The organism is Azospirillum sp. TSH58 (assembly GCF_003119115.1).
Taxonomy (GTDB): Bacteria; Pseudomonadota; Alphaproteobacteria; order Azospirillales; family Azospirillaceae; genus Azospirillum.
In genome coordinates this window covers 593972-649478 of the sequence record NZ_CP022366.1, presented here as the reverse complement: position 1 = coordinate 649478, position 55507 = coordinate 593972, and the positions used below count along the sequence as shown (strand labels likewise).

Here is a 55507-nt window from a genome sequence, read left to right as displayed (position 1 = left end):
GGCCAGGACATGCGGGATGCGGCCCGGCTCCGGCAGGGTCAGGCGGCGGTAGCGGTCCACCTGCATCTTCACCTGCTGGGCCATGTTCCACAGGCCGGGGAAGCCGGCGATCTCGGAAATCAGGCGGTGGAACTCCTCGTCGGCCTCGTGGAAACCGTCGAGATCGCCCGCCGCCATGGTCTCCTGCTGGAGCAGGATGTTGGCCCGCAGCGCTGCGATCTGGCTGCGCGCGGCACGGACGGCGGCGTAGCGGACCGCGGTGCATTCCAGCGAGGTGCGGATCACCACCGCTTCGGGCAGGGCGTTGACCGGGATGCGGGCGACGAAGGTGCCGGATTGCGGGAAGATCTCGACCAGCCCGTCGTCGGCCAGCCGCAGCAGGGCCTCGCGCACCGGGGTGCGGCTGACGCCGAAGGACTCCGCGACGTGCTTCTCCACGATGGGCTCCCCCGGCTTGCGCCGCATGGCCACGATGTCCCCGCGCAGCGACCGGTAGATCTCCGCGGTGGCCGTCGCGCGGGCGGACAGGCGCGGTTCCTTGGCGGTTCCGAGCGTCTTTCCGGGCACGGTCCCCGATGCGGTTCCGGGCGTTTGGGCATCCAGGGCGGGCCTGGAGGTCGAAGCCATTGCGGTCCTCCCATATGCCGGCCCGTGCCCCATCCGGGGCCGTTCCGTGCTGTTCCTTGAGGAAGAGCATATTAATATATCAGCGTGCCGCGCAAGCCTGATTTTGAGGAAGGGGCGAACATTTTTCCGGAGGGAGGGGAAACGGTGGTGTCGAAGAGTTTCGCCAGCACGGGTGGTAACGGCCGTTGAGCATCCGAAGCGATTCGCGGATGGTGGGGGTGCCGGAGGCGTCGCCCCCATGTGTCCGCTTCGCGCTGGATTGGAAATGAGGGGGGGCACCCACCAACACCGATGGACCCGTCGCGAAACGGCGCCGGCCTCCGATGTTGCGGCAGGAGGTGGTGTGTGTTTGCGTGGTGTTTGCCTGGAGACGAGAGAATATTCATGCCGCATGAAATGCACGAGGCCAATCGCAGGTCCTGGAACGCAGCGACCGTTGCGCATAACAGCCACAAAGGCGATCAGGCCGATTTCTTTAGGAATGGCGGCAGTACCCTCTACAATGAGGAATTGACTTTGCTTGGCGACATTGCGGGCGTCGATCTCCTGCACCTTCAGTGCAACGCTGGTCAGGACAGCCTGAGTCTTGCGAATCTTGGCGCCAGGGTGACGGGCGTCGATATCTCCGACGAGGCCATCGATTTCGCCTCCCGGCTTTCCGACGAAAGCGGCATTCCCGCCCGCTTCGAGCGCGAGGATCTGTTCGCATGGTTCGAGCAATCGGCCAGAGACGGGCGGACCTTCGATCGGGTTTTCGCCTCCTACGGGACCATATGCTGGTTGTCGGACATCGACACGTGGGCGCGGGGCATCTCTTCGGTGCTCAGGCCGGGAGGGAAATTCGTCCTTGTGGAATTCCACCCCTACGCCATGGTTTTCGATGAGCAATGGCAGCCGCACTACGATTACTTCAGAACCGAGCCCATCAAGGAGCCCGGGGTGGGCGATTACGTGGCGGAGTCGGGAGAAGGTCTGGCTCTTGAAGGGTATCAGACCGGAATTGAGAACTTCGTCAATCCGCACCCCTGTTTTGAGTTCTATTGGGGAATCGGCGACGTCGTGTCGGCGCTCATCCGTGCCGGACTGACTCTCGACCGGTTGGTCGAGTATCCCTATTCAAACGGTTGGCGTGGTTTCGAGGGCATGCGTGCGCTTGATGGCAAGCGCTGGGTGCCGCCGGAGACGATGCCCAGCCTTCCTCTCATGTATGGTGTCGCTGCAAGCAAATGACAGGGCGCCCGCCGTTTCGGAGCGGAAGCGGCTTCCAGGCCGTCATGGGAAGGCGGCTTGCGAGGGTCGCCGCGCGAATGCGCCGTCACGCCACGGCCGTTCGGGCGTCTCACCTTCTGCGCGGTGGCGGGCTGGCGTTGGCGGGGCGACAATTGGGGGTTGCCGGGGCTTCGTGAACCGGCCGGCGGGACTGGGGAGGACAGCCGTGAGCACCCTCTTTCGCGACGCTCTGCACGAGGATTTCGGCACCTGGCCCGTCGCCTACATCCCCTACGGCGGGGCCGATTTCGGCGAGATCAGGGCGGTGGCGGAGGCCATCGGCGACGGCGACGACGGCGCTTACTACGACGCCTGGACCGCGGCGGGCGACCGGCTGGCGCACGAGGCCGATGCCGCTCTGGCCAAGGGGCGCAAGGCGACCGCCCGTGCCCTCTATCTGCGTGCGAGCGCCTTTTACAACGCCTCGTTCCACCCGCTCTACGGCGCGCCCGTCGATCCGCGGCTGATCGCCGCGTTCCGTAAGGGGACGGCGGCGCTGGACAAGGGGCTTTCGCTCGGGCCACGCCCGGCCATCCCGCTGGCCATTCCCTTCGGCGCGATGGCGCTGCCCGGCCGCTTCATCCCGGCGGAGGGCTTCGAGACCCGGGTCCGCCCGCTGATCGTCTTCACCAACGGCTACGACGCCACCATCACCGACCTGTATTTCGCGTCGGCGGTGGCGGCCTCGCGGCGGGGCTATCACTGCCTGCTGTTCGACGGCCCCGGCCAGGGGGCCATGCTCTACGAGCACAACGTTCCGCTGCGGCCGGACTGGGAAACGGTGATCGGGGCGGTGGTCGATTTCGCCGAGACCCTGCCGCTCGTCGACGCGGCGCGCATCGCGCTCAGCGGCTGGAGCCTGGGCGGGCATCTCGCCCCGCGCGGCGCGTCGGGCGAACCGCGCATCGCGGCGCTGATCGCCGATCCCGGAACCTGGAGCATCGCCGACGGCTTCCGCGACGTGGTGGTGCACACGCTCGGCGTCGCGCCGGAGGAGGCGGCCGACCTCGGCGCCCTGGACCAGGCCGTGATCGACCGCATGGACGCCTTCATCCGCAGCCACCGCCAACTGAACTGGAAGGTCGTGCAGCGCGGCTTCTGGGTGCACGGCGTCGCGGACCTGCGCTCCTACCTCGCCTCGGCGGAGCAATTCACCATGCGCGGGCGGGCGCATCTCATCGCCTGCCCCACCCTGATCACCCAGGCGGAGGGTGACGCCCTGTCGGCCGGCGCGGGCGCCTTCTTCGACGCGCTCGGCGCCCCGAAGACGCTGATGCGCTTCACCGCCGCCGAGGGCGCCGACGGCCATTGCGAGATGGGCAACCGCTCCCTCCTGAACCTCCGCGTTCTCGACTGGCTGGACGACCGGTTCGAGGTGGGAGGCTGAGCGCTTCCCGTCCTCCCGTTCAGTGGTTGTCGCGCGGGATGCCCATGGTCTGGGCGACGCGCTGGTACTTGACGGCGGGCTTCAGCACCATACCCTCGTCGAGCTGGTCGACGATGCCGCGCTGGATCTCCTGCCAGGGAGTCTGCGACGGCGGGATGGGGTAGCCGCCCGCGGCCTCCAGAGCGGCGCGGCGGTCGGCCAGTTCCCCTTCCGGAATCAGGATGTCGGCGCTGCCGCGGCGCAGGTCGATGCGAACCCGGTCGCCGCTGCGCAGCAGGGCCAGCCCGCCGCCCGCCGCCGCCTCCGGCGAGGCGTTGAGGATGGAGGGCGAGCCCGAGGTGCCGGACTGGCGGCCGTCGCCGATGCAGGGAAGGGAATGGACACCCTGCTTGATCAGCGTGGCGGGGGGCCGCATGTTGACCACCTCCGCCGCCCCCGGATAGCCGATGGGGCCGGTGCCGCGGATGACCAGGATGGTGTAGGCGTCGATGCCCAGGGCGGGGTCGTCGATGCTGTGATGGTAGTCCTCCGGCCCGTCGAAGACGACCACCTTGCCCTCGAACGCCTCCGGGTCCTGCGGGTTGGACAGGTAGCGTTCGCGGAATTCGTCGGAGATGACGCTGGTCTTCATGATGGCCGCGCCGAACAGGTTGCCGCGCAGCACCACGAAGCCGGCGTTGGGCATCAGTGGCTCGTCGATGGGGTGGATCACCCGCGTGTCGAGGATCGGCTGCTGGCGGCAGTTCTCGCCGATGGTCCGGCCGTTGACGGTGGGCGCCCCCTCGCGGATCAGCCCCTTGCCCATCAGCTGGGCGACGACCGCGGGCACGCCGCCGGCGCGGTGGAAGTCCTCGCCCAGATACTCGCCGGCCGGCTGGAGGTTGACCAGCAGCGGCACGTCGTGCCCATGGGTCTGCCAGTCCTCCACCGTCAGCGGCACGCCGATGTGCTTGGCGATGGCGTTGATGTGGATCGGCGCGTTGGTCGAGCCGCCGATGGCGGAGTTGACGACGATGGCGTTGAGGAAGGCGTCGCGGGTCAGGATGTCGGACGGCTTGAGGTCCTCGCGGACCATCCCGACGATGCGCTTGCCGGTCTCGTAGGCGGCCTGCTGGCGCTCGCGGTAGGGGGCGGGGATGGCGGCGGAGCCGGGAAGCTGCATGCCCAGCACCTCGGCCAGCGAATTCATCGTGGAGGCCGTGCCCATCGTGTTGCAGTAGCCGGTCGAGGGGGCCGAGGAAGCCACCAGCTCGATGAAGCCCTGATAGTCGATCTCGCCGGCCGCCATCATCTGGCGCGCCTTCCACACGATGGTGCCCGAGCCGGTGCGCTCACCGCGGAACCAACCGTTCAGCATGGGGCCGACCGACAGGGCGATGGCCGGGATGTTCACGGTCGCCGCCGCCATCAGGCAGGCGGGGGTCGTCTTGTCGCAGCCGATGGTCAGCACCACCCCGTCGAGCGGGTAGCCGTGCAGCACCTCGACGAGGCCGAGATAGGCGAGGTTGCGGTCGAGCGAGGCGGTGGGCCGCTTGCCGGTTTCCTGGATCGGGTGGACGGGGAACTCGATGGCGATGCCGCCGGCGGTGCGGATGCCCTCGCGCAGGCGTTCGGCCAGGACCAGATGGTGCCGGTTGCAGGGGCTGAGATCGGAGCCGGTCTGGGCGATGCCGATGATCGGCGCGCCCGATTGCAGCTCCTCCCGCGTCAGCCCGAAATTCAGGTAACGCTCCAGATAGAGCGCGGTCATGTCGGGGTTGTCGGGGTTGTCGAACCACGCGCGCGACCGCAGCCGCCGGGCGGAACCGGACTCCGGGTGGTGGGAGGAGGGTTTCGTATCGGGCATGTCGGCACCAATTCGGGTTGGGGGCGCGGACCGGGGGCGGCCGGCGCCGGGGTCGTTCGGAGCCTCGTTCGGGGCGTCGTCGGGAGTCGGCCGGGTGGCGTGCCCGGCGCTTTACCAGTGGAAGGCGTCGGTGGTGCGCCAGCGCCCGACCAGACAGGCGTCGGCCACCAGTTGCAGCGGACGGGCGTCGACGTCGCCGGCCGCGTCCGCGATCAGATGGCGGAAGCGGCGGTAGATGCCCTGGTACTCGGCGTCGGGCTCGGCCAGCACGGGCACGCCGTCCACGCTCAGCCGCGTGCCGCCATGGGTCAGGTCGAGCCGCCCACCCTCCGCTCCGATGCCGTCCGTCTCGATGGCGATGGTCCAGGTCTGCTCGCCCTCCTGGAGGAAGTCGAAGGCGGCCGTCACTGTCCCGACGGCGGAGCCCGCAGCCCCCTCCATCCTCAGGGTGGCGGCGATGGGGGTGTCGCGGTTGGCGGGGACCCGCAGCTCGGCGTCGCGGACGACGACGGGTGCCGGCAGGATCTCGGTCAGGATCGACAGGGCGTTGATGCCCGGATCGAAGACGCCGAAGCCCCCCGCCGCGAAGATCCAATCCTGGCCGGGATGCCAGCGCCGCACGTCCTCCTTCCAGGTGATGGCAACGTTCCGGACGGTGGCGCCGGCCAGCCGCCGCCGCGTCTCCTTCACCGCCGCGTTGAAGCGGGAGTGCCAGGCGGCGAACAGCGTGCGCTTGGCACCCTCCGCCGCGTCGAGCAGGAGGCGCAGCTCCGTCAGGGTGGCGGCCGGCGGCTTCTCGATCAGCACATGCTTGCCGGCGCGCAGCGCCTCCACCGTCAGGGCGTGGCGGACCGCGGGCGGCGTGCAGATCGCCACGGCGTCGAGGCCGGGCAGGGCGGCCAGCATCTCCGCCTGGCTGCGGAAGACCGCCACGTCGCCGTGCCCAATCTCCTCCATGGAGGCGCCGTGCGGGCTGACCACCGCGGCGAGCCGGAACAGGCCGGTGGCGGCGATGGCCGGGACATGTTGGTCGCGGGCGATCTTGCCGAAGCCGACGATGCCGAGGGTGAGCGGGGTGGGACGGGTCATGACAGTCCTCACGCCTTGTTCTTGTTGTAGACGTCGATGGTCACGGCGGCGAGCAGCACCATGCCCTTGATGACCTGCTGCCAGTCGATGCCGATCCCCAGGATCGACATGCCGTTGTTCATCACGCCCATGATGAAGGCGCCGATCACCGCCCCGGTCACCCGGCCCACCCCGCCCGAGGCCGAGGCGCCGCCGATGAAGCAGGCGGCGATCACGTCCAGCTCGAACGAGACGCCGGCCTTCGGCGTGGCGGTGTTCAGTCTTGCGGCGAAGATCAGCCCGGCCAGCGCCGCCAGAACCCCCATGTTGACGAAGGTGTAGAAGCTGAGCCGCCGGGTGTCGATGCCCGACAGCTTGGCCGCCTTCTCGTTGCCGCCCAGCGCGTAGACGCGCCGCCCCACCGTGGTGTTGCGGGTGACGAAGCCGTAGAGCGCGATCAGCACGCTCATGATGATCAGCACGTTGGGCAGGCCGCGGTAGGAGGCCATCAACTGCCCGACATAGAGCAGCACGGCGGCCAGCGCGACGTTCTTCGCCACGAACAGCGGCAGCGGCTCCTGCTCGATGGCGACGCTCTGCCGGCGCAGGCGCGCCGTGGTGTTCATCGCCACCAGCGCGGCGGCGACCGTCCCGCAGAGCAGCAGGCTGGTCAGGTGGAACCTGCCCAGGTTGAAGGCGTCGAGTGCCAGGAAATCCGGGATGAAACCGGAGCTGAGGCGCTGGAACTCCACCGGGAAGGGACCGACCGACTGGCCGGCCAGCAGGATCAGGCAGAGGCCGCGGAAGACCAGCATGCCGGCCAGCGTCACGATGAAGGAGGGGATGCGCAGATAGGCGACCCAGAAGCCCTGCACCGCCCCGATCGCCGCCCCGGCCAGCAGGCACAGCAGCGTCGTGGTGACGAAGTCCAGGTGGAGCCGCACCATCAGCGTCGCCGCCAGCGCGCCGATGAGGGCGACGACGGAGCCCACCGACAGGTCGATGTGCCCGGCGACGATCACCAGCAGCATGCCCAGCGCCATGATGACGATGTAGCTGTTCTGCAGCACGAGGTTGGTCAGGTTCAGCGGCTGCAGCAGCGTGCCGTCGGTCATGTACTGGAAGAACAGGACGATCGCGACCAGCGACAGCAGCATGCCGTAATCGCGCATGTGCGCCTTCACGAACCGGCCCATGGACACCCGCGGGCCGCGGGCCGGAAGGTTGAGTTCGGCACTCATGGCAGAGCCTCCCCGGACATCAGCGTCTCCCCGGAGCGCATGATGGCCCGCATGATTTTCTCCTGGCTGGCCTCGGCCGCCGGCATCTCGGCGACCATCTCGCCCGCGTTCATCACGCAGATGCGGTCGGCGACGCCCAGCAGCTCCGGCATTTCCGACGAGATCAGGACGACGCCCCGGCCCTCGGCGACCAGCTGGTTGATGATGGTGTAGATCTCGTACTTGGCGCCGACGTCGATGCCGCGGGTCGGCTCGTCGAGGATCAGCACCTGCGGGTCGGCGAACAGCCATTTGCTGAGCACGACCTTCTGCTGGTTGCCGCCCGACAGGTTGACCGTCTCCTGGAACACGTCGGCGCAGCGGATGCGCAGCCGGCGCCGGAACTCCTCCGCCACCTGGACCTCGCGCTCATGGTCGATGACCCAGCGTTTCGCCACCCCCTTGAGGTTCGCCAGCGTGACGTTGTGGCGGATGTCGTTGTCGAGCACGAGGCCGAGATGCTTGCGGTCCTCCGTCGCGTAGGCGAGGCCGTTCGCCATGGCCCGGCTGATGGTGGAGACGTCGATCTCCCGCCCGTTCAGGAAGGCCTGACCACGGATGTTGCGGCCGTAGGAGCGGCCGAACAGGCTCATCGCGAACTCGGTGCGGCCGGCGCCCATCAGCCCGGCGATGCCCACCACCTCGCCGCGGCGGACGGTCAGGTTCACGTCGCGGACGACGCGCCGGCCGGGATGGGCCGGGTGGTCGGCGCTCCAGCCCTTGACCTCGAACAGCACATCGCCGGGCACGGTGGTCCGTTTGGGGTAGCGGTCCGACAGCGCGCGCCCGACCATGCCGCGGATGATGCGGTCCTGGCTGACCACCGCCTCGCGGCAGTCCAGCGTCTCCACCGTCGTGCCGTCGCGCAGGATGGTCACCCGGTCGGCGACCTTGGCGATCTCGTTCAGCTTGTGCGAGATGAGGATGGAGGCGATGCCGCGCGCCTTGAAGCGCAGCAGCAGTTCCAGCAGGGCGTCGCTGTCGCTCTCGTTCAGGCTGGCGGTCGGCTCGTCCAGGATCAGCAGCTTGACCTCCTTGGACAGCGCCTTGGCGATCTCCACGAGCTGCTGCTTGCCGACGCCGATGTCGGTGATCAGGGTCTCCGGCGGGTCGTGCAGCCCGACCAGGCGCAGCAGCTCCCGCGCCCGCAGGGTGGCGGCGTCCCAGTCGATCACGCCTCGCCTCGCCTGCTCGTTGCCGAGGAACAGGTTCTCGGTGATCGACAGCAGCGGAACCAGGGCGAGTTCCTGGTGGATGATGATGATGCCCTGCCGCTCGCTGTCGGCGATGCCGCGGAAGGCCTGCGGCTGGCCGCGGAAGCGGATCTCGCCGTCGAAGCTGCCCTGCGGGTAGACCCCGCTCAGCACCTTCATCAGCGTCGACTTGCCGGCGCCGTTCTCGCCGATCAGCGCGTGGATCTCGCCCTCGCGGACCGACAGGTTGACGTTGTCCAGCGCCTTCACGCCGGGAAACGTCTTGGTGATGCCGTTCATCTCCAGGATCGGCATCGCCAGACTGGACCGCTCCAGGATGGAGTCCATGAACACCTCCGATCGCCCGGTCGAACCTCAGGCCGGTGGCGGGGGGCGCCGGTTGGTGCCCGCCCCGCGCCGCTTCGTCACTTGAACTGGGCTTCGGTGTAGTAGCCGCTGCCGACCAGCGTGCTCTTCCAGTTGGAGGCGTCCACGCTGACCGGCTTCAGCAGATAGGCCGGGACGACCTTCTTGCCGTTGTCGTAGGTCTTGGTGTCGTTGACCGGCGGCGTGCCGCCGCCCAGCACCGCGTCCACCATCTCCACCGTGATCCGGGCCAGCTCGCGGGTGTCCTTGAAGACGGTGGCCCGCTGCTCGCCCGCCAGGATCGACTTGATCGAGGGCACCTCGGCGTCCTGGCCGGTCACCACGGGCATCGGCTGCGACGGCGAGCCGTAGCCGACCCCCTTCAGGGAGGAGATGATGCCGATGCTGATCCCGTCGTAGGGCGACAGCACGGCGTCGACGCGCCGGTTGCCGTAGAAGGCGCTCAGCAGGTTGTCCATGCGGGCCTGGGCGGTGGCGCCGTCCCAGCGCAGGGTGGACACCTTGTCCATGCCCACCTGACCGCTGCCCACCTTCAGCTTGCCGCTGTCGATGTGGGGCTGCAGCACCGACATGGCGCCGTTGTAGAAGAAGTAGGCGTTGTTGTCGTCGGGGGAGCCGCCGAACAGCTCGATGTTGAACGGACCCTTGCCGTCCTTCAGCCCCAGCGCGTCGACGATGTAGCTGCCCTGGAGCACGCCGACCTGGAAATTGTCGAAGGTGGCGTAATAGTCGACGTTTTCCGACCCGCGGATCAGCCGGTCGTAGGCGATGACCTTCACCCCGCGGTCCTTGGCCTGCTGAAGCACGTCGGTCAGCGTCGTGCCGTCGATGGCCGCGATCACCAGGACCTTGCTGTTCTTGGCGACCATCGTCTCGATCTGGGCGAGCTGGTTGGGGATGTCGTCCTCGGCGTATTGCAGGTCGGTCTTGTAGCCCTTGGCCTGGAACTGCTTGACCATGTTGTTGCCGTCGTCGATCCAGCGGGCCGAGGACTTGGTGGGCATCGCGATGCCGACGGTGGGCTTGTCCTGCGCCAGCGTCGGCGCGGCGGCAACGGTCAGGGCCAGCACGCCGACGGCCATCCCGGCCAGTGTGGTCGTGAATGAAGAAGACATGGGCCGAATTCCTCCCCCTTCTGCGGCACCGGGTTGGCCACACCCGCGGCTCTTGAACGGGTGTCGGGTGGCGCAATGTTTGTAAGGCTAGCAATCGGCCGAAAAACCATAACTGTCAAATACGATTATTGGCGGAATCCATACACATTTCGATATCACTTGATGGGCCGGTATCACGTGAAGAGCTGGACTGCGGCGTCTCAAGCGCGCGGCGCATCTTCGCGTCGGACGCCGCCCGCAAGGCGGCCAGGGCGGTGCGGGCGCCCGGCGACAGCGGGCGGTCCTTCAGCCAGAAGATGCCGTAGGGCTCGACGCTGAAGCGTTTGTGGAAGGGCACGATGGTGCAGCTGCCGGTGGGGGAGAACACCTGGGCGAGCGCGCGGGCGAAGACGGTGACCGAATCGTTCTCGGCCACCATCGCCAGGGAGATGACCGGGGAGGCGCTTTCGATCACCTTGCGCGGCGGCGGAACCCCCTCGGCGCGGAACAGGGCCTCGACCCGGCTGCGCAGCAGGCTTCCCAGCGGCTGGAGAATCCAAGTGGCGTCCACCAGATCGGCGGCGGTCAGCGGGCGGCCGAGCCGCAGCAGCGGGTGCCCGTCGCGGCAGACGAAGCACAGCTCCTCGCTGCTGATCTCCTGGTAGTCGAAGCAGGCGGCGTCGACGTGGTCGGGCAGGCGGCCGATCGCGAAATCCATCACGCCCTGTTGCACCCGCTCGGCCAGCACGTCGCTGGTTTCCACCGCCACGGCGATCTTCAGGTCGGGATGGTCGCGGGTCAGCGTGGTGATCACCGGCACCACCAGCTCCACCGCCGGGGCCATCACCGTGCCGATGGAGACGCTGCCGCTGTGGCCGGCCAGCAGGTCGTTCAGCTCCTCCCCGGCCTCCTGCAGGCCGCTGAGGATCGTCCGCGCGTGGCGGATCATCAGGCTGCCGTACCAGTTCGGCTCGACGCCGCGGCCATGGCGCTCGAACAGGCTGACGCCCAGCGACTCCTCCAGATCCCCCAGCAGCTTCGAGGCCGCCGGCTGCGACATGGTCAGGCTGGCGGCGGCGCGGTGCAGGTTGCGGTGCTCGTCCAGGGCCACGAAGAGCTGGAGATGGCGCAGCTTCAGCCGGGCCTTGAGGAACCAGTTGGCCGGGAAACGGTGCGGGGTCACGGGCGGGGGCCTCCGGTCTGATGACGCCGCGGGCATACGAAATCTCGTATCGCCGGCGCCGATATTCGTATTGGACGATTATCAGAACGCCCTTTATTGTTGGCATGGTCAACAAAATTCGGAACGGGACCGCGAGGGGGGGCGAGACGGCATGCCGCAGGAGGTTCGTTGCGTCTGGCCCGCCCGGGCGCTCCTGGGCGAAGGCCCGCTGTGGTCGCCGGGGCAGGGCGCCGTCTTCTTCGTCGACATCCACGGATCGCGGATTCTGCGCCACGGGCTCGACGACGGGACGCGGACGGAATGGGCGCTGGAGGACGCTGCCTGCTGGCTGGTCGAGTGCGCCGATGGCGACGGCTTCATCGCCGGGCTGCGCTCGCGCCGGGTGGTCCGTCTGCGGCTTGAGCCGGGCCGCGCGGTGATCGTCGGGGAGCTGGCGCGGATCGACCCCGGCCGGCCGGGCAACCGGCTGAACGACGCCAAGGCCGACGCGCAGGGGCGCCTGTGGATCGGCAGCATGGACGACGGGGAGGAAACGCCGTCCGGCGCCTTCCACCGGCTCGACCCCGATGGTTCGGTCTCGCGTGTGGACGAGGGCTACACCGTCGCCAACGGCCCGGCCCTGTCGCCGGACGGGCGGACGCTCTACCACACCGACAGCGCCGCGCGGACGATCCACGCCTTCGATCTGGACGGCGCGGGGCGGCTGTCCGGCAAGCGCGCCCACATCCGCTTCGGCGAGGCCGATGGCTATCCCGACGGCATGACCTGCGACGCCGAGGGAGGCCTGTGGGTCGCCCATTGGGACGGCGGGCGGGTCAGCCGCTTCCGGCCCGACGGCACGCTGGACCGCGCGATCGCGCTGCCGGTGTCGCGCGTCACCTCCTGCGTCTTCGCCGGTCCCGCCCTCGACCGGCTGTTCGTGACCACCGCGGCCCATGGCATCGGCCGTGACGGCCGGCCCGACGAACCGCTGGCCGGCGCACTGTTCGCGTGCGATCCCGGCGTTCGCGGCCTGCCGCCCGGCCGATTTGGCCGACCGCCGGGCCCACCGCTGGGCTGACCGGCCCACCCGCAATCGACCCGCCAGAAGGACCCCAACGGCCATGGCCTCCAGCGCCCGCCCCTACCGGGGAGTGTTCCCCGTCGTCCCCACCATCTTCACCGAGACGGGGGACCTCGACCTCGCCGGGCAGACGCGCTGCGTCGATTTCATGATCGACGCCGGTTCCGACGGCCTGTGCATCCTCGCCAACTTCTCCGAGCAATTCGTGCTGACCGACGCCGAGCGCGAGCTGCTGATGGAGACCATCCTCGGCCACGTCGCCGGCCGGGTGCCGGTCATCGTCACCACCACCCATTTCAGCACCGCCGCCTGCGCGACGCGCAGCCGCCGCGCCCAGGAGCTGGGGGCGGCCATGGTGATGGTCATGCCGCCCTACCACGGCGCCACCATCCGCGTGCCCGAGGCGGGCATCGTCGGCTTCTTCCAGCGGGTGTCCGACGCCATCGACATCCCGATCATGATCCAGGACGCCCCGGTCAGCGGCACCCCGCTGTCCGCGGAGCTGCTGGCCCGCATGGCGCAGGAGATCGCCAACGTCGCCTACTTCAAGGTCGAGGTGCCGCAGGCCGCCGCCAAGCTGCGCCGGCTGATCGAGCTGGGGGGCTCCGCCGTCGAGGGGCCGTGGGACGGCGAGGAGGCGATCACCCTGCTGGCCGACCTCGACGCCGGGGCCACCGGCGCCATGACGGGCGGCGGCTATCCCGACGGCATCCGCCAGATCGTCGACCCCTTCCTGGCCGGCGACCGCGAGGCGGCGGTGGCTGCCTACGGGCGCTGGCTGCCGCTGATCAACCACGAGAACCGCCAGTGCGGCCTCGCCACCGCCAAGATCCTGATGAAGGAGGGCGGCATCATCGCCTGCGACGCCGTGCGCCACCCGCTGGCGGACCCTCATCCGGCCAGCCGCGCCGGCCTGCTCGACGCCGCCCGCCGCCTCGACCCGCTGGTCCTGCGCTGGGCGCGCTGAAGACAGCGGCGCCACCCCTCGCCAAACCGGGAGACCCATGATGACCATCGCCGGCGAGATGCTGATCGGTGCCGAGAGCCACCGTGGTTCCGACGGCGATTTCCGCGCCGTCGATCCCGCCACCGGCGCGGAACTGGAGCCGGTCTTCGGCGGCGGCGGGGCGGCGGAGGTCGAGCGCGCCTGCGCGCTGGCCTGGGCCGCCTTCGACACCTTCCGCGAGACCGGGCTGGAGGCGCGGGCCGTCTTCCTGGAGACCATCGCCGCGAACATCCTCGACCTCGGCGACGCGCTGATCGCCCGCGCCATGGCCGAGAGCGGCCTGCCGCGCCCCCGGCTGGAGGGGGAGCGCGGGCGCACCGTCGGCCAGCTCCGCCTGTTCGCCCAGACGGTGCGCGAGGGCGGCTGGCTGGAGGCCCGCATCGACCCGGCCCTGCCGGAGCGCACACCGCTGCCGCGCCCCGACGTCCGGCAGCGCCACATCCCGCTCGGGCCGGTCGCGGTGTTCGGCGCGTCGAATTTCCCGCTGGCCTTCTCGGTGGCCGGCGGCGACACCGCGTCCGCGCTGGCCGCCGGTTGTCCGGTCGTGGTCAAGGGCCATTCCGCCCATCCCGGCACGTCGGAGCTGGTCGGCCGGGCCATCCGGGCGGCGGTGGCGTCCTGCGGTCTGCCCGAGGGGGTCTTCTCGCTGCTGTTCGGCGTCGGCAACCCCATCGGAACGGCGCTGGTCGCCGACCCGCGCATCAAGGCGGTGGGCTTCACCGGCTCGCGTGGCGGCGGCCTTGCCCTAATGGCGGCGGCGGCCCGCCGGCCCGAGCCGATCCCGGTCTATGCGGAGATGAGCAGCATCAACCCGGTCTTCCTGATGCCGGCGGCCCTGGCCGCGCGGGCGGAGGCGCTTGGCAAGGGCTTCGTGGCGTCGCTGACCATGGGCGCCGGCCAGTTCTGCACCAACCCCGGCATCCTGCTGGGCGTCGACGGGCCGGACCTCGACCGCTTCGTGGCCGCCGCGGTGGACGCGCTGGGCGGCAGCGCCGCTTCGACCATGCTGACCCCGGCCATACACGCCGCCTACGATTCGGGGGTGGCGCGGCTGTCCGGCAGCGCCGCCGTGGCGACGCTCGCCCGCGGCCTGGCCTGCAGCGGCCCGAACCAGGCCCAGGCCGCCCTGTTCGGCACGACGGCCGACGCCTTCCTCGGCGATCCGGCCCTGCAGGACGAGGTGTTCGGGGCGGCCTCCCTGCTGATCCGCTGCCCGGACGCGGCGGCGATGCGGACCGTCGCCGAACGGCTGGAGGGCCAGCTCACCGCGACCGTCCAGATGGACGCGGCGGACGGCGATGCCGTGGCCGCCCTGCTGCCCACGCTGGAGCGCAAGGCGGGCCGCATCCTGGCCAACGGCTGGCCGACCGGCGTCGAGGTCTGCCACGCCATGGTTCATGGCGGCCCCTTCCCGGCGACGTCGGACAGCCGATCCACCTCGGTCGGCACCTTGGCGATCCGGCGCTTCCTGCGCCCGGTCTGCTACCAGGACATCCCCGCCGCCCTGCTGCCGGAGGCGCTGCGCGACGGCAATCCGCTCGGCCTGTGGCGGCGGATCGACGGCGTGCTTGGACAAGAGTGAGGGAGGGACCGGCAACGCTTTGCCCGCATCGGGCGATCATGCCGGTTTCGGTATCGCTTCGGTCGAGAATCGTATTGGACAGATATGGTTTTGGACGCCTAAAGTTGGCACAACGAACAGATGCGAGCGGGCGCTGCCCGGATCGATGACAAGACACCCAGGGGAGTGAAACGGTATGTCCAGGACATGGCTGATCTCCGCCGCTGCCGCCGCGGCCTTGTTGATCGGACTCGGCGGGGCGCAGGCCGCCGACAAGAAGCTGGTGGTCGGCTTCTCGCAGATCGGCTCGGAATCGGGCTGGCGCGCCGCCGAGACCAAGACCGCCAAGGCGGAGGCCGAGAAGCGCGGGATCGACCTGAAGATCTCCGACGCCCAGCAGAAGCAGGAGAACCAGATCAAGGCCGTGCGCTCCTTCGTCGCCCAGGGCGTGGACGCCATCTTCATCGCGCCCGTGGTGGCGACCGGCTGGGATTCGGTGCTGAAGGAGGCCAAGGAGGCGAAAATTCCCGTCGTCCTGCTCGACCGCCAGATCGAGACCCGCGACCCCGGCCTCTACATGACCGCCGTCACCTCCGACACGGTGCTCGAGGGCCGGGTCGCCGGCGAATGGCTGGCCAAGCAGACCGGCGGCACCTGCAACGTGGTCGAACTCCAGGGCACCGTCGGCTCCTCCCCCGCCATCAACCGCAAGAAGGGCTTCGACGAGGTCGTCGCCAAGAATCCCGGCATGAAGATCGTCCGCACCCAGTCCGGCGACTTCACCCGCGCCAAGGGCAAGGAGGTGATGGAGAGCTTCATCAAGGCGGAGAACGGCGGCAAGTCCATCTGCGCGGTCTACGCCCACAACGACGACATGGCGGTCGGTGCCATCCAGGCGATCAAGGAGGCCGGGCTGAAGCCGGGCAAGGACATCCTGGTCGTGTCCATCGACGGCGTGCCCGACATCTTCAAGGCGATGGCCGACGGCGAGGCGAACGCGACCGTGGAACTGACGCCGAACATGGCCGGTCCGGCCTTCGACGCGCTGATCGCCTTCAAGACGGACGGCAAGGCGCCGCCGAAATGGATCCAGACGGAGTCGGCCCTGTTCACCCCCGACACCGCCAAGGCCGAGTACGAACGCCGCAAGGACGCCTACTGACCCGGCCACCCCACGGCACCGCCGGCGAGGCCCCCCGCATGACGGACCCCACCCCCACCGCGTCGCAGCCGCTGCTGGCGGTGCGCGGCCTGTCCAAGGCCTTCCTGGGCGTCCAGGCGCTCGACGGCGTGGACTTCACCGTGCGCCATGGCGAGATCCACGCCCTCCTCGGCGAGAACGGCGCCGGCAAGTCGACGCTGATCAAGACGCTGACCGGCGTCTACCAGCGCGACGCCGGCACCGTGACGCTGGAGGGGCGGGCCATCGCCCCCCGCGGCGTCGAGGAGGCGCAGCGCCTGCACATCGGCACCGTCTATCAGGAGGTGAACCTGCTGCCCAACCTGTCGGTGGCGGAAAACCTGTTCCTCGGCCGGCAGCCCATGCGGTTCGGGCTGGTCGACCGCGGCGCCATGCGGCGGCGGGCGCGGGCGGTGCTGATCCCCTACGGCCTGTCCCTCGACGTGACGGCGCCGCTGGGCCGCTTCTCGGTGGCGACGCAACAGATCGTCGCCATCGCCCGCGCGGTGGACATGTCGGCCAAGGTGCTGATTCTCGACGAGCCGACGGCCAGCCTCGACGCGCAGGAGGTGGCGGTCCTGTTCAAGGTGATGCGGACCCTGCGGTCGCGCGGCATCGGCATCGTCTTCGTCACCCATTTCCTCGATCAGGTCTACGCGCTGTGCGACCGCATCACCGTGCTGCGCAACGGCCGCCTAGTGGGGGAGCGGCGCACCGCGGAGCTGCCGCGCCTCGACCTCGTCGCCATGATGCTGGGGCGGGAGCTGGAGGCGGCGGCCCACCGCATCGCCCCGACGATGGATGACGCGGAGGAGGACGCCCGGCCGCCGCTGGTCCGCTTCCGCGGCTACGGCAAGGCGCGCAGCGTCGAGCCCTTCGACCTCGACATCCGCCCCGGCGAGGTGGTGGGGCTCGCCGGGCTGCTCGGTTCCGGGCGGACGGAGACGGCGCGGCTGGTCTTCGGCATGGACCGCGCCGACCGGGGCGAGGCGGCGGTGGACGGCCGGACGGTGCGGCTGCGCGGGCCGCGCGACGCCATCCGGCTCGGCTTCGGCTTCTGCCCGGAGGACCGCAAGAAGGAGGGCATCGTCGGCGCGCTGTCGGTGCGCGAGAACATCATCCTGGCGCTCCAGGCCCGCCAGGGCTGGCTGCGGCCGATCCCGCGCCGCCGCCAGGAGGAGATCGCCGACCGCTTCATCCGGCTGCTCGACATCCGCACGCCGCACGCGGAGCAGCCGATCCAGCTGCTGTCCGGCGGCAACCAGCAGAAGGCGCTGCTCGCCCGCTGGCTGGCGACCGAGCCGCGTCTGCTGATCCTCGACGAGCCGACGCGCGGCATCGACGTCGGCGCCCACGCCGAGATCATCCGCCTGATCGAGCGGCTGTGCGCCGACGGCATGGCCCTGCTGGTCGTCTCGTCGGAGCTTGAGGAGATCGTCGCCTACAGCCGCCGCGTCGTCGTGCTGCGCGACCGCCGCCACGTGGCGGAGCTGAGGGGAGGGGAGGTCGCCGTGGACCGCATCGTCGCCGCCATCGCGTCGGAGCCCGATCCCGTCGAGGCGCGCCCATGACGCGGCCGCTTCCCGGCCCGTCGCGCAACCTGCCGCAATACGGCGCGCTGGCCGCCGTGCTGCTGGCCAACTGGCTGCTCTTCCCCGACTTCTTTTCCATCCGGCTGCAGGACGGCCGGCTGTTCGGCAGTCTGGTCGACGTGCTGAACCGCGGCGCCCCGGTGGCGCTGCTCGCCGTCGGCATGACCATGGTCATCGCCACCCGCGGCGTCGACCTGTCGGTGGGTGCGGTGATGGCGATCTCCGGCGCGGTCGCCGCCACCCTGACCCAGGCGGGCTGGGGGCTGGCCCCGGTGCTGGCGGCGTCGCTGGGCGCCGGTCTGCTGTGCGGCCTGTGGAACGGCCTGCTGGTGGCGGTCCTGCGCATCCAGCCGATCATCGCCACCCTGATCCTGATGGTCGCCGGGCGCGGCATCGCCCAGCTGGTCACCGAGGGGCAGATCGTCACCTTCACCAGCCCCGGCCTCGCCTTCATCGGCAGCGGGTCCTTCCTGACCGTGCCGATGCCGGTGGTCATCACCGCCGTCCTGCTGGGGGTGACCGCGCTGCTGGTCCGGACGACCGCGCTGGGGCTGATGATCGAGGCGGTCGGCGTCAACCGGCTGTCCAGCGCCGGGGCGGGCGTCAACACGCCGGTCGTGCTGATCGCCGTCTATGTCTGGTGCGGCCTGTGCGCCGCGGTCGCCGGTCTGGTGGTCGCCGCCGACATCCGCGGCGCCGACGCCAACAACGCCGGCCTGTGGCTGGAGCTGGACGCCATCCTGGCGGTGGTGGTCGGCGGCACCTCCCTGCTCGGCGGCCGGTTCGGGCTGCTGCTGTCGGTGGTCGGGGCGCTGACCATCCAGGCGATGAACACCGGCATCCTGCTGAGCGGCTTCAAGCCGGAGTTCAACCTGATCGTCAAGGCGGGCGTCCTGATGGTCGTCCTGCTGCTGCAATCCCCGACCCTGACGCTGTTCCTGCCGCGTCCGGCAAGCCCCCGGCCGGTCCGGGCGCCAGCCAAGCCCAAGAGCCCAAGCCCGAGCGCGGGAGCGTGACGCCATGATCCACCGCTTCCTTCCCCTGCTGGTGACCAGCGCCGTCCTGGTGGTCGGCTTCCTGCTCTGCGCCGCGCAGTTTCCCAACTTCGCCTCGCTGCGGGTCGTCGGCAACCTGCTGACCGACAACGCCTTTCTCGGCATCACGGCGGTCGGCATGACCTTCGTGATCCTGTCGGGCGGCATCGACCTGTCGGTGGGGGCGGTGATCGGCTTCACCACCGTGCTGCTGGCGGTGCTGATCGAGCAGGGCGGCTGGCACCCCTTCTCCGCCTTCGCGGTGGCGCTGGCGGTGGCCGGCGGCTTCGGCGCGGCGATGGGCGCCGTCATCCACGTCTTCCAGATGCCGCCCTTCATCGTCACGCTGGCCGGCATGTTCGTCGCCCGCGGCCTCGGCTTCGTGCTGAGCACCGATTCCATTCCGATCAACCACCCGCTCTACGCGGAGCTGGGCGATCTGGCGCTGCGCTTCGACGGCGGGGGAAAGCTGACCTTGCCGGCGCTGCTGATGCTGGGGGTGGTCGCCGCCGCGGTGGTGTGCGCCCATTGGACGCGTTTCGGCGCCAACCTTTACGCGCTCGGCGGCAACCGCCAGTCGGCGGAGCTGATGGGCGTGCCGGTGGGCCGCACCACGGTGGCGGTCTACGCCCTGTCGGGGCTGCTGGCCGGGCTGGCCGGGATCGTCTTCTCGCTCTACACCGGGGCCGGCTATTCGCTGGCGGCGACGGGGGTGGAGCTGGACACCATCACCGCGGTGGTGATCGGCGGCACCCAGTTGACCGGGGGTTACGGCTATGTGATCGGCACCTTCATCGGCGTGCTGATCCAGGGGCTGATCCAGACCTACATCACCTTCGACGGCAGCCTCAGCAGCTGGTGGACGAAGATCGCCATCGGCGTCCTGCTGTTCGTCTTCATCCTGCTGCAGAAGGGCCTGCTGGCGGTCTGGACCGGCCGCGGCGGCGCCCCGGCGGAGGCGTGATCCCGCCGGTGTGGTGGGCTATTTGGCGGGTGCGGTCGCCAGGGTGACCTTGTTCATGAAGTTCTCGGCTTGCCCCTTCACGACCAGCGGGAAGGCGTCGGCGACGGCGTCGATCAGCGGGTCGAGCCAGCTCTGCTCGGCCTTGGCGAAGTCGTGGAGGACGTAGCCGCTGACCCGGTCCTTGTCGCCGGGATGGCCGATGCCCAGGCGGATGCGCCAGTATTCCTTGCCGAGATGCGCGTCGATGGAACGCAGGCCGTTGTGCCCGCCATGCCCGCCGCCCTTCTTCACCCGGAGCTTGCCGGGCGGCAGGTCCAGCTCGTCATGGATGACGACGACGTCCTCGGGCTTCAGCTTGAAGAACTGGACGGCCGCGGTGACCGACTGGCCGGACAGGTTCATGAAGGTCAGCGGCTCCAGGGCGATCACCTTCTCGCCGCCGATCGTGCCCTCGGCGGTCTGGCCCTGGAAACGCTTGCGCCAGGGGCCGAAGCCGTGGCGGCGGGCAATCTCCTCCACCGCCATGAAGCCGATGTTGTGCCGGTTGCGCGCGTATTCCGCGCCAGGGTTGCCCAATCCCACCAGCAGCAGCATGGCGCACTCTCCTCATCTCGAAACAGCGTAAGCCGGAAACGAAACAGGGGGCCGAAGCCCCCTGTCGCAACCCCAAAGGCGGCTTCCGATCAGGAAGCGGCGGCCTCGGCGCCCTCGGCCTCTTCGGACTTCAGGCCCGACGGGGCGACGATCGTGGCGATCGTGAAGTCGCGGTCGGTGATGGTCGAGGCGACACCCTCCGGCAGCTTCACCGCGGAGATGTGGATCGAATCGCCGACGTCGTAGCCCTCGCAGGAGATCGTGATCTGCTCCGGGATGTTGCCGGCGGAGACGGTCACGTCCAGCTCGTGGCGGACGATGTTCAGCACGCCGCCGCGCTTCAGGCCCGGCGACTTCTCCTGGTCGACGAACTCGACCGGAACCTGCACGGTGGTGCGGGTGTCGGCGGAGACGCGCAGGAAGTCGACGTGCAGCGGGACGTCGGTGACCGGATGGAACTGCACATCGCGCGGCAGGACCCGGTGGGTGGCGCCATCGACGGTGACGTCGAACAGGTGCGTGAAGAAGCCCGCCTGGTTCAGGACGCGGGTGAACGCGAACTTCTCCAGCGAAATCATGATGGGGGCCTGCTTGCCACCGTAGATCACGGCCGGGATACGGCCATCACGACGGGTCTGGCGGGCGGTCCCCTTGCCGGCCCGGTCGCGCGCTTCGGCGCTGAGCGGAACGATCTGCGTCATCGGATAACTCCTTGAACGGAAAAAAGCGCCAGCCTCCAGGGGTGCTGACGCGTGGGCGCGGTGATTAAGCCATGCGGGGCGCGGCGTCAAGGACAGAGTCCGGAAACGCGCGGATGGCGCCCATGAAAAAAGCCCTTCCCCCGCGAAGGGGAAGGGCTTTTCGCGTGTGGTCCGGCGCCGTTACGAGAACAGGCTCGACACCGAACGTTCCTCGCTGATGCGGGTGATCGCGTCGGCGAGCAGCGGGGCGATGGTCAGCTGGCGGATGTTGCGGGACACGCGCACGGCCTCGGTCGCCTGGATGCTGTCGGTGGTGACCAGCTGCTCCAGCGGCGACACAGCCACGCGGGCCACCGCACCGCCGGACAGGACGCCGTGGGTGCAGTAGGCGTGGACCGACTTCGCGCCGGCGTCCATCAGGGCGACCGCGGCGTTGCACAGCGTGCCGCCCGAATCCACGATGTCGTCGAGCAGGATGCAGCGGCGGTTCTTGACGTCGCCGATGATGTTCATCACCTCCGACACGCCGGCGCGCTCACGCCGCTTGTCGATGATGGCGAGATCGGCGTCCAGCCGCTTGGCCAGCGAGCGGGCGCGCACCACGCCGCCGACGTCGGGCGACACCATCGTCACCTCGCCGATGTCCTCGAAGGTCGCGCGGATGTCCTTCTCGAACACCGGGGCGGCCATCAGGTTGTCGGTCGGGATGTCGAAGAAGCCCTGGATCTGGCCCGCATGCAGGTCCATGGTCAGCACGCGGTTGGCGCCGGCCTGGGTGATGAGGTTGGCGACCAGCTTGGCCGAGATCGGCGTGCGCGGGCCGGTCTTGCGATCCTGGCGCGCATAGCCGTAGTAGGGGAGGACCGCCGTGATGCGCCGGGCCGACCCGCGACGCAGGGCGTCGATGGTGACCAGCAGCTCCATCAGGTTGTCGTTGGCCGGGAACGACGTCGACTGGACCACGAACACGTCTTCGCCGCGCACGTTCTCCAGGATTTCGACGAACACCTCCATGTCCGAAAAACGGCGGATGCTCGCTTTGGTCAGCGGCACGCCGAGACAGGTGGAGATGGCCTCGGCCAGCGGACGGTTGCTGTTGCCGGCAAGCACCTTCATCGCAGTCGGCTCTCTCTGCAGGGAATAGGTTCCGGTGCGCCCGTCAGTCCCTTGCCGACGCCGCCCCTTGAAAACGCGGCGGACCATAACAAAGGGCCGGACCTATGTAAACGTTCCATGACGGGCGGTTCAAGACGCCGCAGCCAGCCGGCCCTGCGATTCCCGCATGGCGCAAGCGTGGCGGCAGGCGGTGGGCGAGGGCCTCCCGCGCATCACCGCACCGCGAACTTCGCAAGGTGCGATTTCATGGGCAGGTCGGCCTTCACGAAATGGTCGAAGAACCAGAATTGCAGAAGCTCGTCCGCCTTGGCCTTCACATAGGCGTACTCGAAGGCCGACTCCTCGGCGTCCACCTGCCCGATGATGTCGTCCAGGAGGGTGGCCAGCCGGCGGTGCTGCCCCCGGTGCTCCTCCAGATGCGGGTAGCGCATCGAGGCCTGGACCCGCTCCTCCCGCAGGAAATGGCGGACCGAGACGCGGCGCAGCTCGCTCAGCAGGGCCAGCGCCTGCCTGCGCCCCGCTTCCTCGCCCGGCAGGGCGACGAAGCGGCGGATCAGCTCGTGCTGCATCCGGTGGTCGGCGTCCAGCCCGCCGTTGTCGAGCACCATCCGCGCGCTGCGCCAATCGCCCCGCCCATCACTCCGATGCGTCTCGTCCCGGTGCGCGTCCATCGTCATGCCGGCGTCCCCCTCTCCGGAATGCCCTCACCCTTGAGAATCAATCTTACCCGAAATGGGTCGTATCGCAATCAGTCAGAGGTAAGAACAATTTTGAGGCGAAGGATTTTTCGGTCGCCTTCAGCCCTGAAGGACGATGGCCGACAGGCCGCGCCCATAATCCTTCTCGCCGCGCAGGCAGGAGCGGCGGTAGCTGAAGAAGCGGTCCTCCTCGACGACCGTGTCGTTGGGGCAGCGCTGGATGATCTCCACCCCGGTGTCGCCCAGGCGGCGGGTGATGTAGCCGGCCAGATCGAACAGGAAATGGTCGGTGCGGCGGGCCGGTGCGAAATAGTCGCGGTTGCGCGGGTCCTCATCGAGGAAGGAGGCGGGGAACTCCGGCCCGACCTCGTAGGAGCGCTGGGCGATGCAGGGGCCGATGGCGGCGACGATGCGGTTGCGCTTGGCGCCCAGCTCCACCATGCGCTCGATGGTCGCCTCCAGCACGCCGCCCTTGGCGCCCTTCCAGCCGGCGTGGGCGGCGCCGATGACGCGGGCCTTCTCGTCGGCGAACAGCACCGGCGCGCAGTCGGCGGTCAGGATGCCCAGCGCGATGCCCGGACGGTCGGTCGCCATGGCGTCGGCGTGGGGCGCCTGATCGGGCGTCCAGGGCTCGGTGACGGCGACGCAGGTCGGGCTGTGCACCTGATAGCAGGTGACGAGCCGCTCCGGCGGAACGTCCATGCGGGCCGCGGCGCGCGCGCGGTTCTCCGCCACGGCGGCGGGCGCGTCCCCGGACCCGAAGCCGACGTTCAGCGAGGCGTACAGCCCCGTCGACACGCCGCCGGTGCGGGTGAAGAAGGCGTGTCGGATGTGGGTGATGTCGTTCAGCGCGCCAAGCGTAATCACGAACCCGTCCCTTTGCTGTCGCGGTCTCTTGTTCGGATGCCAGTGTCTAGGATGCCGGTTCCGGGCTTTCGAAGCCCGCCGGAGGCCCCAGGCCGGGGGAGGCGAGGGCCACCACCTTGAAGAGGGTGCCCATTTGGTCGGGCGCGATCAAGCGGGCCAGTGCGGAGTCGATGTCCGCGGCCTGCTTGGCCGTCGCGCCGCGCTTCAGCGCGGCGGCGCGCGGCTGGATTCCCAATCGGGCGAGCCAGTCGCCCTGGTCCACCGGCCCGAAGCTCTCCGCCCCGCTCTCGCGCGCGGCGGCGGCGATGGCGGCGAAGTCCACATGGGCGGTCAGGTCGGCCTCGCCCGGCGCGTCCAGCACCGGGGCGTAGGCGTGGCGGCGCAGCGCCTGGAGCGTGTCGCCGACCGCCGGCCCGCCGCGGTAGCCGTAGTCGATCACCAGGGCCGCGCCGGGGTGGGCGGCCAGACGCTCCCCGATCAGGCGGGCCACCGCCTGGGAGGCCGGGGAGACCTCGACCACGCTGCCCTCCGGCGCGTCGCGCAGGGCCGGCGGGATCAGCCGGGCGCCGGCGCTGCCGAAGGCCTCCAGGACGAAGCGGAAGCGGGGCGTGTCGGCCGGCGTATTGGCGGGCGCGGCGGGGTCGAGGTCGACCAGCCGCTCGAACCAGCCGTGGTTGGTCTTCTGGACCTGACGGATGGGCAGGGCGTCGAAGAACTCGTTGGCGAGGATCAAGGTCGGGCCCGCGGGCACGTCCTCCAGCCGGTCGTGCCACGTGACCGGAACGCCGGCCAGCGTTTCCTGCTGGCGGGCGCGCAGCGTCGGGCTGGTCTCCACGAGATGGACCCGGGCGGCGTCGCGGAAGGCGGGGACGAGCGCGGCGGCGCGCAGGGCGTCCTGCATCAGCGTGCCGCGGCCCGGCCCCAGCTCCACCAGATGGAAGGGGGCGGGGCCGCCCAGCCGCGCCCAGGTGTCGACGCACCACAGCCCGGCCAGCTCGCCGAACATCTGGCTGATTTCCGGAGCGGTGGTGAAGTCGCCGGACACGCCGAAGGGGTCCTGGCGCATGTAGTAGCCGAAGCGCGGATGCCCCAACGCCTCCGCCATGAAGGCGGCGACCGACAGCGGCCCGTCCATCAGGATGCGGCGGGCGAGGTGGTGGGCGAGGCTGTCCGGGGCGTCACTCATGGCGGAACCTTGCGAACTCAGACGGCGGCGGGGCGGCGGCGGGCCTGGGCGACCAGCCAGACACCGAACAGAACCATCGGCACGGACAGAAGTTGTCCCATCGTCGCCCCGGCGTAGAGGAAGCCGAGCTGCGCGTCCGGCTCGCGGAAGAACTCCGCGATGATTCGCGACAGGCCGTAGCCGATGAAGAAGATGCCCGCCGTCATGCCGGCCCGCCCGCGCACGGCGGGCATCCGCACCAGAATGGCCAGGAGGACGAACAGGACCGCCCCCTCCAGAAAGGCTTCATAGAGCTGACTGGGGTGCCGCGGCACCTGGAGCGGGTCGCGCGGGAACACCACCGCCCAGGACACGTCGGGCGCCGGGCGGCCGTACAGCTCGCCGTTGATGAAGTTGGCGATGCGGCCGAAGAACAGGCCGATGGGGGCCGCCGCCGCGATCAGGTCGCCGAAGGCCAGCGGCGACAGGCCGCGCTTCCAGCAGAACAGCAGGATCGCGCCCAACACGCCGATCAGGCCGCCGTGGAAGGACATGCCGCCGTGCCAGACCATCAGCGCGTCGAGCGGATTCTGGAGGTAGAAGGGCAGGTTGTAGAACAGCACGTAGCCGATCCGCCCGCCCAGGATGACGCCGACCACGGCCCAGGTCAGGAAGTCGTCGTAATCCTCCGCCGAGGGGCGGCCCGGCGTGCTGCGGGCCAGCGCCAGGCAGTAGCGCCAGCCGAGCACGAAGCCCGCCAGATAGGCCAGCGCGTACCAGCGGATGACGATCGGCCCGAGTTCGAACGCCACGGGGTCGATGGCGGGGAAGGCGATGGCGAGCATGCGCGGCGGGTGCCTTATGTTGTTTCGGCGTTTCCCCGGTCGGGGAGAGGCGGAACCGTCAGCGGTAGGGGTCGGGCTGCGACAGGAAATCCTGGACGTAGCGGCGCACGCCCTCCTCCAGCTCGGTGAAGGGCTGGTCGAATCCGGCGGCGCGCAGGCGTTCGGTGCGCGCCTCGGTGAAATACTGGTACTTGCCCTGAAGCTCGGCCGGCATGTCGAAATACTCGACCCGCGGCTCCAGCCCCAGCGCGGCGAAGGTGGCGAGCGCCAGATCCTTGAAGCTGCGCGCCTTGCCGGTGCCGACGTTGAACAGCCCGCTGACCTGCGGGTTGTCGTACAGCCACAGCATCACCGCCACGCAGTCGTCCACGAAGATGAAGTCGCGGAGCTGCCCGCCGTCCTCGAACTCCGGGCGGTGCGACTTGAACAGCCGCGCCGGCTCCCCGGCCGTGAGCCTGGGGTGCAGCTTGGCGACGACGCTCATCATGTCGTCCTTGTGCCGCTCGTTGGGGCCGTAGACGTTGAAGAACTTCAGGCCCGCCCACTGCGGCGGGACGATGTCGCCCTCGCTCACCACGCGGGCGACGCGGCGGTCGATCAGATGCTTGGACCAGCCATAGGCGTTGAGCGGGCGCAGGGCCGCCAGCGCTTCCGGCGAGCCATCGTCGTCGAAGCCGGCGGAGCCGTCGCCGTAGGTCGCGGCGGAGGAGGCGTAGATCAGCCGGGCGCCCCGCCACGAGGACCAGCGCCAGAGGTCCAGCGTCAGCGCCACGTTGTTGGCGACGATCCGGTCCACGTCGCGCTCCGTCGTCGCCGAGATGGCGCCGAGGTGGAAGATCACGTCGATCTCCGCGGCGTGCTGGTCGAGGAAGGCCAGCGCGTTTTCCGGCGCGACGAGGGTGGCGAGTTCCCGCTTGGCGAGATTCTGCCACTTCTCCCCGTCGCCGAAGCGGTCGATCACCGCGACGTTGGTGATCCCGCGCGCGGCCAGGGCCGCCACGAGGTTCGAGCCGATGAAACCGGCCCCACCGGTGACCACGATCATGCGCTTTTCCTTGCCGCCGGACCGAAAGAAAGGACGAGCGTCCTTATAGGGTCCGGGGGGCGGGGCCGCAAGGTGGGGTGGGGCGTATCAGGGCTTCGAACTCAGGTTAACAACGCCAATCGAGACGACGCTCATTCCTTCTCCCCCCTGCGGAGACGGTTAGGATGAGGGGGCGGCCGAAGGCCGGATCAGCCCTGCAAAGCGGCGGCGTTTCCCCCTCACCGGCCCTCCGGGCCACCCTCTCCCCGGAGGGGAGAGGGTTATTCGATGCAGGGTGAGCCGAACATGAAGCTGAGTTCGGAGCCCTGGGGGCGTATGGCGCACCCTGCGGTTCCGGAAGGGCACGCGGTCGCTCATGCACCCTTCCGCCGCTCCTCCTCCTCGTCGAGCAGGGCCTTGCGCGACAGCTTGCCGATCATCGTCTTGGGCAGCTCGCCGCGGAACTCGACCGCCTTGGGCATCTCGATGGGCGAGAGCTTGTCCTTGAGGAAGTCGATCAGCTCCTCCCGCGTCAGGGTCTTGCCGTCGTCGACGCGGATGTAGGCCTTCACCGTCTGGCCGCGGTACTCGTCGGGCAGGCCGGCGACCACGCATTCGGCGACGGCGGGGTGCAGGTAGATCGCCTCCTCGACGTTGCGCGGGTAGACGTTGAAGCCGCTGCACAGGATCATGTCCTTGATGCGGTCGACGATGTGGGTGTAGCCGTCCTCGTCCATGTAGCCGACGTCGCCGGTGTGCAGGCGCCCGTCCACCAGGGTCAGCGCCGTTTCGGACGGCTTGTTCCAGTAGCCCTTCATCACCTGCGGGCCGCGGATGCACACCTCGCCCTTCTCGCCGACGGGCAGGACGCGGCGCGGCTCCTCCAGGCTGACGATCTCGATCATCGTGCCGGGCAGGGGCAGCCCGATGGAGCCGGCCTTGTTCAGCCCGGACACCGGATTCGCCGTGGCGACGGGCGAGGACTCGGACAGGCCGTAGCCCTCCACCAGCACGCAGCCGGTGTTCCGCTCGAACGCCTCCTTCACCTCCACCGGCAGGGGGGCGCCGCCCGACAGGCAGTAGCGGATCGAGGAGAGGTCGTACTTCTCCAGATGCTTGTGGTGGTTGATCGCCGTGTAGATGGTCGGCACCGCCGGGAACAGCGTCGGCTTCCTGGCGTGGATGGTCTCCATCACCTGATCCAGCTCGAAGCGCGGCAGCATCACGATCTCCGCCCCGATGCGGATGCTGAAGTTCATCACCACCGTCATGGCGAAGACGTGGAAGAAGGGCAGCACGCCCAGCATCCGCTCCTCCCCCTGCCGCGCGCCGACGAACCACAGGCTGCACTGCTCGGTGTTGGCGTAGAGGTTGGCGTGGGTCAGCATGGCGCCCTTGGGCACGCCGGTGGTGCCGCCGGTGTATTGCAGCACCGCCACATCCTCCACCGGGTCGATGGCGACCGGTTTCGGGGCGCCGTCGTTGGCGACCAGCTGGCGGAAGGACAGGTGGCGGTCGTCCGCGGGGATGCGCGCGACCTCCGCCCGCTTCGCGATGGGGAACAGCCAGTTCTTGGGGAAGGGCAGGATGTCGGCCATCGGGCAGATCACCAGCCGCTTCAGCCCCGATTCGGCGAGCATCCGCGCCATCTTGCCGTAGAGGACCTTGAGGTCGAGCGTGACCATCAGCTCGACGCCGCTGTCGGTGATCTGGTGATGCAGCTCCCGCTCGGCGTAGAGGGGGTTGAAGTTCACCACCGTCCCGCCGGCCTTCAGGATCGCGAAGTAGCAGATCACGTAATAGGGCGTGTTGGGCAGGAACAGCCCGACGCGCACGCCCTTGCCGACGCCGATCGCCTGGAAGCCTCGGGCGGCGCGCTCCACCATCCGCGCCACCTCCGCGTAGGTCGTGCGTTTGCCCATGAAGTCCAGGAAGGGGCGTTCCGCGAAACGGGCCGCTGCGTCCTCCAGCAGCGCGGTCAGCGGTTTCACCGGAATCGGCGCGTTCCAGTCCACGTCGGGCGGATAACCCAGGGTCCAGCTCTGGTCCGGCAGTTTGCGGGCCGCATCCCCCATCATCGTTTTCCCTCCCATGTTCGTTCTTATTCGGTTTTTGATCGGCCCCGGTGCCCGTTCGGGCTTGTTGGGGGGCCTTTGGCGCATTGTAGCCCTTTTTGTAACCCGTCATCCGGAGAAATGGTCCCTGTGACGGTCCCGCCGCCAGAGGCAAAGGGCGGGTGTGAAGAAAAAATTACGCTGGAACCCCTATTTTCTGTGTGGCTAAAATCATGCCTGGCGGACGATCCGGCTCGGCCGGGCGGCGCCGAACCCGTTCACCGCGCCTGGCGCCTCGACCGAAAGGTTCGGACTCGTGTCTACAGCCGATTCACATTCCAGCGGCGTCCTGGACGCTCCCTTCTCGGGCGAGGGCGTCCAGGTTCGCGTCCTGGTGAAATGGTTCGATCCGGTCAAGGGCTTCGGCTTCGCGGCGCCGCAGGACGGGACGACCGACGCCTTCCTGCACATCTCCGTTCTCAACCGGGCCGGGCTGCACGAGGTCGGCGAGGGGGCGGAGCTTCTGTGCCGGGTGGTTCCGGGGGCCAAGGGGCCGCAGGTGGCCGACATCCTGGAGGTGCTGAGCACCGGCACGCCCGCCGAGAGCCGCGCCCCGCGCCGCGACCCGACGTCCGGCCCCGAGGAGGAACTGACGGGCACCGTGAAGTGGTTCAAGCCGGAGCAGGGCTTCGGGTTCGTCACGGCGGACGACGGGGCCAAGGACGTCTTCGTCCACAAGAGCATCCTGCGCCGCTGCAATCTGACCGGGCTGGAATCCGGGCAGCGCGTGCTGCTGCGGGCGCGCGCCGCGCCGAAGGGGCGGGAGGCGTGCTGGATCGTGCCGCTGTGACGCGGCTGCCGACGTTGGAAAGACGGCGGGGCGTGCGGACTTGTTGTATTTTCTTTAATTACTGTTGATTACCATCGTCGATGCCTTTGTCCCTTGCAGGCTGACGGTGATGCCGCTGTCCGGACCGTTTCACTTCCAAACCTCCGCCGGAATCGATGGTCGCGGCGCGGAAAGCGACGGGCCGCGCGCGGACGGCAGCTATCTGGACCGCGAGTTCGGGGCCTATGTGGTGCCGGTCGTGCTGGGCCATCACCGGATTTCCGGCCGCGACGACGACATGCTGGTGACCACGCTCGGCTCCTGCGTCGCCGCCTGCATCAACGATCCGGTGGCCCGGGTCGGTGGCATGAACCATTTCCTGCTGCCGGGCTCCCCGTCCGGCGGCGAGGGGTATGGGGTGGCGACCCGCTACGGCAGCGTGGCGATGGAGTGGCTGATCAACGACCTGCTGGAGCGCGGCGCCCGGCGCGAGCGGATGGAGGTCAAGCTGTTCGGGGCGGCCCGCGTCATCGACACCAGCCTGGACGTCGGCGCCGCCAACGCCGCCTTCGCGGTGGACTATGTGCGGCGGGAGGGGTTGGCGCTGGCCGTTCAGGATCTGGGCGGCGACAAGGGACGGCGCGTCCATTTCTTCCCGGCCACCGGCCGGGCCTTCCGCCGCCTGCTGCGCCCCGAGGCGGAGCGCGAGACGGTGCATCAGGAGATGGACTATCTCCAGGCGCTGCGGCGCACCCCCATGGAGGGGGAGATGGAGCTGTTCGACCGGCGCTGACGGGGGTCACTCCCGCAGGATTTCCGCGGCCTCCACGGTCATCCATTCCGCCTGGTCGTTGTCCTCGCCATCGGTGAAGAGGGCAACGGTCACCGGCTCCTCCCCCGGCTTGCGGGCGGGAAAGTGATAGCCGCAGGCCGAGCCGCCGGGCCCGCCGCCGGTGTGCCCCCAGTAGGGTCCGGCCTGCCCGTCGCGCTCCACCATCAGGCCGAGGCCGTAGCCCGGCTCGACCCAGGGGCGCCCGCGCATCGTCCCCGGCACCGGGAGGGAGTCGTGCATCCGCGCCGCCAGGGCGCCGGGCAGCATGCCGCCCGCGAACAGCGCGTGGAGAAGGCCGGCGATGTCCTGCGCCGTCGCCGCCACCACGCCATGGGCCACCCAGCCGGGATGGTAGAGGGCGGCCACGTCGGCGGGCGGACCGTCCTTCCCGCCGAGATAGGGGCTGGGGCCGGTCCACAGGCCGGACAGGTCGCCGCGCTCCGTCGGCACCGACCAGCCGGTCAGGCCGAGCGGCCCGAACAGCTCGCGGTCGAGCGCCTGGGCGAAGGGCAGGCCGGAGGCCCGCTCCAGCACCCGCTTCGCCAGCAGATAGCCGATGTTGGAATAGGAAAACTCCCGCCCCGGCGGGGCGAACAGGTCGGCGGCGCGGCAGCGCTCCAGGAAGCCGTCCTCGCTCCACGGCTCCTCGCCCGCCCGCACGGCGGCGTGATAGGCGGGGCTGCCGCCGTAATTGCGCAGGCCCGCGCGGTGGCCGAGCAGCTGGGTCAGTGTGATCCGGTCGGCCGCCGCGAAGTCCGGCAGCCAGCGGTCCAGCGGGGCGTCGGGGTCGATCAGGCCGCGCCCGCACAGGCGCAGCAGGGCGGCGGCGGTCAGGGTCTTGGTGATGCTGTAGACGAGGAAGCGGGTCGTGACCGGCGGCTGCGCCGCGCCGCCGCGGGCGAGGCCGGCGGTCCAGGAGCGTGGACCCGAACGGACCGCCACCACCGCGGCGCTGGCCGCGGCGGGACCGTCGCCCTCGTCGAGGCAGGCGCCGAGGCGTTCGGTCAACAGGTCGATGTGCCGGGTCGGAAGGGCGGCGTCAGTGTCCACGGAACCATCCCTCAAAAAACGAAGGCCCCCGGGGTGGGGGCCTTCGCGTCGTCGGGTACCGGTCAGTCGCGCTTCACCGTGTCGGCGTCGAGCGCCGCCTGGGCGGCGGCCAGACGGGCGATCGGCACGCGGTAGGGCGAGCAGGACACGTAATCCAGCCCGACCTTCTCGCAGAAGGAGATGGAGGCCGGGTCGCCGCCATGCTCGCCGCAGATGCCGAGCTTGATGTTCGGACGGACCTTGCGGCCGCGCTCCGTGGCGATGGCGATCAGCTCGCCCACGCCGTCCTGGTCCAGCGTCTGGAACGGGTCGTGCTCCAGGATGCCCTGGCGCTGGTACTCCGGCAGGAAGGCGCCGGCGTCGTCGCGCGACAGGCCGAAGGTCGTCTGGGTCAGGTCGTTCGTGCCGTAGGAGAAGAACTCCGCCGTCTCGGCGATCTCACCGGCCTTCAGCGCGGCGCGCGGCAGCTCGATCATGGTGCCGACCATGTACTCGAACGTGACGCCGGTCGCGTCCATGACCTCCTTGGCGACGCGGTCGACGACCGCCTTGAGGATGTCCAGCTCCTTCTTGGTGCCGATGAGCGGGATCATGACCTCCGGCATCACCGTCTCGCCCGTGGTCTGGGAGACCTCGGCGACCGCGCTGAAGATGGCGCGGGCCTGCATCTCGTAGATCTCGGGGTAGGTGATGCCGAGGCGGCAGCCGCGATGGCCGAGCATCGGGTTGGCCTCGTGGAGCTGCACCACGCGGTGGTTCACCTTGAGCTGGTCGGTGCCGGTGGCCTTGGCGACCTCCGCCATCTCCGCCTCGGTGTTGGGCAGGAACTCGTGCAGCGGCGGGTCGAGCAGGCGGATGGTCACCGGCAGGCCCGACATGATCGTGAACAGCTCGACGAAGTCCTTCTTCTGGAAGGGCTCCAGCTTGGCCAGCGCGGCGCGGCGGCCGGCCTCGCTCTCCGCCAGGATCATCTCGCGCACCGCCAGGATGCGGTCAGGGTCGAAGAACATGTGCTCGGTGCGCGACAGGCCGATGCCCTCCGCGCCGAACTTCCGCGCGGTGCGGGCGTCCAGCGGGGTTTCCGCGTTGGTGCGGATCTTCATGCGGCGCAGCGAATCGGCCCAGCCCATCAGCGTGGCGAAGTCGCCCGACAGTTCCGGCTGGATCGTCGGCACCTGGCCCAGCATCACCTCGCCGGTCGAGCCGTCGATGGTGACGATGTCGCCTTCCTTGATGGTGACGCCGCGGACCGACATGATCTTGGACTTGTAGTCCACGCGCAGGTCACCGGCGCCCGACACGCAGGCGCGGCCCATGCCGCGGGCCACCACGGCGGCGTGGCTGGTCATGCCGCCGCGGGTGGTCAGGATGCCGCGGGCGGCGTGCATGCCGTGGATGTCCTCCGGGGAGGTCTCCACGCGGCAGAGGATGACCGCCTCGCCCTGGCCGGCCAGCGTCTCCGCCTCGTCGGCGGTGAAGACGACCTTGCCCGAGGCCGCACCCGGCGACGCCGGCAGGCCCTTGGCGATGACCTTGCGCTCCGCCTTCGGGTCCAGCGTCGGGTGGAGGAGCTGGTCGAGCGAGGCGGGGTCGATGCGGCGCACGGCCTCGGCCTTGTCGATCAGCCCTTCCTCGGCGAGGTCGACGGCGATCTTCAGCGCCGCCGGTGCGGTGCGCTTGCCGTTGCGGGTCTGCAGCATGAACAGCTTGTTCTGCTGGACCGTGAACTCGATGTCCTGCATGTCGCGGTAGTGCTTCTCCAGCGTGAGGCGGACCTCGTTCAGCTGGTTGAAGACCTCCGGCATGACCTCTTCCATGGCGGGGAGGTCGGACTTGTTCGCCTCCTTGCCGGCGATGGTCAGGTGCTGCGGCGTGCGGATGCCGGCCACCACGTCCTCGCCCTGGGCGTTGACGAGGTATTCGCCGTAGAAGGCGTTCTCGCCGGTGGACGGGTTGCGGGTGAAGGCCACGCCGGTCGCGCAGTCGTTGCCCATGTTGCCGAACACCATGCACTGCACGTTCACGGCGGTGCCCCAGTCGGCGGGGATGTCGTGCAGCTTGCGGTAGGTGATGGCGCGGGCGTTCATCCAGGAGCCGAACACGGCGCCGACGGCGCCCCACAGCTGCTCCTGAACGTCCTGCGGGAAGGGCTTGCCGAGTTCGTGCTCGACGGCCTTCTTGTAGTCCTCGATGACGGCCTGCCAGTCGGCGGCGCTGAGGTCGGTGTCGAGGTTGTGGTTCTTGTCGCGCTTGTGGTTGTCCAGGATCTCCTCGAAATGGTGGTGGTCAACGTCCAGCACCACGTTCGAGTACATCTGGATGAAGCGGCGGTAGCTGTCGTAGGCGAATCGGGCGTCGCCCGAGCGCTTGGCGAGGCCGGCGGCGGTCGCGTCGTTCAGCCCGAGATTCAGCACCGTGTCCATCATGCCCGGCATGGAGGCGCGGGCGCCGGAGCGCACCGAGACCAGCAGCGGGTTGGCCGGATCGCCGAAGGTGGCGCCCATGGCCTGCTCCAGCCGCTTCACCGCGCCTTCCACCTGGGCCTTCAGCTCCGGCGGATAGTTGCGGCCGTTGGCATAGAAATAGGTGCAGACCTCGGTTGTGATGGTGAAACCCGGAGGAACCGGGAGGCCCAGATTGGCCATCTCGGCCAGGTTGGCTCCCTTGCCGCCGAGCAGGTTCTTCATGTCCGCCCGGCCTTCGGTGGCATCGGCACCGAAGCTGTACACCCACTTGTTCTCGCCCTGGCTCGCCATCGTGAAATCCTCGTTCACCTCTATGGTCGTCCGGCCGTCGGCTGTGCGGGGAACCGGTGAAGATCAGCCCGGCGAACGGGTGTCCTTCTGGTATGACCGCGCAACCGCATCCGATGGAGCCCCTTCTAGCCCCCCGCGGAAGGAGAACACAAGACGATCCGTTGCATAGCGTGAGCGCGACGGTGCTGATCCCATTTATGCCACGGCGCGCAGAAGGGGCAGGCCGGACGGAAAACTACCCCTTATCCCTTGCGCAAAAAGGGAAATCCGCCGCGGGCCTCACGGACCGCGGGCCAGATCGAGCACGGCGTCGGTGGCCGGCTGCGGCGGGCGCTCGCGGTCGGCGCCGCGGCGGCTGCGGAAGGTCCGGAAGGCGATGGCCATCCAGGTGCCGTGGAAGGCGAGGCCGCAGAGCAGGACGATCTGCCCCGGCACCGGCCCGATGGTCGCCCGCGCGAACAGCTCGTCCAGGCTCGACAGCGGGACCGGGTGGATCATCAGCTTTCCCAGATAGGCCACCACCTGGATCAGGAAAATCCAGCCGTAGTTCCGCCGCAGCCGGCGGCCCACCGCCTCCAGGTAGGTGATGTGCAGGTTGGGGTTCTGGTAGTCCTGGAACAGCGTCTCGTTCCAGCCCCGGGCGAACTGGTCGCCCTGGCCGCGCAGGATCGGGCCGAGGAAATACAGCTCCAGCACATGGGCGCGGATTCGCCAGAAGTCGAAGAAGCGGTAGCGCCGCGCCTCGATGTAGAGGAACACGGCGACCAGCAGCCCCACCAGCACCAGCGGCAGGGGAGAGGCGGTGGCGCTGCTGAAGGTCAGCGACAGGGCGATGCCGGTGGTCACCACCGCCCAGTTGGTGGTGGCGTCCAGCCGGGTGCGCCAGACGGTGCTGCGGTAGATCTCGGCCCTGTAGAGATGCGACAGGGCCGTGACCTCGGCCGAGGTGTAGTGGGTCTTGGGTGCTTTGGCGGCGATGTCGTCCATGCTCGGCGTCCTCCCCTGGCTTTTTTTGCGCAGGGGCCGGGGACGCCGGCGCGTCAGTGGGCGCCGCCGTCGGCCTCCAGCCCCAGCCGGTCGAACAGCCGCCGGTCGGCCTCATGCTCCGGGTTGCCGGTGGTCAGCAGCTTGTCACCATAGAAGATGGAGTTCGCGCCGGCGTAGAAACAGAGCGCCTGCCCCTCGTCGCTGAGCGAGCGCCGCCCCGCCGACAGGCGGACGTAGGAGCGCGGCATCAGGATGCGGGCGACCGCGATGGTGCGGATGAACTCGAAGGCGTCCAGCGCCTCCACGCCGCCCAGCGGAGTGCCGGCGACCGACACCAGCTTGTTGATCGGCACGCTCTCCGGCTGCGGCGACAGGTTCGCCAGCGTTTCCAGCAGGCCGGCGCGGTCCACGCGGCTCTCCCCCAGCCCGACGATGCCGCCGGAGCAGACCTTCAGCCCGGCGTCGCGGACGTTGGCCAGCGTGTCCAGCCGGTCGCGGTAGCTGTGGGTGGAGACGATCTGCTCGTAGAACTCCTCCGACGTGTCGAGGTTGTGGTTGTAGTAGTCGAGCCCCGCGTCCTTCAGCGCGTCGGCCTGCGGGCGGGTCAGCATGCCCAGCGTCATGCAGGCCTCCAGCCCCAGGTCCTTCACGTCGCGGACGATGTTCGCCAGCTTCTCGACGTCGCGGTCCTTCAGCTCGCGCCACGCCGCGCCCATGCAGAAGCGCCCGGCGCCCGCCTGTTTGGCCTTCTCGGCGGCGGCGCGCACCTGGGCGCGGTCCAGCAGCTTCTCCGCCTCGACGCCGGTGTCGTACTTCACGCTCTGCGCGCAGTACTTGCAGTCCTCCTGACAGCCGCCGGTCTTGATGTTCAGCAGGGTGGAGAGCTGGACCTTGTTCGGGTCGTGGTGCTGGCGGTGCGTCTCGTGGGCGCGGTGCAGCAGCTCCATGAAGGGCAGCTCGAACAGGGCCAGGATGTCCTCGCGGGTCCAGCGCCGGGCGGTGGCGGGGGCGGCGGCGGAGTCCGCGGTCGGCATGGCGGTGTCGGGCATGGTCGGTCCTCGGGTGGAAAGCAGATCAGAGAAGGGTGTCCGCGGCGTCGCGGATCGCGGCGTAGGCACGGTCCAGCTGCCCGTCCGTCACGCAGTAGGGCGGCAGGAGGTATATCACGGGGCCGAGCGGGCGCAGCAGCAATCCCCGCTCCAGGAAGAAGCGCTTCAGCGTCTGCCCGACGGCGGCGGTGTAGCCCTGCGCGTCGGTCACCTCGATGGCGGCGATGGTGCCCATGACGCGCCCGCGCGACAGCTTCGGGTGGCTGGACAGCGCGGCGATGGCGGCGCGGTGCCGTCCTTCGATGCGGGCGAGGTTCGCGGCGGTCTCCGCCGAGGTGGTCAGGTCGAGTGAGGCCAGGGCCGCGGCGCAGCCCAGCGGGTTGGCGGTGAAGCTGTGGCCGTGGGCGAAGGCCCGGTCGAAGCCGGCGCCGAGGAACGCCTCGTAGACCGCTGCGCCGCAGGCGGTGACCGACAGCGGCAGGAAGCCGCCGGTCAGCCCCTTGGACAGGCAGATCAGGTCCGGGGCGACCCCGGCCTTATGGCTGGCGAACAGGGCGCCGGTGCGCCCGAAGCCGGTCATCACCTCGTCGAAGATCACCAGCCCGCCGGCCGTCCGCACCCGCGCGGCCATGGCCCGCAGGAATTCCGGGCGGCAGAAGCGCATGCCCGACGCGCCCTGGACCAGCGGTTCGATGATGACGGCGACCATCTCCGCCCCGTTGGCGGCCAGCCAGCGGTCGAGCCAGTCCAGCGCCGCGGCCTCCTTTGCCTCGACCTCCGGATCGGCGTCCCAGGTGGCGGGATAGGGCATGCGGTCCACGGCGAAGAGAAGCTCGTGGAACGGCTCGTAGAAGCCGGAGCCGACCCCCGCCGCCATGGCGCCGAAGGTGTCACCGTGGTAGCTGCCCTCGAAGGCGAGGAAGCGGCGGCGCTGGCCCTCGCCCTTGTTGCGCCAGTACTGCCAGGCCAGCTTCAGCGCCACCTCCACCGCGGTCGAGCCGTTGTCGGAGAAGAAGACGCGGTCGAGGTCCCCCGGCAGCACCTCGGCCAGCCGGGCGGCGAGGCGGGCGGCGGGGCTGTGGGTGAAGTCGGCGAAGATCACCTGCTCCAGCCGGTGGGCCTGCTCCGCGATGGCCCCGGCGATGGCCGGGTGGGCGTGGCCGTGCAGGTTCACCCACCAGGAGGAGATGAGGTCCAGGATCTCCCGCCCGTCCTCGGTGAACAGGCTGACTCCCTGGCCGTGGGTGACGGCCAGCGGCTCCGGCGCGGTCTGCGCCTGGGTGAAGGGATGCCAGACGTGGCGCCGGTCGAGCGCGATGGTGCCGGGGGCGGTGTCGGTCATGGAAACACGCTGTCGAAGGAAGGAAGGAGGGCCGCCGCCTCGGCGACGGTTTCGGCGTCGAGGCGGTCGAGCGTGGGAATCTCGGCCAGCACGCGGACCTTGCCGAACCGCTCGATGGCGGCGCGGTTGCCGGGGTTGGGCGGGCCGTTCAGCACCACCCCGGCCACCGCCAGCCCGCGCGCCCGCAGCGCCTCCAGGCTGAGCAGCGTGTGGTTGATGGTGCCGAGCGTGCTGCGCGCCACCAGCACCACCGGCAGGCCGAAGCGGGCGATCAGGTCGATGATGAAGACGCCCTCCGTCACCGGGACCAGAAGCCCGCCCGCCCCCTCCACCACCAGCGGGCGGTCGCTGTCGGGCAGGGCCAGGGCGTCGGGGTCGATGGCGACGCCCTCCAGTTCCGCCGCGGCGTGGGGGGACAGCGGCTCGGCCAGCGCGTGGGCCGGCGGGTGCACGCGCTCCGCGGGCAGGGCGGCGAGGGCGGCCACGGTCGGCGTGTCGCCGGCCTCGTCCTTCAGGCCGGTTTGCAGCGGCTTCCAGTAGGCGGCGTCCCAGGCCCGCACGAGGCAAGCGGAGACCAGCGTCTTGCCGACGCCCGTGTCGGTGCCGGTGACGAACACCCCGTTCGGGCGGGTCCCGTCCTTGCGGAACAGGCCGTAGGCGATGTGATGGGTCATGGTCAGTCCTTCCGGCCGTTCCAGCCGGCGCAGCACGCGGCGCAGGGCGCCCGGCGGCAGGGGGCGGCGGCCCTCCGCCGGCAGATGGGCGCCGATGCCCTTCAGTTCGGCGAGGAACTCCAGCCCGTCGGCGTGGCGGCGGAGCAGCCGTTCCTCCTCCACCGATCCGGCGCCTCCGGCGGGCCACAGCCCGTCGAGGTCGCGGCGGGTGGGGTAGGCGGGAATCCCGGCCTCCAGCCCCAACTCATGGTGAGCCTCCCGCCACTCCCGGAAACTGTCGGCGGCGAGCGTGGCGACGGCGATGCGTCCGCCCGGCGCCAGCAGCCCGGCCCAGCGCGCCAGGGCGGCGGCGGGGTCGCGGAACCATTGCAGGGCGAGGCTGGAGACGATCAGGTCGAAGGGCAGGTCGAAGGGGCCGTCGAGGTCCGGCTGCTCGCCGTCCAGAAGACGGAAATCCGCGTCCGGCGGGTCGCCCAAGGCGGCGCGGCAGCGCGCCAGCATGTCCGGCGACAGGTCGGTGAGCAGCCAGTCCGCCGGTCCGATCCGCTCGCGCAGGGCGCGGCTGAGGAAGCCGGTGCCGCAGCCGATCTCCAGCACGCGGGGGCGGGGCGGCAGGGGCAGGCGGGCGACGCGCTCCGCCAGACGCTCCGCCGCGATGCGCTGCACGGCGGCGTGTTCCTCGTAGCGGGGGGCGGCCTTGCCGAAGGCGGCGGCGATGGCGGCCTTGCGCGGGTCGGCGGTCATGCCGTCAGCCCGGCGGCGAAGGCGGCGATCCGCTCGGCGCACCAGCCCGGCGCGGTCAGCGGCAACAGGTGCCCGCCCTCGGGGTGCCATTCCACCGAGATCCTATCGCTTCCAATTTTCCCTCTTCCCTCTGGGGTGAGGGGGGTGCGCAGTTCCAGTGCGTTCGGCAAATGCGCAACCCCCTCACCCGGCGCCTGCGGCGCCACCCTCTCCCCAGAGGGGAGAGGGACAAGGTGGCGACGAAACGCCTGTCCGGTCATGGCCGGCGGCACGATGGGGTCCTGCGCCCCCGCCAGGGCCAGCGCCGGCCCGGTCATTGCAGCGCGGGCGTCCCAGTCGCGCAAGGCCCGCAGGGCTTCGCCCAACCGCTCAGGGTCCGGTCCGCCGGGCGGCGGAGCCTCGACGCCGCAGCGGCGCAGGAAGTCGGCGGTGACCGCCTCCGGCGCGGCGGCGAAGCGCGCGATCATGCGGTCCAGCACGCGGCGCGGCGTGGCGGGGGCGAAGCCGTCGCCCTCGGTGAAGCGGGGGAAGCCGTTGACCAGCACCAGCCCGTCCCAGGCGAAGGGCCGCTCGTGCAGCAGCCACAGCGCGCCGAAGGAATGGCCGACCGCGACGACGGGCCGCCCGGCGGGAAGGCGGGGAAGCGCCGGCGGACCGTAGAAGCCCAAATCCACCGCCACGCTCCCGCCACCCGGCAGGGCGTTCCGCACGCCGTCCCAGACGCCGGTGCCGAAACCCCAGCCATGGACGAAGACGAACAGCGGCGCGGTCATCGCGGGCTGGGTCATGCCGGCGCCCAAGCGTCGGCGACCGCGCCCGTCAGCGCTTCCAGATCGGCGTCCGTGTGGGCGGCGGACAGGGCGAAGCGCAGGCGGCTGGTGCCCGGCGGCACGGTCGGCGGGCGGATGGCGATGCCCAGGATGCCGCGCTCCTCCAGCCGCCGGCTGAGGGCCAGCGCGTCCTCCTCCGCTCCGGTGATGGCGGGAACGATCTGCGTGCTCGACCCGGCCGTGGCGATGCCCAGCCCGTGGAAGGCGGCGCGCAGCCGCTCCGCCATCCCTTGGAGCCGGGCGCGCTCGGCGTCCAGCGTCGGCACAAGGTCGAGCGCGGCGTCCATCGCCCCCAGCACGGCGGGCGGCAGGGCGGTGGCGTAGATCAGCCCGCCGCAGCGGTTCACCAGATAATCGCAGAGCGCCTGCGACCCCGCCACATAGGCGCCGAAGCCGCCCAGCGCCTTGCTGAAGGTGCCCATGGCGAGGTCCACGCGCCCTTCGCCCAGCGCCGCCAGCCCCATGCCGCGCGGGCCGAGCACGCCGGTCGCGTGCGCCTCGTCGAGGAACAGGAAGGCGCCGTGCCGCTCCGCCAGCGCGGCCAGCGCCGGCACGTCGGCGCGGTCGCCGTCCATGCTGAAGACGCTCTCCGTCACGACGAAGCGCACCCCCGGCTCCCCCGCGCGCTGGGCCAGCAGGCTGTCCAGATGGTCGAGGTCGTTGTGGCGGAAGCGGATCTGCCGCACCCCGGCGGCGGCGCAGCCATGGTGCAGGCTGGCGTGGTTCAGCCGGTCGGTGAAGACCAGCGCCTCCGCGCCCAGAAGCTCGCGGTCGAACAGGGCGGGCAGGACGGCGGCGTTGGCCTGCCAGCCGGAATTGAACAGAAGCGCCGCCTCCGTGCCCTTCAGCCGGGCGAGCTTGGCCTCGACCTCCGCGTGAAGCTCCAGCGTGCCGCAGACGAGGCGCGACGCCGTGGACCCGGCGCCCCAGCGCCGCGCCCAGTCGCCGGCGCGCTCCACCAGCCGGGGGTGGGAGGCGAGGCCGAGATAGTCGTTGCTGGAGAAGTTCAGCAGCGTACGCCCGCCGCGCCGGATGCGCCCCGCCCCCTCCGGGCGCACGGGCAGCAGGGTGCGGCGCGTGTGGCGCCGGTCGAGGCGGTCGAGATGCTGGCGGAACAGCGGGTCGAGCAGGGACATGGTGCGGGCGTGATAGCAGAGCGCGCCGCTGGGGCGAAAGGTCCGAATCGCAGCGGTGCCCCGACGCTCCGGCTGGCGTAGACTGGCGCGGCCATGCCGTCCGATCCGCCATTCCACGACCGCCCCGACCGCCTGCCGCCCGAGCCCGGCGCCTATGTGCTGCTGATCGCCCTGGACCGTGCGCTGACCCTTCGCCTGTCCGGCAAGCCGGAACATGTGCTGGCGCCGGGCCGCTACCTCTATTGCGGCAGCGCGCGGGGGCCGGGCGGCCTGCGGGCGCGGGTCGGGCGCCATTTCCGCCAGGGCAAGCCGGAGCGCTGGCACGTCGACCGGCTGACCGCCGCCGGCCGGTTGCTCGGCGCCTGGATCGTTCCCGGCGGCGACGAATGCACCCTGGTCGCGGCGCTGTCCGGCCTGCCGGTGCCGGTTCCCGGCTTCGGCAGCAGCGATTGCCGCCGTTGCGCCAGCCATCTGCTGCATTGGCCGGACGGGGCGCCGATTCCGCTGCCCAACGCGCCTTTCTGAGGGTCCGGACGGGCTCCGGCGCGGGAATTGAGGCGAATTGCTTGGTTCGACCGCCATCCGGAGGTTATAGTCCCCCGTCATCGGGAGGCGGGCATGAAGACATTGACCCATAACCGCCGGGATATCCTCCGGGCTTTCGGAGGCGCCTTCGGGGCCGCGACCATGCTTCTGACGGCGCCCCAGGCGTTGGGGCAATCGGCTCCGTCCACCCTTGGATCGTCCAACCTGGGCGTCGGCGTCCTCTATTGCGGCGACCGCGCGGATTTCGGCTTCAACCAGGCCCATGCGGAGGCCGCCCGCGCCTTGGTCGGGCTGCCCGGCCTGCGGCTGGAGGAGCGGGAACACGCCGCCGGCACGCTGGCCGCGACGGCGGAGGAGCTGGTCGGCCCCCAGGGCTGCCGGATCGTCATCGTCACCGCCGCGGGCGACGCCCTGCCGGGGCTGCTGGCCCAGGCCGACGCCCACCGCGACACGGTGTTCCTGTTTTCCGGCGCGCCGCTGGACCGCGACCGTCTGCCGGTCAACACCGGCTTCTTCGAGGGCTATCTGGAGGAGGCGCAGCACATCGCCGGCCTCGTCGCCGGCTACGCCAGCCGGGCGAAGACGATCGGCCTCGTCGCCTCCCACCCCGCGCCCGAGGTGCTGCGCTGCGTGAACGCCTTCGCGCTGGGCGCCCGGCGGGCCGATTCCGCCACCGCGCTGCGTGTCGCCTTCGTGGGCGAGACGGCGACGCCGCGGCAGGTCGCCGAGGCCGCCCGCGCGCTGGCCGAGGGTGGGGCCGACGTGCTGGCCGCCCAGCTCGACGGGGGGCGCCCGGTCTGCGAGGTGGCGGAGGCGCACGGCATCCTCTGCTGCGGCCTGCACACCGACCTGTCGGCCTTCGCCCCGCAGGGCTTCCTGACCGGGGCCGAATGGGCCTGGGAGAAGGCCTACGCCGAGGCCGTCGCGCAGATCGCCGCGGGAAAGCCGTGGAAGCATCTGCGCCAGGGCGGCTTCGACCAGGGATTCGTGCGCAACACCGCCTACGGCCCGGCGGTGGGGGTGGAGGCGCGGGCGCACGCCGACGCGGCGCGGATGCAGCTCGCCAACGGCAACGCCGCCGTCTTCCGCGGGCCGATCCAGGACAACACCGGGCGGACGGTGGTCGCCAAGGGCAAGTCCCTGCGCGGCGGCGACGCGGAGCTTGGCCGCATGGTCTGGCTGGCCGAGGGCGTCACCGAGGTCGGACGCTGACGGTTACCTCCCGCTTTGTTCCGTCCACCCGCAGGCGGCCAGGGCGTCCCGCATGTGCGGCGGGGGCGGCGCCAGGGCGGTGACCGGTTCGCGGTCGAAGGCCATGGTGAAGCTGACCGACCGCGCCAGCAAATGCAGGTTTCCCGGCGGCACGCGCACCGGCCCGTAATAGGGCTCCCCCACCAGCGGGCAGCCGATGGCCGCGCTGTGGACGCGGAGCTGGTGGGTCCGGCCGGTCCGCGGCCTCAACTCCAGCCATGCCCTCCCGTCGCCGGTCCCCAGCACGCGGTAGTGGGTGACGGCGGGCTGGCCGGTGGGGTGCGTCACGATGTTCCAGGCGCCGGGGATCAGCAGCTTCAGCAGGGGGAAATCGATGACTCCCTCCGCCTCCTCGGGGATGCCCTCGCTGACCGCCCAATAGGTCTTCTCGACATGGCCGGCGGCGAACATGTCGCCCAGCCGCTTGAGTGCCCAGGGTGACCGCCCGAGCACGAGGCAGCCCGCCGTGTCGCGGTCCAGCCGGTGGGCCAGCCGCGGCGGCGTGCCGTCCGCCTCCGCCAGGAAGGGCAGGTAGAGGTCGAGATGGTCGGTGATCCGCCCGGCCTTGTGCACGGCCAGCCCGGCGGGCTTGTCGATGATGAAGACGTCCTCGTCCTCGTGCAGGATTCGGGCGCGCAGCGTGGCGGGGGTGAGGGTGGGACCGGCGTCGCTCATGGCCGCCACCCAAGCACGGCGCGGCGGGTGGGGCAAGCCCGCCGGCTCTGTCGCGCTGCGGAACCACATCGGCGCACGGCCTGTTGCCCTACGGGCGGCGCCGTGGACAAGTCTGGACCCAGGCGTCTGGACCCACGCCGCCACGCCGCCCATCTTTACGGAATGACGAATCACCGTGGCGAGGGGTACGGGCGATGGGGGAACGCGACAATCTGCCGGCGCAGCAGCGGTCCACCCAGACCGAGGTGGATGATTTCCTGCGCCGTGTCGCGGCCTTGCCGCGGACGCCGGGCGGACCGCGCGGGCGGCTGATGTTCGCCATGGACGCCACGGCCAGCCGCGAACCGACCTGGGACCGCGCCTGCCAGATCCAGGGGGAGATGTTCCAGGCGACCTCGGCGCTGGGCGGGCTGGACATCCAGCTCGTCTACTACCGCGGATTCCGCGAGTGCCAAGCCAGCCCATGGGTCGGCAACGCGCAGGACCTGCTGCGGCGGATGACCGCAGTGTCCTGCATGGCCGGCCAGACCCAGATCGCCCGCGTGCTGGGGCACTGCATCAAGCAGACACGGGACCGCAAGGTCAACGCGCTGGTCTTCGTCGGCGACTGCATGGAGGAGGACGTCGATCAACTCGCCCATCAGGCGGGGCAATTGGGGTTGCTGGGCGTCCCGGTGTTCATTTTCCATGAGCGCGGGGATCTGATCGCCAAGCGCGCCTTCCAGACCATCGCGCGGCTGAGCGGCGGCGCCTATTGCCCGTTTGACGGCTCGTCCGCCCAGCAATTGCGGGACCTGCTGAGCGCGGTCGCCGTCTACGCGGCGGGTGGCCGGGCGGCGCTGGAGCATTACAGCCGCGGGCGGGGCGACGCGGTTCGGCTGCTTACCAGCCAGCTCGCGGACGGTCAGGGGGGACGTGGGGGGCAGACCCATGCATCATAGGGCGGGATTCGGCTAGAGATGGGGCAGAGCGGGATGTTTGGGTTTTTTCTCCTGGGCATCGCTCTGGTGGCCGGTCTCGCCATGCTGGCCCGCGTCTTCGTGTCGGCGGACCCGCGCACGCTGGCTACGGCGGTGCGCTATGGCGGCATCGCGCTGGCGGCGGTGACGGTCGTGATTCTGACCCTGACCGGGCGGTTGGGCACCGCCATGATGCTGGGGGCGCTGGCCTTTCCGCTGCTGACGCGCTGGCGGACGCTGCGCGACGCCTTCCGCCCATCGTCCTATGGGGGCTCGGCCGGCGGACAGACCTCGCAGATCGAGACGCTCTATCTGCGGATGACGCTGCAGCACGACACCGGCGCGATGGCGGGTGAGGTGCTGCATGGGCCGTGGCGCGGGCGGACGCTGGAGTCGCTGACGCTGGGACAATTGCTGGCGCTGCTGGAGGAGTGCCGGCGCGACGATCCGCAATCGGCCTCCGTGCTGGAAGCGTGGATGGACCGCGCCCACCCCGACTGGCAAACCGCCGAAGAGCAATCCACGGGACGCGCGAACAACGCCGGTGCTAGGGACGGCGGCGGCGGCGGCGGCGGCGGCGGCGGCGGCGGCGGCGGCGGCGGTCGCGGGGGCGGTTCCATGACCCGCGACGAGGCCTATGAGATTTTGGGGTTGTCGCCCGGCGCCACACCCGAACAGGTAAAGGACGCCCACCGACGGCTGATGATGAAAGTGCACCCAGATCATGGGGGGTCCACCTATTTGGCAGCCAAGATCAACCAAGCGAAGGATTTGCTGCTGCGCAACTAACCTTTTGCCGGGTTACGGAAGGGGAGTTGCGTCACCGAATTGCCTGTGGCAGAAAGCTGGACGAGCGTTTTGCAAACCTGCGAATCGTCTCCATATTCGAAGTATTTCCTCAAGCAACCACAAGAGAACCCCAATGCGAAAGCCTGTGCGCAAGGTGGTGTTCCCCGTCGCCGGTCTCGGTACGCGCTTTCTGCCGGCCACCAAGGCGATTCCAAAGGAAATGCTGCCTTTGGTCGACCGGCCTCTGCTTCAGCACGCCGTGGAAGAGGCGCGGGCCGCCGGCATCGAGGATTTCGTGTTCGTCACGGGCCGCAGCAAACGCGCCATCGAAGACCATTTCGACGCCGACACGGAACTGAACCGCACCCTTGAGGAGCGCGGCAAGCAGGACGCCCTCGAGGTGGTGCGCCACAGCGAGATCGCGCCGGGCCGCTGCTTCTACACCCGCCAGCAGGTCCCGCTGGGCCTCGGCCACGCGGTGTGGTGCGCGCGGGCGGTGATCGGCAACGACCCCTTCGCCATCGTCCTGCCCGACGACTTCGTCCAGGGCGACACCCCCTGCCTGAAGCAGATGGTCGACGCCTACAACGAGGTGGGCGGCAACGTCGTCGCCGTCGTGGACGTCCCGCGCGAGCGGACCAGCAGCTACGGCATCCTGGACGTGGAAAAGGACGACGGCCGCCTGGCCACCGTCCGCGGCCTCGTCGAGAAGCCGAAGCCGGAAGAGGCGCCCTCCACCCTGTCGATCATCGGCCGCTACATCCTGCAGCCGGAGGTGTTCGATCATCTGGAGAAGCAGCAGCGCGGCGCCGGCAACGAGATCCAGCTGACCGACGCCATGGCCAAGCTGATCGGCGCGCAGCCCTTCCACGGCCTGCGCTTCGAAGGCACCCGCTACGACTGCGGCGACAAGGTCGGCTTCATCGAGGCCACGCTGGCCCACGCCCTGCGTCGTCCGGACATGGCGGACAAGGTCCGCGACATGCTGCGCAAGTACTGCTGACGCGGCTGGCCGGCGGGGAGGGGCGCCGCCCTTTTCCCGCCGGCCGTTTTCTGGTTGGCCCCTTTCCGGTTGGCCGGGCGCCGTCAGCGACCGCCGGCGGCCCGGCGCGGAGGGCGCGCGGCCTCTTCCGGCGGGGCGGATCGGCGGAAGGTGCTGAGTTCGGGGATGCGGTTCACCGACAGGCCGGCGACCCGGCAGGGCACCACCTCCAACACCTGGAATCCCGCCTTGCGCGGGTAGCGGGCGCTGACGCGCTCGCGCACCTCGCGTTCCGTTTCGGCGGTCAGGAGACAGCGCCGGATGCCAACCCAGCCGCGCTGGCCGGTCATCACCGTGGCGTCGTTCGGCACATGGCGCACCGCGACCTCCCAGAACCGGCCCGGACGGGGCTCGGAGCGGTCGAACACGTGATAGCGCACGACCGGTGAGGCCTGCCGCGCGTCCAGCTCGTTCAGGGCGGCCTGCATGTCCTGTTCCGCCTTCAGGGCGCGCTTCTCGGCCTCGGTGTGCTTCTGGGCGACCTGGGAATAGGCGGTGGCGATGTCCTCCACATCCTTCCCCACCTCCTCCATCTTCTCGCGGATGCGCAACTGCGCCTGCCGCAGACCTTCCAGTTGCCGCCGCCAGTAGCGGTTGGACAGCACCGTCAGCACCATCAGCCCGAGGCTGAGATAGAGCATCATCCCGGTCATGCCGACGCTCCTTCCGCGTCGGGATCGGGCGCCTGGGCGAGCGGAACGACCATGGTCGGCAGGACGCCGTTCTTCACGGTGAAGGCGACGCGGGCCATCGCCGCCGCCTGATCGACGGAATAGGTCCAGACATGGGCGACGTTGGAGTAACTCCAGATCTGGCGGGCGAAGATCACGTCGCGCCGTTCGATGGTCGGGAATTCGTCCTGCACGGTCAGCCGGACCCAGAAGCCGCTGGCCTCCTCGCCGTCGCCCAGCTCATGCACGAACTCCACCTTGGTGAGTTCCAGCGCCCTGATCTCGGACAGCGCCTTCTGCCGCCGGCCGTTGCATTCGGTGTAGCGGGCCTGGAAGGCGGTCATTTCCTCCTGCCGCTGCTCCAGTTTGCGGGTCCATTCGCCCAGCGCGGTCTTCTTCCGGTCGTGCTGGCGCATCATCATGGTCTGGCGCGCCTTCTCCGACGTGATCTGCCCGACGTCGATGACGATGGACAGGCCGAGCGCCGCGGCGCTGGTGACCAGCAGAAGCATGCCCAGGAACTCGGCCGATAGAACCATTGGTGTACCTTATGGTTGCGGCGGAAGCTTCGCGTCGCCTTTATTGAGGACCGGGTTTCACGGCTTGGCATTGCGGTATTCCGTCGCATGGGCCGCCGGATGCAGACAGGAATATGTCCCGCGGTTGCAACAACCGGTCGATCGGCCTGAATCCGATTGATCTTTTCGGACCCATGCGCAAGCGTTCGGCCACAATGTCGCAGTGCTCGGACACAGTCCTGAAATGTTGCGCCCCTCCGGTCACAGGGCTGACATTTCCACATTTCAAGGGGAGGACCCATGCTGGACCTGATGACTCGCAGCGACGAGGCGCTGGACACCATCCGTCACACCTTCCCGGTGGCGCTCGGCGATTACGCCATGCCCGCCGGGGGCACCGGGCTGGTGATCATCGACGAGGTGAAGGGGTTTGCCGCCGTCGGTTGCGGTCCGCTCGCCCCGGCGGCGCCGAACGCCCAGGTGGACCGCATGATCGCCGAGACGGACCGGCTGGCCCGCCGCTTCGCCGGGGCCGGCTGGCCGATCTGCGTCTCGCTGGACCGCCACGCCCCGGACAAGCCGGAGCCGCCGTATCCCCCGCATTGCCTGGTCGGCACCGGCCATGACGAGCTGGTGTCCGAACTGGCCTGGCTCGAGTCGGAGCCGTCGGCGACCCTGATCGCCAAGGACTGCATCAATTTCTTCATCGGCGCGACCGAAACGGACGGCGCGGGCAAGGCCGGGCGCAACCGGCTGGTGGATTGGGTCAACGGCAACCGGCTGGTGTCGGTCGTCACCGTCGGCATCTGCACCGACGTGTGCGTGATGGATTTCGTCCTGACCCTGCTGTCCGCGCGCAACCACGGCATGATGCCGACGCTGAAGGACGTGGTGGTCTACGAGCCGGGCTGCGCCACCTACGACCTGCCGGCGGAGACGGCGCGGGATCTCGGCCTGCCGGAGACCGCGGCCCACCCGCAGGAGCCGGCGCACCACATGGGCCTCTACATGATGGCGTCGCGCGGCGCGCTGCTGGCCGACACGCTGCGCTGAGGCGCGGCGGATCAGGGCTTTCGCTTTTTCCAAGCGGCTCTGGTAACATCCCTGCGTGGCAAGGGTCCCGATCGTTCAACCGGCTGTCCTGGGCCGGCGGAAACGGACGGACGGCGCGGAGACGTCGCACGTGGAAGAGCGATATCTGAGGGCGATCCGCAACGCGCTGGTCCGGCATCAGCAATGGCTGACGCGCGACCCCAGCATGAAGGGCCGTTGCGCCGACCTCAGCTTCCACAACCTGTCGGGCCTGGGGCTGCGCCGCATCAACCTCAGCAGCGCCAAGCTCAGCGGGGCGAATCTGAGCAGCGCCCGGCTGACCGGCGCCGACCTGTCGCGCACCGACCTGTTCGGCGCCGACCTGTCGAAGGCCGAACTCACCGGCGCGTCCCTGGAAAGCGCCGACCTGCGCGGCGCGCGGGTGGAGGGCGCCACGCTGGAGGAGGCCAACCTGCGGGGCGCCGACCTGCGCAAGGGCATGATGCTGGGCGCCGACGAGCGCAAGCCGGCGGGCAACGCCGACGGCAGCACGACCTTCATCGGGTCCAAGATGGCCCGCGCCATCCTGTCCGACGCGCGTTTGGCGCAATGCGACTTTTCCGGCTGCGACATGGCCGGGGCGACCTTTTCCGGCAGCGACATGACCGGAACGATCCTGATCGGCGCCAATCTGATCGGCGCGGTGATGGAGCGGGTGGAGATGCAGGGCGCCCTGCTGTGCGGCGCCCGGCTGGACGACGAATTGCGCCAGACGCTGGAGCGGCGCGGCATCGATGTGGACGGCACCGGGCTGGTGAGCCTCGCCGGGCGGATGGCCGAGAGCATTTCCGCCCACCAGCTCTGGGTCGAGCGCAACGCCGCCGCCGGCCTGCGGCTGGAGATGCAGCGCGTCGACCTGCGCGGCTACAACTTCGCCAACCAGCTCCTGGCCGGCTGCGTGATGCGCTTCTGCGGCTTGCGCGGGGCGGATTTCTCCGGGGCGAAGCTGGTGATGGCGGACCTGTCCTACTGCGACCTGCGCGAGGCGGACTTCACCAGCGCCGACCTGTCCGGCTGCAACCTGCGCGGCGCCAATCTGGCGGGGGCCAAGCTGTGGCGGGCGCGGCTGCGCCCGGTGGACCTCGCCGGGGACGGCAGCCGCCTGTGGCCGACCAACCTCGCCGAGGCCAGCCTGACCGGCGCGGATCTGCGCGACACCAGCCTCGCCCGCGCCATCCTGCACGGCACCGACCTGACGCGCATCCGCGCCACGGTGGAGACGCTGCGCGGCGCCGATCTGAGCTTCGCCGTCGGGGTCGAGCCGCAATACGCCTGACGGTGGCTACGACGCGTCGGGCACCCGGATTCGGCCCTGGATGATGGCCTCGCGCGCCTCCTCCAGCCGGTCCTTCATGACCGGGGTGACCAGCGCGCGGTTGTTGTCGTCCAACGCGTAGTCGACGCCGCGCTCGGCCAGCCCGAGGGAGCGCGTGCCGGGGGGCCAGACGCCGCTGCGCCCCTCCCCGAAGGCGCGCTCCACCGCCAGATCCACCCGCTTCAGCATCGAGGTCAGGATGGTGCCGGGGTAGAGGTGGTTCTGGTTGCTGTCCACCCCGATGGCGAAGCGCCCGCCGTCCTTGGCCGCCGCGAAGATTCCGAAATTCGACACGCCGGCCCCGGCGAACACCACGTCGGCACCGCGCTGGAACTGGGCCTTCGCCACCTCCGCCCCGGTGGTCGGGTCGTTGAAGGCGGCGGGGGTGGTGCCGACGAAATTGACCAGCAGGCCGATGTCCGGCCGGGCGTGGCGGGCGCCCTGCTGGAAGCCGGCGATGAACTTGCGGATCAGCGGGATGTCCAGCGCCCCGATGAAGCCGACGGTTCCCGTCCGCGAGGCCATGGCCGCCAGCATGCCGACGAGGAAGGACCCTTCCTGCTCCTTGAAGGTCACGGACTGGACGTTCGGCGCCTCCACCACCGCATCGACGAGGGTGAAGCGGACGGCGGGATGCTTCGGCGCGAGGCTGGCGAGCGGGGCGGCGTAGTAGAAGCCGATCAGCGCGAGGTCGGTCACGCCGCGGCGCAGCAGGGCGGCCACCGCCTGTTCGAACTGCGCCGTGCTGGAGGGCAGATAGTCGCGGTAGGCGATCCCGGTGGCGTCCTTGAACCGCTCCGCCCCGGTGAAGGCGCCCTCGTTGAAGCTCTTGTCGAACTTCTGCCCGACCGCGTAGAGCAGCCCCGGCGTGAACTCCTGCGCCCGCGCCGGACCGGCGAGCGTGGCGAGGCCGGCGGCGCCCAGCGCCAGGACGGAACGGCGGGAGAGGTGGGTCGTCATCGGGCGGGCTCGGCGGTCAGGGTTTCGGACACCAGCGCCGCATGCCGCGCCCGCAACGGGGGCAGGGCGGGGCTGTCGGGCCGGGGCGGCTGGAGGACCAGCCGCGCGTCGGCGCGCCCGGTCGCCGCCAGGACGGTGCCGGGGAAGGCGGTGGCGGCGCGGCGCAGGAACTCCGCGAAGGCGTCGTCGGGCAGGCCGCTGTAGGGCCTTCCATCGTCGCCGCGCAGATTCAGGAACAGCAGCGTGTCCCCGAAGGCGGTGTAGCCGCCGCCCAGCCCCTCATGCTCCGCCGCGGCGGCGAGGAAGAAGCGCTGGGCGCGGTCCGGCGTCAGGCTGCCGGCGGGAAAGCGGACCAGGGCGTAGCCGGTGGCGCCGTCGGCGCTGTCGAAATCGGCCACCAGCACGCTGTCCTGTTCGAGGCTCCAGGCGATGGCCCCGGCCAGCCGGTCGGCGGGACCATCCTCCAGCCGCAAGGTCAGGTGGAGCGACGGGTTGGTCTGGAGCCGGTAGCCGCCCATCCGCAGGTCGGCGACCGCGCCCGCCCCGTCCAGGCCGGCGGCGTCGAGGATGGCAGGCAGCAACTCGGTCCGGGCGCGCTCGGTCAGGCGCTGCCGCGCCTCGTACGGGGCGTCGGGCGGTGCGCCGGCGGGCACGGCCTCGAAGAACAGGTGTTGCGCCACCGCCTGCGCGTAGGCGGGCGCGGCGCCGAGGATCAGCGCGAGGGCGAGGGCAAGACGGCGCACCGGCCGGAACTCCCAGGCAAAAGGGGGCAAGCGCAGTCTAGACGCGAAGGGTACATTGACGCATAGGTCAATTGAATGACGCACGCGTCTGGACGCGCCCCGGGGGATTTGTGCTAGCATCGCCGACAACCGGCCGGCAGCGGCGGAAGAACCATGGGGAGGGAAACGACATGACGGACGCGCGCACGCTGAAGGGCAAGACCCTGTTCATCACCGGCGCCAGCCGGGGCATCGGCAAGGCGATCGCGCTGCGCGCCGCCCGCGACGGCGCCAACGTCGTCATCGCCGCCAAGACGTCGGAACCGCACCCCAAGCTGCCGGGCACCATCTTCTCCGCCGCGGAGGAGGTCGAGGCCGCGGGCGGCAAGGGGCTGCCGATCCTCTGCGACATCCGCGACGACGCCCAGGTGGCCGAGGCGGTGGCCCGCACGGTGGAGACGTTCGGCGGCATCGACATCCTGGTCAACAACGCCAGCGCGATCAGCCTGACCGGCACGCTGGACACCCCGCTGAAGCGCTGGGACCTGATGATGGGCGTCAACGGGCGGGGCACCTTCGCCTGCTCCCAGGCCTGCCTGCCGCATCTGCTGAAGGCCGGGAACCCGCACATCCTGACGCTGTCGCCGCCGTTGAACCTGAACCCGCGCTGGTTCCAGCACCACACCGCCTACACCATCGCCAAATACGCGATGAGCCTGTGCACGCTGGGCATGAGCGCCGAGTTCCGCGGCAGGGTCGCCGTGAACTCCCTGTGGCCGCGCACGATCATCGGCACGGCGGCCATCGCCATGCTGAAGGGCGCCGCCGAGTTCGACAACTGCCGCAAGCCGGAGATCCTGGCCGACGCCGCCCACGCCATCCTGACCCGCGACGCCAGGACCTGCACCGGCCATTTCTTCATCGACGACGAGGTTCTGGCGGAGGAGGGCGTGACCGACCTGGAGCCCTATGCGGTCAAGCCGGGCGCCCCGTTGGCGCCGGACATCTTCCTGGATTGAGGGCATTCCGAAGAAACCGCGAAGCGCAGGGGGGAGGCCGTGCCGGGCCCACCCCTTTCGCGCTCCTCTTCCGCGCCCCCATTCCGCGCCCCCATTCCGCGCCTGTGAGCGCGCTTTGTGCAGGGCAGCGTTCCCACGATATCACAAGCATCGGCCGCGGGTTTCGGTTACACTACGGTTTGTTTGCTCCCCAAATCGAAAGGGACCCTTTTCGCCGATCGGCTGATCCCCGGATTCAATCCGCCAACCGGCAAGTGTCCGCACGTCCCTTTCCAGCTTGTTGTCACACACCGTCCGGTTGGGGCGGAGCGGATGCTCGAACAGCGTCAAACACTGAGCTTGTCCCAGAACAATCGGTTCATTCCGGAGCTCTTATGACCATCGAGCTGCACACCTTTACCGTTACCCTGAATCACTCGGAAGCAACGGCGTACAAGAGTCTGGCCGAGCATCGGGCCTGGGTCCGCACCGCGGTGTCCGACCTGTCGGAGGTGCTGCGCACCGCCGGCATGGGCGCGGAAGCCCGCCTGCGCGGGCACGACCGCTGCGGTCACCTCGTCGTCGAGGCGACCGACACGGGCGCGAACTTCCTGCGCACCCTGCCGGCCATCGTCAGCGTGGAGGTCCACTGACCGGCGAAGCGCAACGGTCCAGGGGACACTTTGAAAGGGGCCGGAGCGGAAACGCTCCGGCCCTTCCGCGTTACAGGCCCTTTTGCTTTACAGGCCCTTCTGGGCGGCGTCCTTCAGCCGGCGCAGGAAGCGCTCGGCGCGGGCGAGTTCGCTCAGCTCCACATACTCGTCGGGCTTGTGGGCCTGCTCGATGTCGCCGGGGCCGCAGACCACGGCGGGGATGTTGGCGATGCTGGTGAACAGCGCGCCCTCCGTGCCGAAGGCCACCTTGCCGTGGCCGTTCTGCTCCGCGAGGTTCTTGACCAGCGTCACCTCCTCCGACTCCGGCGGGGTGTCGAGCGCCGGGCTGTCCGACAGGGTTTCCCAGGAGAATCCAGCCTCGGGCCGCACGGCGCGCATCTCCGGCTCCAGCGTCTTCGCGAAGTCCCGCAGTTCCTTCAGCATCGGCGCCACGGGATGGTCGGCGAGATGCCGGATCTCGAACTCGAAGGAGGCGTCGGAGGGGACGATGTTGCGGGCGGTGCCGCCCTGCATCACCCCGGTGTGCACGGTGGTGAAGGGCACGTCGTAGTCGTGGTCGAACGGCCCCTGCTCGGCGAAGCGGCGGCCCATGCCGCGCAGGAAGGACACCAGCTCCGCCGCGTACTCCACGGCGTTCACCCCCTGCGGGGCGAGCGAGGAGTGGCAGGCGTGGCCGTGGACGCGGCAGCGCATCGCCACCTTGCCCTTGTGGCCGACGATCACCCGCATCCGCGTCGGCTCCCCGACGATGCACAGGCGCGGCTTGACCGCCATTCCGGCAAGTTGGGTCAGCAGGCCGGGCACGCCGAGGCAGCCCAGCTCCTCGTCATAGGAGAAGGCGTAATGGATCGGAGTCGTGAGATTGGCGGCCAGGAAGTCCGGCGCCATGGCCAGCGCCGCCGCGATGAAACCCTTCATGTCCGCGGTGCCGCGCCCGAACAGCTTGCCGTCGCGCTCCGTCAGGGTGAAGGGATCGCTCGACCAGTCCTGGTCGTCCACCGGCACCACGTCGGTGTGGCCGGACAGGCAGACGCCGCCGCGGTCCGCCGGGCCGATGGTGGCGTAGAGATTGGCCTTGGTCCGCTCCTCGTTGAACACCAGCGTGCTGGGCACCCCCAGCGCCGCGAGATGGTCGCGGATGTAGTGGATCAGGTCGAGGTTGGAGTTGCGGCTGGTCGTGTCGAAGGCGATCAGGTCGCGCAGCAGCTCCAGCGTGCGCGGGCTGCACGCGGAAGGGCCGGCGGGATCGGATGCGGGCATCATGGACCTGTGGTTTCGTTCAGATGGCAGGCGGACCAGCGCCGGGGCGCGATCTCGCGCAGGGTAGGGCGTTCCGCCGAACAGCGTGGCATCGCGTGCGGGCAGCGCGGGTGAAAGGCGCAGCCCGACGGCGGGTCGAGGGGCGATGGAATCTCTCCGCGGATCGGCGCGAACCGCCGCTTCTCCACGGACACGCGCGGCGCCTCGTCCAACAGCGCCTTGGCATAGGGATGATTGGGTTTGTCGAACAGCTCCGGTGTCGGGGCCAACTCCACGATCCGTCCAAGATACATGATCGCGGTGCGGTCGGAAATGTGTTCCACGACGCCCAGGTCGTGGCTGATGAAGAGATAGGTCAGCGACAGCTCCGCGCGCAGGCGCATGAACAGATTGATGATCTGCGCCTGGATCGACACGTCCAGCGCCGCGACGGACTCGTCGCAGACCAGCACGTCTGGCTTCACCGCCAGCGCGCGGGCGATGCCGATGCGCTGCCTCTGACCGCCGGAGAACTGGTGCGGGTAGCGCCGCAGGTAGGCGGGGTCCAGCCCGACCTGCCGCAGCGTCGCGGCCACATAGTCCTCCGCCTCCCGCCGCGGCACCAGCCCATGGACCACCGGCGCCTCGCCGACGATGTCCGCCACGCGCAGGCGCGGGTTGAGGGAGGCCATGGGGTCCTGGAAGACCATCTGGATCTTCAGGTTGGCGTGGTGGCGGTCGGCCGGGGACAGCTCCCGCAGGTCGCGGCCGCGCCAGCGCAGGGTGCCGGCGCTCGGCGGCAGGATGCCGGCGACCATGCGGCCCAGCGTGCTCTTGCCGCAGCCGGATTCGCCGACCAGCCCGACCACCTCGCCCTCGGCGATGGACAGATCCACGCCGCTGACCGCCTGCACGGCCCGGTCGTCGATGGCCGCGCCCAGCCGGCGGGCGAACCGCTCCACCACGTCCAGCTTGCGCGCGAAGCGCTTGGTCAGCCCGTCCAGTTCGATGATGGAAGCGGCGGTCATG

General features: G+C 70.0%; 52 protein-coding genes (2 of these 52 cut by a window edge). 20 read left to right on the top strand and 32 right to left on the bottom strand.

The window, feature by feature from the left end:
• Nucleotides 1–627, bottom strand: the 5' portion of a protein-coding gene (locus tag TSH58p_RS21550) for a GntR family transcriptional regulator (RefSeq protein ID WP_109469326.1). Its footprint begins 186 nt before the window's first position; 627 of the gene's 813 nt are visible here — the first part of the coding sequence; the start codon lies at nucleotides 625–627; the stop codon falls past the left edge of the window.
• A gap of 384 nt (nucleotides 628–1011) precedes the next feature.
• On the opposite strand from TSH58p_RS21550, the gene TSH58p_RS21545 reads away from it, so the two are divergent.
• On the top strand, nucleotides 1012–1857 hold the full coding sequence (locus TSH58p_RS21545; protein ID WP_109469325.1) for a bifunctional 2-polyprenyl-6-hydroxyphenol methylase/3-demethylubiquinol 3-O-methyltransferase UbiG: 846 nt from the start codon (nucleotides 1012–1014) through the stop codon (nucleotides 1855–1857).
• Nucleotides 1858–2062: 205 nt separating this feature from the next.
• Nucleotides 2063–3283 (top strand): S9 family peptidase, encoded by a 1221-nt coding sequence (locus tag TSH58p_RS21540; protein WP_109469416.1) that lies wholly within the window; start codon nucleotides 2063–2065, stop codon nucleotides 3281–3283.
• Nucleotides 3284–3302: 19 nt separating this feature from the next.
• On the opposite strand, the gene TSH58p_RS21535 is transcribed toward TSH58p_RS21540, so the two are convergent.
• From TSH58p_RS21535 to TSH58p_RS21510, 6 genes are all read right to left on the bottom strand, one after another.
• On the bottom strand, nucleotides 3303–5129 hold the full coding sequence (locus TSH58p_RS21535) for an IlvD/Edd family dehydratase (RefSeq protein WP_109469415.1): 1827 nt from the start codon (nucleotides 5127–5129) through the stop codon (nucleotides 3303–3305).
• A gap of 111 nt (nucleotides 5130–5240) precedes the next feature.
• Nucleotides 5241–6218 carry a Gfo/Idh/MocA family protein gene (locus TSH58p_RS21530; RefSeq protein ID WP_109469414.1) on the bottom strand — a complete coding sequence of 326 codons (978 nt, stop codon included), beginning with the start codon at nucleotides 6216–6218 and terminating at the stop codon, nucleotides 5241–5243.
• Between the two features lie 8 nt (nucleotides 6219–6226).
• Complete coding sequence (gene mmsB / locus TSH58p_RS21525) at nucleotides 6227–7438, bottom strand: multiple monosaccharide ABC transporter permease (protein WP_109469413.1); 1212 nt, start codon at nucleotides 7436–7438, stop codon at nucleotides 6227–6229.
• Entirely contained in the window at nucleotides 7435–9018 is a 1584-nt protein-coding gene (gene mmsA, locus TSH58p_RS21520; RefSeq protein WP_109469412.1) for a multiple monosaccharide ABC transporter ATP-binding protein, read from the bottom strand. The genes mmsB and mmsA overlap by 4 nt, the downstream gene beginning before the upstream one ends.
• 77 nt (nucleotides 9019–9095) lie before the next feature.
• Nucleotides 9096–10172, bottom strand: a complete 1077-nt coding sequence (gene chvE / locus TSH58p_RS21515) for a multiple monosaccharide ABC transporter substrate-binding protein (RefSeq protein WP_109469411.1) — start codon at nucleotides 10170–10172, stop codon at nucleotides 9096–9098.
• Between the two features lie 115 nt (nucleotides 10173–10287).
• Complete coding sequence (locus TSH58p_RS21510; protein ID WP_109469410.1) at nucleotides 10288–11334, bottom strand: LysR family transcriptional regulator; 1047 nt, start codon at nucleotides 11332–11334, stop codon at nucleotides 10288–10290.
• Between the two features lie 151 nt (nucleotides 11335–11485).
• Between TSH58p_RS21510 and TSH58p_RS21505 the strand changes: the two genes are divergently transcribed.
• The 7 genes from TSH58p_RS21505 (at nucleotide 11486) to yjfF (ending at nucleotide 19734) form a co-directional block, all read left to right on the top strand.
• Nucleotides 11486–12394: an SMP-30/gluconolactonase/LRE family protein gene (locus TSH58p_RS21505; protein WP_109469409.1), complete on the top strand. Its 909-nt coding sequence runs from the start codon at nucleotides 11486–11488 to the stop codon at nucleotides 12392–12394.
• Nucleotides 12395–12437: 43 nt separating this feature from the next.
• Nucleotides 12438–13364 (top strand): dihydrodipicolinate synthase family protein, encoded by a 927-nt coding sequence (locus tag TSH58p_RS21500; protein ID WP_109469408.1) that lies wholly within the window; start codon nucleotides 12438–12440, stop codon nucleotides 13362–13364.
• Between the two features lie 40 nt (nucleotides 13365–13404).
• Entirely contained in the window at nucleotides 13405–14985 is a 1581-nt protein-coding gene (locus tag TSH58p_RS21495) for an aldehyde dehydrogenase (NADP(+)) (protein ID WP_109469422.1), read from the top strand.
• A 175-nt stretch (nucleotides 14986–15160) separates the two neighbouring features.
• Nucleotides 15161–16126: a galactofuranose ABC transporter, galactofuranose-binding protein YtfQ gene (ytfQ, locus tag TSH58p_RS21490; protein WP_109469407.1), complete on the top strand. Its 966-nt coding sequence runs from the start codon at nucleotides 15161–15163 to the stop codon at nucleotides 16124–16126.
• A 38-nt stretch (nucleotides 16127–16164) separates the two neighbouring features.
• Entirely contained in the window at nucleotides 16165–17715 is a 1551-nt protein-coding gene (gene ytfR, locus TSH58p_RS21485; protein ID WP_109469406.1) for a galactofuranose ABC transporter, ATP-binding protein YtfR, read from the top strand.
• A complete protein-coding gene (locus TSH58p_RS21480) occupies nucleotides 17712–18752 on the top strand; it encodes an ABC transporter permease (protein WP_109469405.1) in 1041 nt (346 codons plus the stop codon). Before ytfR ends, TSH58p_RS21480 begins: the two co-directional genes overlap by 4 nt.
• Before the next feature lie 4 nt (nucleotides 18753–18756).
• Nucleotides 18757–19734: a galactofuranose ABC transporter, permease protein YjfF gene (yjfF, locus tag TSH58p_RS21475; RefSeq protein WP_109469404.1), complete on the top strand. Its 978-nt coding sequence runs from the start codon at nucleotides 18757–18759 to the stop codon at nucleotides 19732–19734.
• An 18-nt stretch (nucleotides 19735–19752) separates the two neighbouring features.
• On the opposite strand, the gene pth is transcribed toward yjfF, so the two are convergent.
• From pth to TSH58p_RS21430, 9 genes are all read right to left on the bottom strand, one after another.
• Nucleotides 19753–20328 carry an aminoacyl-tRNA hydrolase gene (gene pth / locus TSH58p_RS21470; RefSeq protein ID WP_109469403.1) on the bottom strand — a complete coding sequence of 192 codons (576 nt, stop codon included), beginning with the start codon at nucleotides 20326–20328 and terminating at the stop codon, nucleotides 19753–19755.
• An 89-nt stretch (nucleotides 20329–20417) separates the two neighbouring features.
• On the bottom strand, nucleotides 20418–21029 hold the full coding sequence (locus tag TSH58p_RS21465) for a 50S ribosomal protein L25/general stress protein Ctc (RefSeq protein WP_109469402.1): 612 nt from the start codon (nucleotides 21027–21029) through the stop codon (nucleotides 20418–20420).
• A 180-nt stretch (nucleotides 21030–21209) separates the two neighbouring features.
• Nucleotides 21210–22145 carry a ribose-phosphate pyrophosphokinase gene (locus TSH58p_RS21460; protein WP_014199935.1) on the bottom strand — a complete coding sequence of 312 codons (936 nt, stop codon included), beginning with the start codon at nucleotides 22143–22145 and terminating at the stop codon, nucleotides 21210–21212.
• A 212-nt stretch (nucleotides 22146–22357) separates the two neighbouring features.
• Nucleotides 22358–22822, bottom strand: a complete 465-nt coding sequence (locus TSH58p_RS21455; protein WP_109469401.1) for a bacteriohemerythrin — start codon at nucleotides 22820–22822, stop codon at nucleotides 22358–22360.
• A gap of 120 nt (nucleotides 22823–22942) precedes the next feature.
• The gene (gene pgeF, locus TSH58p_RS21450; protein ID WP_109469400.1) at nucleotides 22943–23710 is read right to left on the bottom strand and encodes a peptidoglycan editing factor PgeF; all 768 of its coding nucleotides are present in this window, start codon (nucleotides 23708–23710) and stop codon (nucleotides 22943–22945) included.
• Between the two features lie 46 nt (nucleotides 23711–23756).
• Complete coding sequence (locus tag TSH58p_RS21445) at nucleotides 23757–24896, bottom strand: class I SAM-dependent methyltransferase (protein WP_109469399.1); 1140 nt, start codon at nucleotides 24894–24896, stop codon at nucleotides 23757–23759.
• A 17-nt stretch (nucleotides 24897–24913) separates the two neighbouring features.
• On the bottom strand, nucleotides 24914–25720 hold the full coding sequence (gene lgt / locus TSH58p_RS21440; RefSeq protein ID WP_109469398.1) for a prolipoprotein diacylglyceryl transferase: 807 nt from the start codon (nucleotides 25718–25720) through the stop codon (nucleotides 24914–24916).
• Nucleotides 25721–25778: 58 nt separating this feature from the next.
• On the bottom strand, nucleotides 25779–26765 hold the full coding sequence (rfaD, locus tag TSH58p_RS21435; RefSeq protein WP_109469397.1) for an ADP-glyceromanno-heptose 6-epimerase: 987 nt from the start codon (nucleotides 26763–26765) through the stop codon (nucleotides 25779–25781).
• A gap of 353 nt (nucleotides 26766–27118) precedes the next feature.
• Nucleotides 27119–28819: a long-chain fatty acid--CoA ligase gene (locus TSH58p_RS21430; RefSeq protein ID WP_247873868.1), complete on the bottom strand. Its 1701-nt coding sequence runs from the start codon at nucleotides 28817–28819 to the stop codon at nucleotides 27119–27121.
• A gap of 295 nt (nucleotides 28820–29114) precedes the next feature.
• Here TSH58p_RS21430 and TSH58p_RS34590 point away from each other — a divergent pair, with 295 nt between their 5' ends.
• Entirely contained in the window at nucleotides 29115–29648 is a 534-nt protein-coding gene (locus TSH58p_RS34590) for a cold-shock protein (protein ID WP_282183608.1), read from the top strand.
• A 109-nt stretch (nucleotides 29649–29757) separates the two neighbouring features.
• Complete coding sequence (locus TSH58p_RS21420) at nucleotides 29758–30420, top strand: chemotaxis protein (RefSeq protein ID WP_109068488.1); 663 nt, start codon at nucleotides 29758–29760, stop codon at nucleotides 30418–30420.
• 6 nt (nucleotides 30421–30426) lie between these two features.
• Here the strand turns inward: TSH58p_RS21420 and TSH58p_RS21415 are convergent, their stop codons facing one another.
• The 8 genes from TSH58p_RS21415 to bioF all read right to left on the bottom strand — a co-directional run bounded on the left by TSH58p_RS21415 (nucleotide 30427) and on the right by bioF (nucleotide 41027).
• Entirely contained in the window at nucleotides 30427–31509 is a 1083-nt protein-coding gene (locus TSH58p_RS21415; protein ID WP_109068487.1) for a serine hydrolase, read from the bottom strand.
• Nucleotides 31510–31571: 62 nt separating this feature from the next.
• Nucleotides 31572–34265, bottom strand: a complete 2694-nt coding sequence (gene ppdK / locus TSH58p_RS21410; protein WP_109068491.1) for a pyruvate, phosphate dikinase — start codon at nucleotides 34263–34265, stop codon at nucleotides 31572–31574.
• Nucleotides 34266–34544: 279 nt separating this feature from the next.
• Nucleotides 34545–35252, bottom strand: coding sequence for a DUF2270 domain-containing protein (locus TSH58p_RS21405; RefSeq protein WP_109068486.1), 708 nt, complete (start codon nucleotides 35250–35252; stop codon nucleotides 34545–34547).
• 53 nt (nucleotides 35253–35305) lie between these two features.
• Nucleotides 35306–36301 (bottom strand): biotin synthase BioB, encoded by a 996-nt coding sequence (bioB, locus tag TSH58p_RS21400; protein ID WP_109068485.1) that lies wholly within the window; start codon nucleotides 36299–36301, stop codon nucleotides 35306–35308.
• A 25-nt stretch (nucleotides 36302–36326) separates the two neighbouring features.
• A complete protein-coding gene (gene bioA / locus TSH58p_RS21395) occupies nucleotides 36327–37643 on the bottom strand; it encodes an adenosylmethionine--8-amino-7-oxononanoate transaminase (RefSeq protein WP_109068484.1) in 1317 nt (438 codons plus the stop codon).
• Complete coding sequence (gene bioD / locus TSH58p_RS21390; RefSeq protein WP_109469396.1) at nucleotides 37640–39061, bottom strand: dethiobiotin synthase; 1422 nt, start codon at nucleotides 39059–39061, stop codon at nucleotides 37640–37642. Before bioD ends, bioA begins: the two co-directional genes overlap by 4 nt.
• Nucleotides 39058–39849 carry an alpha/beta fold hydrolase gene (locus TSH58p_RS21385; RefSeq protein ID WP_109072717.1) on the bottom strand — a complete coding sequence of 264 codons (792 nt, stop codon included), beginning with the start codon at nucleotides 39847–39849 and terminating at the stop codon, nucleotides 39058–39060. Before TSH58p_RS21385 ends, bioD begins: the two co-directional genes overlap by 4 nt.
• Entirely contained in the window at nucleotides 39846–41027 is a 1182-nt protein-coding gene (bioF, locus tag TSH58p_RS21380) for an 8-amino-7-oxononanoate synthase (RefSeq protein ID WP_109072688.1), read from the bottom strand. Before bioF ends, TSH58p_RS21385 begins: the two co-directional genes overlap by 4 nt.
• 93 nt (nucleotides 41028–41120) lie before the next feature.
• Between bioF and TSH58p_RS21375 the strand changes: the two genes are divergently transcribed.
• Both TSH58p_RS21375 and TSH58p_RS21370 read left to right on the top strand, forming a co-directional pair.
• Complete coding sequence (locus TSH58p_RS21375) at nucleotides 41121–41552, top strand: DUF123 domain-containing protein (RefSeq protein ID WP_109072689.1); 432 nt, start codon at nucleotides 41121–41123, stop codon at nucleotides 41550–41552.
• Nucleotides 41553–41714: 162 nt separating this feature from the next.
• On the top strand, nucleotides 41715–42785 hold the full coding sequence (locus TSH58p_RS21370) for a BMP family ABC transporter substrate-binding protein (protein WP_247874305.1): 1071 nt from the start codon (nucleotides 41715–41717) through the stop codon (nucleotides 42783–42785).
• Nucleotides 42786–42788: 3 nt separating this feature from the next.
• On the opposite strand, the gene TSH58p_RS21365 is transcribed toward TSH58p_RS21370, so the two are convergent.
• The gene (locus TSH58p_RS21365) at nucleotides 42789–43499 is read right to left on the bottom strand and encodes an RluA family pseudouridine synthase (protein ID WP_109072691.1); all 711 of its coding nucleotides are present in this window, start codon (nucleotides 43497–43499) and stop codon (nucleotides 42789–42791) included.
• Nucleotides 43500–43693: 194 nt separating this feature from the next.
• Here TSH58p_RS21365 and TSH58p_RS21360 point away from each other — a divergent pair, with 194 nt between their 5' ends.
• From TSH58p_RS21360 to galU, 3 genes are all read left to right on the top strand, one after another.
• On the top strand, nucleotides 43694–44440 hold the full coding sequence (locus TSH58p_RS21360; RefSeq protein WP_109072692.1) for a hypothetical protein: 747 nt from the start codon (nucleotides 43694–43696) through the stop codon (nucleotides 44438–44440).
• 33 nt (nucleotides 44441–44473) lie between these two features.
• Nucleotides 44474–45247, top strand: coding sequence for a DnaJ domain-containing protein (locus TSH58p_RS33295; protein ID WP_162600072.1), 774 nt, complete (start codon nucleotides 44474–44476; stop codon nucleotides 45245–45247).
• 133 nt (nucleotides 45248–45380) lie between these two features.
• A complete protein-coding gene (gene galU, locus TSH58p_RS21350) occupies nucleotides 45381–46250 on the top strand; it encodes a UTP--glucose-1-phosphate uridylyltransferase GalU (RefSeq protein ID WP_109072694.1) in 870 nt (289 codons plus the stop codon).
• An 83-nt stretch (nucleotides 46251–46333) separates the two neighbouring features.
• Here the strand turns inward: galU and TSH58p_RS21345 are convergent, their stop codons facing one another.
• Both TSH58p_RS21345 and TSH58p_RS21340 read right to left on the bottom strand, forming a co-directional pair.
• Nucleotides 46334–46942, bottom strand: coding sequence for a hypothetical protein (locus TSH58p_RS21345; RefSeq protein ID WP_109072695.1), 609 nt, complete (start codon nucleotides 46940–46942; stop codon nucleotides 46334–46336).
• Nucleotides 46939–47499 (bottom strand): hypothetical protein, encoded by a 561-nt coding sequence (locus TSH58p_RS21340; RefSeq protein ID WP_109072696.1) that lies wholly within the window; start codon nucleotides 47497–47499, stop codon nucleotides 46939–46941. The genes TSH58p_RS21345 and TSH58p_RS21340 overlap by 4 nt, the downstream gene beginning before the upstream one ends.
• Before the next feature lie 279 nt (nucleotides 47500–47778).
• Between TSH58p_RS21340 and TSH58p_RS21330 the strand changes: the two genes are divergently transcribed.
• Both TSH58p_RS21330 and TSH58p_RS21325 read left to right on the top strand, forming a co-directional pair.
• On the top strand, nucleotides 47779–48531 hold the full coding sequence (locus TSH58p_RS21330; RefSeq protein ID WP_109072698.1) for an isochorismatase family protein: 753 nt from the start codon (nucleotides 47779–47781) through the stop codon (nucleotides 48529–48531).
• Between the two features lie 130 nt (nucleotides 48532–48661).
• Nucleotides 48662–49846: a pentapeptide repeat-containing protein gene (locus TSH58p_RS21325; RefSeq protein WP_109072699.1), complete on the top strand. Its 1185-nt coding sequence runs from the start codon at nucleotides 48662–48664 to the stop codon at nucleotides 49844–49846.
• Between the two features lie 6 nt (nucleotides 49847–49852).
• Here TSH58p_RS21325 and TSH58p_RS21320 read toward each other — a convergent pair whose 3' ends face one another.
• Together TSH58p_RS21320 and TSH58p_RS21315 are read right to left on the bottom strand one after the other, a co-directional pair.
• The gene (locus TSH58p_RS21320; protein WP_109072700.1) at nucleotides 49853–50845 is read right to left on the bottom strand and encodes a BMP family protein; all 993 of its coding nucleotides are present in this window, start codon (nucleotides 50843–50845) and stop codon (nucleotides 49853–49855) included.
• Nucleotides 50842–51588, bottom strand: coding sequence for a hypothetical protein (locus tag TSH58p_RS21315; RefSeq protein ID WP_109072701.1), 747 nt, complete (start codon nucleotides 51586–51588; stop codon nucleotides 50842–50844). Before TSH58p_RS21315 ends, TSH58p_RS21320 begins: the two co-directional genes overlap by 4 nt.
• Nucleotides 51589–51758: 170 nt before the next feature.
• On the opposite strand from TSH58p_RS21315, the gene TSH58p_RS21310 reads away from it, so the two are divergent.
• Together TSH58p_RS21310 and TSH58p_RS21305 are read left to right on the top strand one after the other, a co-directional pair.
• Complete coding sequence (locus TSH58p_RS21310) at nucleotides 51759–52586, top strand: NAD(P)-dependent oxidoreductase (protein ID WP_109072702.1); 828 nt, start codon at nucleotides 51759–51761, stop codon at nucleotides 52584–52586.
• A gap of 374 nt (nucleotides 52587–52960) precedes the next feature.
• A complete protein-coding gene (locus tag TSH58p_RS21305) occupies nucleotides 52961–53218 on the top strand; it encodes a hypothetical protein (protein WP_109072703.1) in 258 nt (85 codons plus the stop codon).
• Nucleotides 53219–53305: 87 nt separating this feature from the next.
• Here TSH58p_RS21305 and argE read toward each other — a convergent pair whose 3' ends face one another.
• The 3 genes in view from argE to TSH58p_RS21290 are tightly spaced (each overlapping or abutting the next) and all read right to left on the bottom strand, a layout consistent with a single transcriptional unit that may run on beyond the window.
• A complete protein-coding gene (argE, locus tag TSH58p_RS21300; RefSeq protein ID WP_109072704.1) occupies nucleotides 53306–54502 on the bottom strand; it encodes an acetylornithine deacetylase in 1197 nt (398 codons plus the stop codon).
• Nucleotides 54499–55506 carry an ABC transporter ATP-binding protein gene (locus TSH58p_RS21295; protein ID WP_109072705.1) on the bottom strand — a complete coding sequence of 336 codons (1008 nt, stop codon included), beginning with the start codon at nucleotides 55504–55506 and terminating at the stop codon, nucleotides 54499–54501. Before TSH58p_RS21295 ends, argE begins: the two co-directional genes overlap by 4 nt.
• Nucleotides 55503–55507 carry the end of an ABC transporter ATP-binding protein gene (locus TSH58p_RS21290; protein ID WP_109072706.1) on the bottom strand. 985 nt of this gene lie beyond the right edge of the window, so 5 of the gene's 990 nt are visible here — the last part of the coding sequence; its start codon lies off the right edge, out of view — the gene reads right to left on this strand; its stop codon occupies nucleotides 55503–55505. The genes TSH58p_RS21295 and TSH58p_RS21290 overlap by 4 nt, the downstream gene beginning before the upstream one ends.

Bases quoted from the DNA above. Each gene is read 5' to 3' on its own strand.
- TSH58p_RS21430 (WP_247873868.1), bottom strand. From the start codon at position 28,819: ATGGGGGATGCGGCCCGCAAACTGCCGGACCAGAGCTGGACCCTGGGT.
- TSH58p_RS21340 (WP_109072696.1), bottom strand. From the start codon at position 47,499: ATGGTTCTATCGGCCGAGTTCCTGGGCATGCTTCTGCTGGTCACCAGC.
- TSH58p_RS21420 (WP_109068488.1), top strand. From the start codon at position 29,758: ATGCCGCTGTCCGGACCGTTTCACTTCCAAACCTCCGCCGGAATCGAT.
- TSH58p_RS21385 (WP_109072717.1), bottom strand. From the start codon at position 39,849: ATGACCCAGCCCGCGATGACCGCGCCGCTGTTCGTCTTCGTCCATGGC.
- ytfQ (WP_109469407.1), top strand. From the start codon at position 15,161: ATGTCCAGGACATGGCTGATCTCCGCCGCTGCCGCCGCGGCCTTGTTG.
- mmsB (WP_109469413.1), bottom strand. From the start codon at position 7,438: ATGAGTGCCGAACTCAACCTTCCGGCCCGCGGCCCGCGGGTGTCCATG.
- TSH58p_RS21320 (WP_109072700.1), bottom strand. From the start codon at position 50,845: ATGACGACCCACCTCTCCCGCCGTTCCGTCCTGGCGCTGGGCGCCGCC.
- bioB (WP_109068485.1), bottom strand. From the start codon at position 36,301: ATGCCCGACACCGCCATGCCGACCGCGGACTCCGCCGCCGCCCCCGCC.
- TSH58p_RS21445 (WP_109469399.1), bottom strand. From the start codon at position 24,896: ATGAGTGACGCCCCGGACAGCCTCGCCCACCACCTCGCCCGCCGCATC.
- TSH58p_RS21405 (WP_109068486.1), bottom strand. From the start codon at position 35,252: ATGGACGACATCGCCGCCAAAGCACCCAAGACCCACTACACCTCGGCC.
- TSH58p_RS21360 (WP_109072692.1), top strand. From the start codon at position 43,694: ATGGGGGAACGCGACAATCTGCCGGCGCAGCAGCGGTCCACCCAGACC.
- ppdK (WP_109068491.1), bottom strand. From the start codon at position 34,265: ATGGCGAGCCAGGGCGAGAACAAGTGGGTGTACAGCTTCGGTGCCGAT.
- TSH58p_RS21460 (WP_014199935.1), bottom strand. From the start codon at position 22,145: ATGAAGGTGCTTGCCGGCAACAGCAACCGTCCGCTGGCCGAGGCCATC.
- TSH58p_RS21535 (WP_109469415.1), bottom strand. From the start codon at position 5,129: ATGCCCGATACGAAACCCTCCTCCCACCACCCGGAGTCCGGTTCCGCC.
- lgt (WP_109469398.1), bottom strand. From the start codon at position 25,720: ATGCTCGCCATCGCCTTCCCCGCCATCGACCCCGTGGCGTTCGAACTC.
- TSH58p_RS21345 (WP_109072695.1), bottom strand. From the start codon at position 46,942: ATGACCGGGATGATGCTCTATCTCAGCCTCGGGCTGATGGTGCTGACG.
- TSH58p_RS21365 (WP_109072691.1), bottom strand. From the start codon at position 43,499: ATGAGCGACGCCGGTCCCACCCTCACCCCCGCCACGCTGCGCGCCCGA.
- TSH58p_RS21310 (WP_109072702.1), top strand. From the start codon at position 51,759: ATGACGGACGCGCGCACGCTGAAGGGCAAGACCCTGTTCATCACCGGC.
- bioA (WP_109068484.1), bottom strand. From the start codon at position 37,643: ATGACCGACACCGCCCCCGGCACCATCGCGCTCGACCGGCGCCACGTC.
- TSH58p_RS21480 (WP_109469405.1), top strand. From the start codon at position 17,712: ATGACGCGGCCGCTTCCCGGCCCGTCGCGCAACCTGCCGCAATACGGC.
- yjfF (WP_109469404.1), top strand. From the start codon at position 18,757: ATGATCCACCGCTTCCTTCCCCTGCTGGTGACCAGCGCCGTCCTGGTG.
- pth (WP_109469403.1), bottom strand. From the start codon at position 20,328: ATGCTGCTGCTGGTGGGATTGGGCAACCCTGGCGCGGAATACGCGCGC.
- rfaD (WP_109469397.1), bottom strand. From the start codon at position 26,765: ATGATCGTGGTCACCGGTGGGGCCGGTTTCATCGGCTCGAACCTCGTG.
- TSH58p_RS21465 (WP_109469402.1), bottom strand. From the start codon at position 21,029: ATGACGCAGATCGTTCCGCTCAGCGCCGAAGCGCGCGACCGGGCCGGC.
- TSH58p_RS21375 (WP_109072689.1), top strand. From the start codon at position 41,121: ATGCCGTCCGATCCGCCATTCCACGACCGCCCCGACCGCCTGCCGCCC.
- TSH58p_RS21495 (WP_109469422.1), top strand. From the start codon at position 13,405: ATGACCATCGCCGGCGAGATGCTGATCGGTGCCGAGAGCCACCGTGGT.
- galU (WP_109072694.1), top strand. From the start codon at position 45,381: ATGCGAAAGCCTGTGCGCAAGGTGGTGTTCCCCGTCGCCGGTCTCGGT.
- chvE (WP_109469411.1), bottom strand. From the start codon at position 10,172: ATGTCTTCTTCATTCACGACCACACTGGCCGGGATGGCCGTCGGCGTG.
- TSH58p_RS21545 (WP_109469325.1), top strand. From the start codon at position 1,012: ATGCCGCATGAAATGCACGAGGCCAATCGCAGGTCCTGGAACGCAGCG.
- TSH58p_RS21530 (WP_109469414.1), bottom strand. From the start codon at position 6,218: ATGACCCGTCCCACCCCGCTCACCCTCGGCATCGTCGGCTTCGGCAAG.
- ytfR (WP_109469406.1), top strand. From the start codon at position 16,165: ATGACGGACCCCACCCCCACCGCGTCGCAGCCGCTGCTGGCGGTGCGC.
- bioF (WP_109072688.1), bottom strand. From the start codon at position 41,027: ATGTCCCTGCTCGACCCGCTGTTCCGCCAGCATCTCGACCGCCTCGAC.
- TSH58p_RS33295 (WP_162600072.1), top strand. From the start codon at position 44,474: ATGTTTGGGTTTTTTCTCCTGGGCATCGCTCTGGTGGCCGGTCTCGCC.
- TSH58p_RS21500 (WP_109469408.1), top strand. From the start codon at position 12,438: ATGGCCTCCAGCGCCCGCCCCTACCGGGGAGTGTTCCCCGTCGTCCCC.
- TSH58p_RS21370 (WP_247874305.1), top strand. From the start codon at position 41,715: ATGCTTCTGACGGCGCCCCAGGCGTTGGGGCAATCGGCTCCGTCCACC.
- TSH58p_RS21455 (WP_109469401.1), bottom strand. From the start codon at position 22,822: ATGACGATGGACGCGCACCGGGACGAGACGCATCGGAGTGATGGGCGG.
- TSH58p_RS21305 (WP_109072703.1), top strand. From the start codon at position 52,961: ATGACCATCGAGCTGCACACCTTTACCGTTACCCTGAATCACTCGGAA.
- TSH58p_RS21295 (WP_109072705.1), bottom strand. From the start codon at position 55,506: ATGACCGCCGCTTCCATCATCGAACTGGACGGGCTGACCAAGCGCTTC.
- mmsA (WP_109469412.1), bottom strand. From the start codon at position 9,018: ATGGACTCCATCCTGGAGCGGTCCAGTCTGGCGATGCCGATCCTGGAG.
- TSH58p_RS21330 (WP_109072698.1), top strand. From the start codon at position 47,779: ATGCTGGACCTGATGACTCGCAGCGACGAGGCGCTGGACACCATCCGT.
- argE (WP_109072704.1), bottom strand. From the start codon at position 54,502: ATGATGCCCGCATCCGATCCCGCCGGCCCTTCCGCGTGCAGCCCGCGC.
- TSH58p_RS21505 (WP_109469409.1), top strand. From the start codon at position 11,486: ATGCCGCAGGAGGTTCGTTGCGTCTGGCCCGCCCGGGCGCTCCTGGGC.
- bioD (WP_109469396.1), bottom strand. From the start codon at position 39,061: ATGACCGCCGACCCGCGCAAGGCCGCCATCGCCGCCGCCTTCGGCAAG.